Here is a 56183-nt window from a genome sequence, read left to right as displayed (position 1 = left end):
ATTTAAACAGGCCGATGGCATAGAGCGGATCGCCGGGGTAGATGGTCTCTTCGGTGTAGCGGTAGTGCTCACCCAGATGGCCTTGTCCACCCAGCGAGAGGGCGGCGCTGAACAGGCCGGCGAGGCTGGAGCCGCCGCTACGGGCTGGCATGGCGGTGGCGAAGCTGGAGCCACCGTACCAGACCTGCCGCTCGCTGGGGGTGATTTGCGCCCCGTCGGGGTCGATGATGCACTGGCCGGTGGGATCTTTGATCAGGAACAGACCATCGCTGCTGCCCTGCTGGGAGGTGCGCCAGCCTTTTTCGTGGCGGCGTTCGATGCGGTAGCGATACCAGCAGCAGGGGACGTGGGTCAGTGGGGTGAGGATCGGCTCCCCCTGCATCGTTGCGGCAGTGCCGTTCAGCTCGACATAGCCCTGATGGGCGGAGCGGATCAACGAGGTGGGGGTGTCTTCGATGATGCGTGCGCGGGAGAGGTTGCGGAAGGCGAACCAGAGAGCGGCGAGACAGAGCAGCGCTAAGCTGTTCACCCAGATCCAGAACGTCAGTTCCGGCATGGTGAGGATGTCGTGGTGCATGGTGCTAGCTAAACAGTGCGCCCATATTCACGTCCTGCTTCTCTGCCCCGCTGAACTCTAGTAGTTCGGCCGATTTGAAATGGAACATGCCGGCGATGATTACATCGGGGAACTGTTCGATGCGAACGTTGCTGTTATTTACGCTCTCGTTGTAGAACTCACGCCGATCGGCGATGGTGTTCTCCAGTCCGGTGATGCGTGACTGCAGGTGCAGGAAGGAATCGTTAGCCTTCAGATCTGGGTAGTTCTCCGCTACTGCGAAGAGATTGCCAAGGCCGATGCGCAGTTCGCTCTCAGCAGCGCCAACTGCCCCCACGTCGCCCTTTTCCCGGGCCTTGAACACCGCAGCGCGCGCCAGCATCACTTTTTCCAGGGTTTCCTGCTCAAATTTCATGTACTGTTTGCAGGTCTCGACCAGCTTTGGTAGCTCGTCGTGGCGCTGTTTCAAGAGGATGTCGATGTTTGACCAGGCCTTGCTGACGCCGTGTTTGAGCCGAACCAGGTTGTTGTAGATCATGATCCCGTAGAGTACGACAGCGATGATCATGCCGATCAAGACGAACAGTACAATCTCCATTGTGTTCCCCCAGCTGAAAGAGTTCTATGCCTAATAATATCCGCTCGTTCGAATCCCGCACCCCCCAGGTCGACGACGACGCCTGGGTGGATGAGACCGCAGTGATCATCGGTGATGTGAGTGTCGGTCCGCAATCGTCGATCTGGCCGATGAGTGTGCTCCGTGGCGATGTGCACCGTATCACTATTGGCGCCGCAAGCAACATCCAGGATGGTTCGGTGCTGCATGTCTCCCACGACAGCGCCTATCTGCCGGGCGGGCTGCCGCTGTTGATCGGCGACCGGGTGACGGTGGGGCATCAGGCGATCCTGCATGCCTGCACGATTGGCGATGGCTGCTTTATCGGCATGGGGGCAAGAATCCTTGATGGCGCGGTGCTCGAACCCGGTGCCATGGTTGGTGCAGGCTCGCTGGTGCCGCCTGGCAAGCACCTCGAAGGGGGCTATCTGTGGGTCGGTTCGCCGGCGCGTCGGGTGCGCCCATTGAGCGAGCAGGAGCGGGAGTTTCTGGACTACTCCGCGCAACACTATGTGCGGCTGGCCGGGCGGCATCGGCTGGGTAAGCCGTAGGAATGCCGCTGAGAGGCTTTCTAGCCTCTCAGCTGGGCGATCACCGATTTGGTGTGGGGCAGAATGCCGCGCCACAGGCGGAACGATTCGGCGGCCTGCTCCACCAACATGCCGAGTCCATCCAGGGCGCGGCTCGCCTTGTGGTTGTAACCCCACTGCTGGAAAGCAGTGGCCTGGTCGCTGTAGAGCATGTCGTAGCACCAGCCGCCCTTTGCCAGCACGCTATCGGGGATCTGTGGCACTGAACCCTGCAGCCCGGCGGCGGTGCCGTTGATGATCAGGTCAAACTCCATTCCCTCCAGCTCGTCCAACCCGCAGCCGGCCACCCGCCCCAGTTCGGCCACGCCTGTGGCGAGGGAGTAGGCCTTGATGGCAGTGCGGTTGGCGATGATCAGGCGCTTCGGTTTGGCTTCCAGCAGTGGCCGCAGTACCCCGCGTGCTGCACCGCCGGCACCGAGGATCAGCACTCGGCTGTCCGCCAATTCAAAGCTGTGGTTGTGACTCAGGTCGCGCACCAGGCCGACACCGTCGGTGTTGTCGCCACGCAGCTGGTTGTTCTCCAGGCGGATCAGCGTGTTGACCGCGCCGGCGGTGTGGGCGCGCTGGCTCAGTTCGTCGGCCATGCGCCAGGCCTGCTCCTTGAACGGCACGGTGACGTTGAGTCCCTTCCCGCCCTCGGTAAAAAAGCGCTTCGCATCGCCTTCGAAATCATCCAGCCTGCCGAGCAGGCGGCCATATTCGATCGCTTCGCCGGTCTGTCTGGCGAAGGCGGCGTGGATCAGCGGTGACTTGCTGTGTTCGATGGGGTTGCCGATGACGGCGTAGCGGTCGCTCATGTTGATCTGCTCAGGCGTTGAGCCACTCGGCCGCCTGTCTGGCGAAGTAGGTGAGGATGCCGTCGGCGCCGGCGCGTTTGATGCAGAGCAGCGATTCCATCACCACCGCCTGTTCGTCGAGCCAGCCGTTCTGCGCGGCGGCCTTGAGCATCGCGTATTCGCCGCTCACCTGATAGGCGAAGGTGGGCACCATGAACTCATCCTTGATACGTCGGACGATGTCGAGATAGGGCATGCCTGGCTTTACCATCACCATGTCGGCGCCCTCCTGCAGGTCGAGGGCGACCTCGTGCAGCGCTTCGTTGCTGTTGGCCGGATCCTGCTGATAACTGTATTTGTTGCCGCCGCCAAGGTTAGCGGCGGAGCCGACTGCGTCGCGGAACGGGCCGTAGAAGCTGGAGGCATATTTGGCGGAGTAGGCGAGGATGCGGGTGTGGATATGACCGTCACTCTCGAGAGCGGTGCGGATATCGCCGATGCGTCCGTCCATCATGTCGGAGGGGGCGACCACGTCGGCACCGGCGGCGGCGTGGGAGAGGGCCTGCTTTACCAGCACCTCCTTAGTCTCGTCGTTGAGTACGTAGCCGGAGGCATCGATCAGGCCGTCCTGACCGTGGGTGGTGAAGGGGTCGAGCGCCACGTCGGTGATGATGCCGAGATCGGGTACGGCATCCTTGAGTGCGCGCACGGCCCGTTGTGCCAGGCCATCCGGATTGAAGGCCTCGCGGGCATCCTCGGTCTTCACCTGCATAGGGGTGACAGGGAACAGAGCCATCGCGGGCACGCCCAGCCCATAGATAGTCTTTGCCTCTTCGATCAGCAGGTCAACGCTCATTCGCTTCACACCGGGCATGGAGGGCACCGCTTCACGCTGGCCCTGGCCTTCGAGCACGAATACCGGATAGATGAAGTCGTCGGAGCTCAAGTGGCTCTCGCGCATCATGCGGCGGGAGAAGTCGCTGCGGCGCATGCGGCGCATGCGGGTGGCGGGAAAGGGCGAACGGCTACTTGAATTCGACATGGATTCGGTCCCCTGACGGTTTGGGTAAACCCCATAAGATAACCTATGATGCGCGATTTTAACCAATTCTGAGGCATTGAAGGGCATGCAGAAGCCGCACAAATCTCCCTATATCTACGATGTCGAAGAGGCCACCTTTGAGCAGAAGGTGATCGATGCCTCCAATGAACAACCGGTGATGGTCGATTTCTGGGCCGAGTGGTGTGCCCCCTGTATCTCGCTGGCACCGGCGCTGGAGCGGGTCATCGATGAGTTCGAAGGCGTGGTGCGCCTTGGCAAGGTGGAGGTGGATGACAATATGCGCCTGGCGGGCCGCTTTCGTCTGCGGGGTTTCCCGACGGTGATTTTGTTCCATCACGGGGAAGAGTTGGGGCGCTTTCACGGCTCACGGGCGAGCCACTGGCTGCGACAGTGGATTGAGGAGCACTTGGGCGACTATCTGGCGCAGCACAGTGCCTGATTTGCTGGTCTGGATAGGGTGAGGAGAGAGAAAAAAATCTGCGGGAGTAGGGGAATTTAAATCACAAACGATTGTCTTATGAGAATCGTGGCCTCTTTCATAGGGTTGGTGATTGTTTGGTTATTTCTTTGTTAACAAGTAGTTACGAGTTCGCGGCTGGTTTTTTCGGGGGCGTAAATTTTTTTTCACACAGGCTAAAGGTTTATTGATGGGTGCCGATCAATAAGGGCAACAGGCAGACATTGAATTTGATCCTCCTCCAGCGCAATCATTGCGCTACTCTAAGGTCCAACTCCTCCCCGGTTGGGCCTTTTTTTTGTCCGTTTTTCAGCGTCCCTGAAGCAGCAGAGGAGTCTCGAGGAGTGACTTCTTGCGGCCCTCTGGATTAAATATTTGCGTGGGGTGCCAATGCAAGAAGAGGTAAGGCGGCAACCACTTCAGATGCTTGAGTCTTTTCCCTGATTTCCTCGAAAAATATCGAAAAAGTGCGGATTGTTCCTCTATTTTGGGGAGAAGCGGGTGGTATTCTGCATATCCGATAAATGATCAGTGCTAGCTGGGAAGGCAAGTTGTACTGACATAGAAGAGAGCCTCAGGCTTGACTGACTCAAGATCTCAGGATGATTCCGGTCAGTGCGTCACGGATTGATGTGGGCTGGGCGAGCCCCTGGGTGGCGCCATGTAGAATCATGTCGATCTCCCCGCCACAGCACAGACGCACCTGTAGCGCATTGCGTGCAGGTGGATGGTTACTGCGATTGGCGCTGGTCGAGACGAGTGGACGACCGCTGGCGCGGCAGAGAGCCGCCGCCAACGGATGGTTGGTTACCCGCACCGCGATGCCCGAGTGATCGCCGCGCAGCCAGAATGGCAGTGTTGGGGCCGCGGGCAACACCCAGGTGTGGGGGCCGGGCCAGCTCTGTATTACCGGCTCTAGTTGTTGCGATGGCAGTTGGTCGATGAAGGGCTGCAGTTGATTGAAGTCGGAGGCGATGAGTATCAGTCCCTTGCTGACTGGCCGCTGCTTCAGGCGCAGCAAGCGGAATACCGCCTGGGGATTGAGTGGGTCGCAGCCGAGTCCGAAAACCGATTCGGTTGGATAGGCGAGAATACCGCCACCAAGGATCACCCTGGCGGCTTGACGTAACCGCCAGGGATGGATGGATGGATTAGCGGGCAAGGTCGGCTTGGAGTTTGGCATCCTTTTCGATCACGCCTTTGGCGTTGGCTTCGCGTTCGGCACGAATGCGTGTTGCCAGCTCGGTATCGCCCAGCGCCATGATCTGAGAGGCGAGATAGGCAGCATTTTTTGCGCCGGCCTTGCCTATGGCAACGGTTGCGACGGGGATGCCGCCAGGCATCTGCACGGTGGAGAGTAGTGAATCCATGCCCTTTAGCGGACCAGCGTCGAGCGGGACGCCAATGACCGGCTTCAGGGTTGCGGCGGAAACCGCACCCGCGAGATGGGCGGCGAGGCCCGCGGCGGCGATGAACACGGCGCAGCCGCGCTGATCGGCGTCCTTCACGTAAGTGTGGGTGGTATCGGGAGTGCGGTGTGCGGAGGTGATCTTCACTTCATAGGGGATCGCCAGGGCGCGAAGCACGTCCAGGGTGGATTGCATAACGGGCAGGTCCGAATCGGATCCCATTAGTACGGCTACAAAGGGCTTGTTCATTGGATCAGGTTTTTTGTCTGTTGGAAGGCGGGAGAAGATACCCGAAAGCCTATTTTATGACCAGTGTGAACTGCTTTGTGAAGCACTGGGTTGATTGTTGGATGCGGAAAAACTGTTGTTCCACGCATAGCCTGGCCGGCTTGGGCTAAAGCGCTGCCGGAACTTTTGGAGAAGATCGATGGTACATTTTCGGCGCATGCTGGGGGGCTTCATTCTTGTCATGAGTGTCATGGCAGAGGTGATGGCGTCTGGAGTCGAGTACAGCAAGGAAGAGATGGCGTGGCTGAAAGCACACCCTCAGTTGCGGGTCGGCATCATCAATACTAACTCGCCGATCCTCTACCTTGGTGAGGCTAACCAGCCGCGGGGCGTGGCGGCAGACTATCTTCGCTTTGTCGCCGAGAAGGCGGGGGCTGGGCTGAAGGTGGTGCGCTTCAATGAGGTTTCGGCGATGGAGCGCGCACTCAAGGATGGAGAGATCGATATGGTCGGTGCCACCACCTGGTCGGTGGATAGGGCGTCGAGCATGCGCTTCACCCAACCCTATCTCTCGATTCCGGGAGCGATCTACACCAGAAAAAACGGCCCACTACTGACCCCTACTGAGATGGATGGGCGTGCGGTGGCCGTTGTACGCGGCGGTTTTTGGAGTCGTTGGGTCAACGAGCGCTACCCAAATATCCGGCGGGTTGAGGTGTCTGGTGCTCTGGCTGGCTTGCAGAGCGTCAACAATGGTTTGGTCGACGCTTATCTCGGAGATATCGCCTCGTCGCGCTATCATCTCAAGCGTCAGGGGATTGACCGGCTGCAGGAGTATGGCGCGATCGGTGGTCTGTTGAATCTGGTGATGGCGGTCGACAGCAACCAGGCCCTGGTGGCTTCGATTCTCGAGAAAAGCATTGCGCTGATCACGCCAGAAGAGCACGCCAGCATCCGTCGGCGCTGGTCCAACATCGGCGAGGCGCCAAGCCTCACAGATAACGAAACGGTGCGGGGCGCATTGATTATTGTTCTGCTACTCGGCTGGTTTGTCGGGTGGTATCTGGCGTTCCGCTGGTTGGTCAAGCGCAAGGTTTCGCGGCGCACCAAATCGATGAAGAACTCGCTGTTGCGTCGACGCAAGATCGAAAAGGAGATGAAGCATGAGCGTGAGCAGCTGAAGACCCTGATTCGGCGCGCAAAACGGAAGATTCGGTCGATCCAGGGGCGGTTGAACCTGCTCTCTGAAGCGCTGCCTTTCGGCTTCTGGGAGTGGGACCTGAAACGCAATCGCTATCGCTGGGACAAGGGTATGTGCCGGCTTGCAGGGGAGCTGCCGGGTACCTTCGGCGGCACCCCCCACGAAGTCCTCTCCAAAATTCATCCTGATGACCGAGATCGAGTAGTGGATCGGTTGACCCGGGCGATGTCGAAAAACGCGGTGAGTAGTCTTGAATATCGGCTGCTGCGTTCTGATGGTAGCGTGATCTGGGTCGTTAACCACTACCGCACAATCCGCAACTCGCGGGGGTGCGTGGTGAAGCAGGCCGGTGTGACCTATCAGCTCTCTGAGCATCTCCAGACCAAGCTGGAGCCCCAGCCCGAGCCGTCAGAACAGGTCAAGCCTGACGACCTGCAGCCAAAGATCGGGCCGCGGCCGACGCAGAAACCGCAGCTGGTCAAGGATGAGCCTGTCACCAGTCAGGAAGAGGGGCAGGCACCGGAAGGCACTACGAACGCTGGTGTGGGTTCTGCCTATCAGGGGCTTTAGGGGCTCCCAGAATGAATCTGGGCGAGCAGAATTAGGAGGCCAAATTTTCTGCTGCAAGAAGAAAATCGCGGGTAATAGCTGGCCTATTGCCAAGATTTTCCACGCAGCAGCAGGAAATTTGGGCCGCAAGGCTGCCGTCCATGATTTGTTCAGGAGCCTCTTAACTCACTCCCCAACCATCTTTCTCATATCGCCAATCATGGATAGCAGGGTTTTTCCTGCTATCTTTTGAATCGGCTTCACTTCCTTGTTGGGGGATTAAGAGGATGAGGTGGACACTCTACTCTCTGCTGTTTCTGTTAATCACGGCATCGGCGTCTGCTGAGGAAGGGATCTCACCCACCGAACGGGTAACACTCTCCATGGATGCGGTGATGCAGGTGCTGAATAACCCGAATCTCAACCGCGAGCAGCGGCGCTTGGCAGTGCGTGACGTCGTGCGCAGCCATTTCGACTATCGGGTAATGTCGAGAATTATTCTGGCGATCAACTGGCGCAAGGCCACTGACGAACAGCGGGATCGGTTTGAACGCTATTTCAGGGAGTTGATGGAAAATACCTACTTCTCAGCGATCGATAACTATAGTGGGGAAGAGGTGCGCATCGGGCGGGAAAAACGCCAGGGAAAGCGTGCGGTGGTGCAGACTATGCTGATCACAAAATCAAAGCAGATCCCCATCGATTTCAAGCTGCTTTCCAAAAGCAATGATTGGGCTGTCTATGATGTGGTCATCGAGGGGGTCAGCCTGATTAGCAACTATCGCGTCGAGTATCGGGGTCTGGTGAAACGAGAGGGCATGGAAGGGCTCCTCTACAAGCTTGAACGCAAAGCACTTCAGCTAAAAAAGGGCGCAAAGACTGACTCCGTCCGGCCCGCCTCATGATGCTAGACTGAAAGGCGTGTTGAGCTGTAAAGGTTGATTGATCTGCTGAAGCTCAAGCGATAGATTGACCTACCGGATCGATTACGTCTTTGTTCCAGCAAAGCTTTTGCTGGCCTGGATCTGTATATCAATGGAGATGCCGTATGCTGAAGAAAACCACCCTCTCTGTCGCCCTCTCTCTGCTTTGGTCTTTGTCTGCCGGCACTATCGCGGCAGAGGAGGTTGCTGAACCTGGATCTACAGTGGGCGAGATGTCGCAGGTGCAAACGAACGCCACGGCTGATGATGCGAGTGAGGCAGCTGTAACTCCGCCGGTGACCGACAATTGGGAAGCGCGTTGGGAAGCGCGGACGAAGCGTTATGAAACGTTGCGCAAACGTGCGCTGGAGTCTGGTGTGATGCTGCCGAATCGGCCGCCTTGGGAAGAGCATCGGGGCATGATGCCGGAGTGGATCTCCATGGAAGAGCGCATGCAACGCATGGAGAAGCTACGCGATATGTCTCCTGAAGAGCGGGATGCATACCGCAATGAGCGCTACCAGGAGATGCGAGAGCGTGCCGCAGCTATGGGGCGAGAGATGCCAGAGACACCACCCTGGAAGGCAAGAGAAGAGGCGCGGGCTGCCGCAGAGGCGGAGTGGAAAAAGCATCAGGAAGTCATTGACGGGATGACCCCGGAACAGCAGGCGGCCTGCCGTGCCATGAAACGCCGCCACATGCGAGGTGGCCGGGGTGGTTGGGGGCCTATGATGTATGGGCCCGGCATGGGGCGTGGCAATCCGCAGGGTTTTGGACCGGGGCCGTATGGCGCCATAAACAACTTCTGGAGCCCTGACTACTGACTTGACGGCACCCGGGTACGCCCGGGTGCCCCGCTCTATTTCTGGGCTTTTTTTGCCAGGAGTGCGGCCTCGTCTTTTTGCAGATACTTCCATGGCAGAGGCAGCAGCGAAGGCACCTTTGCACAATAGCTTCGATAAACATCACCATGAAAGGCGATGAGCTTCTGCTCCTCCAGTCTGGATCCCAGCACAAAGTAGAGTGTTATCAGGATCGCTGAGAGCAGATAGGCACCATTCATTGACTGGGACCACACAATCACCAGCCCAAGGCTGTACCAGGGATGCCGAACAAAGCGATGCAGAGGCGATATCGTGAATGCCTCCTGATCGATCTGAGAGCCGCTTCTCCTGTCCGACAGCTGTCGCAGACCGATGAACTCCTTGCTGTCGTAATAGCGCAGTGACCAGAAAAAACCCGCGATTGCCGCCAGTGATGCGCCGCCACTCAGCCAGCGACCGATGCCCTGCCACTGCCAGAGCATCTCGCCAGGCCAGCTGTAGAGTAGCGCCAGTGGTGGAATCAGCAGCAGCACTGCCAGCAGGTTGAAGAGTAGCCGATACCAGGCTGCCAAGGCGGGCCAGCTGCCGATTAGCCTCTGTTTGAAGCCAAGTGAGGCGAACAGGGAGTGCAGTGCAAAATAGGCCAACCAGGCCAGCGCAAGCATGGTGAGGTGTTCCGTTGGCTGCATTGCGCTACCGGGTGTTGCCTAGTCTGGCTAAATGAGATGCGGTAGTGCAGCTATCCAACAAACTTGCCGCTTTGCAGACGTTGTGCCTCCATCAATTCCAGTTCTCGGGAGCCGGAGATGACGATCTCGTGGTCCGGCACAAAGTCGAGTTCCGGATCGAGCCGCTGATAAGGCACAGCGTTGAGGATCACCTTCATGGCGTTGATGCGGGCTTGGTGCTTGTCGTTGGAGCGGATGATGGTCCAGGGTGCGTGAGTGGTGTTGGTGCGGCGCAGCATCTCATACTTCTGATTGGTGAAGTCATCCCAACGATCCTGCGCCTGTACGTCGATCTCGGAAAGCTTCCACTGCCGTAAAGGATCGCTCTTGCGCCGTTCAAAACGCCGCGCCTGCTCCTCCTTGGTGACCGAAAAATAGAGCTTGACCAGGATCGTACCCTGGCGCACCAGATCCTTCTCAAAACCGGGGCAGCCGATCATGAAATGTTCGTACTCTTCTTGGGTGCAGAAGCCAAAGATTGGCTCCACCACGGCGCGGTTGTACCAACTGCGATCGAACAGTACCACCTCGCCGCCGGATGGACATTCGCGCACATACTTCTGGAAGAACCATTGGGTACGCTGCTCTTCAGTGGGTTTGCCCAGCGCCACCACTCGGTAGTGTTTTTCGTTCATGTAGCGGGTGACGCGGCGGATGGTACCGCCCTTGCCGGCGGCATCGCGTCCCTCGAAGAGGATGATCATGCGGGTACCGGTCCGCTCCAGATACTGTTGCATCTGTATCAATTCAGCCTGATAGGGCTTGAGCGCCTCCTCCCGTTCGAAGCGCCGAATCGCCTTTTTCTGATTCTTCTTCTGCCTGGCAACCTCGTCCCGTAACTGCTTCTGTTCATGCAGGAGTTCTGAAAGCCTGATCGGTTGATCATTGTAGAGGACAAATTCGGGATTCTGGATTTCATCATACATGATACAGCTCCTGCTCAGGGACGATACGAGGGTGGCGCAAATAGGGCGATCCAAACGATTAAGTATAGCCTTTTTTTATTTGTACCCCAGTGTCGATAGCTGAGATTAGACTCGATACGCTGATTCAATCTGCTCCCGGGTCAGCACGCCGAGAATCCGTTGGCCACCCCCTTTTTTACGTCGCGCGACATAGAGTGCCTCGGCGCCGCTTGAGTCGAGCCGTTCCACCGCCTCCTGCAGGGTCGCCTGCAGGGAGATATCGGCGAGCTGCAGGCGGCGCGCGGGAATCTCCATCAGATCGATCTCCTCCTCCATGGCCTCTTCGGCATAACGGGCCAGATCAGCGGCGTAGATCAGATCGGAGGGGGTTCCGTCGCTCTCCACAAGAAACCACTCGGGTGCTTCTGCCAAGAGGGAGATCAGTGCCTCGCGATGATTTCGGGAGTGGCAGTGGACCAGCTTCTGGCTCATTACCGATGCGACACCGATGCGGCGCAGGGATTGCATCACTGGATCGGTGCGATAGTTGAGGCCGCTCGATTCAAGGATCGCAATGAACAGAGATTTCTTCTGAAATATTTCACCACTGGTAAGACCGGCAATGACGATGGCGAGCATGCCAGGCATCACCACCTGAGGGCTGTTGGTGAGCTCGATGATCGCGGTTAGCGCCGCCAGCGGCGCTTGCAGGCTAGCGCCCATCATCGCCCCCATGCCGATCAGGGCATAGAAACCGGGGTCTGCGGTTGGAGTATTGAACAAAAGTGCCGGCAGCTCGGCAACAATCCCACCGATCGCCGCGCCGATGAAGAGTGCAGGGCCGATGATGCCGCCAGGGATACCCATGCCAATGCTGGCGGAGGTGGCAAAAATCTTGGCCAGTACCAACAGGATTAGCAGCCCCATGCCCAGTTCGCCGAGTAGGATGCTCTGTACCGTGTCGTAGCCAATACCGAGGACCTGTGGCAGAAACAGGCCGATGCCGCCAACCAGGGCCCCGGCAGTGGTGGTTCTGGCCCAGAAGGGCCAGGGTTTGCTGATCGCCGATGTTTTCTGTACCAGCTGAATAAACAGAGCCGAGGCGCTGCCGGCAACGATGCCGAGCAACGCCACCACGCCCAGCTCGCCAATCGAACTGAGCTGGAAATGCGGCATGGAGAAGGCACTGTCGCTGCCAAGAAAATAGACCGCCACGCCATTGGCGCCCACCGCCGCAAGGATGATCGGGATAAAGCTGCTCGGCGTGTACTCCATCATCACCACCTCGAGTGCGAAGATCACACCGGCCAGAGGGGTGTTGAAAGAGGCCGCGATGCCGGCGGCGGTGCCGCAGCCCACCATGGTACGGATGCTATTGTTGGGCAGAGAGAAGTGCTGGCCGAGCAGTGAGCCGGCTGCTGCGCCAAGGAATACATGCGGTCCCTCCCGCCCTACCGAGTGGCCGGAACCGATGGCAACCGCGGCACCAAAGAACTGCAGCAGAAACTCTCGCAGCCCCAGGTGTCCCTGATGATAGGCGAGACGCTCGATCAGCCGGGCGATCCCCAACACGTGTAAGCCACGGGCAAAGTGGTGGAAGATCAAACCGATCAGCAGTCCGCCCGCCACTGGCAGCAAAAATCGCAGCAGCGCGGGAAGGCCCTCATAGTTTTCCGCCAGATTGCCTGGCAGCAGGCTGCCCTGGGTACTCTCGACAAGTATCCGAAAGACGACGATCACAGCGCCGGCAATGACCCCGGTGATCAGCCCCAGCAATGCTAGCAGGAGCAGCGCATCCGGGCGCGCCAGATGCAGGCGGGTATGGTGGAGCCAGTCGTTGAGCGGTTGTCGCATCTGCTTCTGCATCTCTGATGTATCATGCCGCAGTCAGGCAGCAGTCGGTAGTAACCTTAACGGAGGGGCGGGAAGTTGTCAGCCAAGCAGAAGATGAGACTGGATGATTCGCAGGCCTATCAGACCAGCACAGAAATAGATCTTATGGAGCGGCTGTTGCCGTTGCATGGAGTGCGCGTACTGGAGTTGGGGTGTGGTGCTGCCTGGACGCTTCGAAAACTGGCAGAATGCTATTCCGACTCCCAGTTTATCGGCACCGAAGTGGATGAGATACAGCACCAGAAAAATCTTTCGCATGCAACGGTGAACCTCGAGTTTCGCCTCGAGGGTGCGCAGGCGATCAGCGAGCCGGAGCAGAGCATCGATCTGGTCTGCATGCTGAAGTCCCTCCACCATGTGCCGATTCAGCTACAGATGCCGGCGATGCAGGAGATCCATCGGGTGCTCAAGCCGGGTGGCATGGCCTGGATCTGCGAGCCGGTCTACAGTGGCGCGTTCAATGCGATCATGAGCCTGATTCATGATGAAAAGCAGGTTCGTGAACAGGCCTTCGATACACTGCGTCAGGTGGTGCAGAACGGCCTGTTTGAGCTGCACGCCGAGCACTTCTTCAATGTGCCCGGCAGCTACAGCTGGGCGGAATTCGAGCAGCGCTTTCTCAATGTCACTCACACAAAGATAGACCTCAGTGACGGACGACTTGAGCGGGTGCGGGACGAATTTGCACGCCATTTGGAGGGCGAGCGGGCCGCCTTTCTCAAGCCTCACCGGGTCGATCTGTTGCGCAAGCCGCTGGGCTGATTGGTCAGAGATGTCTTGGCTTGCAGCTGTGATACAGATCACCAATAGCGATGGCTGATTGATCTGGGTCAATACTGGACCATTAAAATTTTAGGTATATCTAATATTATTTGCTGATGGCGGCCCTTCTCTGCTATAAATGAGAATCATTATTGTTATTGATGTTTTTTACAATGGTGCTTCTAATGGTGCTTCTGATGGTTGAGAGAGAGTGTGACAATCAATCGATTAGCCTAGCCTCGCTGCCGGTGGGGGCGCGCGCCAGGATCAAACGTGTCGAGGGAGGCCGGCAGCTGTTGCGTCGCCTGATCAGCCTGGGTCTGCCGTTGGGCGCCGAGATATCGGTATTACAGCAACGTGGGCGGGGTGTCGTGGTGGCAAACGGGGGTATCCGGGTGGCGCTGGGAAGTGGCATCGCCGATAAGCTGATGATGGCGCCTCTGGATGCCGACTGAGAAGGGCTGGAACTGAGCGATGGGCTGTAGTGAATGTGGTGACGGGCGGAGCAAACCCCGCTCTGGGGGCGAGTCTCGGTTGACTATCGCGTTGGCGGGCAATCCCAACTGCGGCAAATCAGCCCTCTTCAACGCCCTGACCGGGATCCGTCAGAAGACCGGCAATTGGCCCGGCGTGACAGTGGATCGTAAGGAGGGGCGCTTCAGTCTCGATGGCGAGGAGGTCAGCGTCATTGACCTGCCAGGCATCTATTCGCTGGACGCCACCACCCTGGATGAACAGGTCACGCGGGACTACCTGTTGTCTGGCGATGCCGACCTGATCGTCAATATCATCGACGCCTCCAACCTGGAGCGTAACCTCTACTTCACCGTGCAGATGCTCGAGATGGGCGTGCCGGTGCTGATTGCGCTCAACATGATGGATGTGGCGCGCAAGCGCGGTATCTGCATCGATACCGAAAAGTTGAGTGAGGAGACCGGCTGTCCAGTGATACCGATCGTTGCGGTCAGCGGTGAAGGTCTGGAGCAGCTCAAGCAGGGGGTGACACAGCTACGCCGGGGCGAGCTGAATGGTGGCTTTGCGCTGGCTCATGATGAGGCAGTGGAGCAGGCGCTGAGCGATCTTGATCCCCTGATGCTCGACCAACATAAGACCGCCAAGCGGCGCTGGCTGCTGCTGAAGATGTTGGAAGGAGACAGCTTCGCCCTCGATCAGGCGGATGATGCACTGACACAAAAGGTCGCCGAATGGCAGCAGGCGATTGAGCAGCGCGCCGGTGAAGAGACCGACATCCATATTGCCGACAGCCGTTACGGTCATGCCCACGCGCTGTCGCAGACGGTCTTGAAGGAGCAGGGCCGGGTTGGCAAGACTCTGAGTGATCGCATCGACCGGGTCGTATTGAGCCGCATCCTGGGCATCCCGGTTTTTCTTGCGGTGATGTACCTGATGTTCCTCTTCGCGATCAACATCGGCGGGGCCTTTATCGACTTCTTCGATGGCATTGCCGGTGCCATCTTCGTCGATGGCCTGGGCCACTGGTTGAGCCAGCTCGGGCTGCCCGAGTGGCTGGTGGTGGTGCTCGCCGATGGCGCTGGCGGCGGCATCCAAGTGGTGGCAACCTTTATTCCGATCATCGCCGCCCTCTACCTGTTCCTTTCGGTGGTGGAGGATACCGGCTACATGGCGCGCGCTGCGTTTGTCATGGATCGTTTCATGCGTTCCATCGGCCTGCCGGGTAAGGCCTTTGTGCCGCTAATCGTCGGCTTTGGCTGCAATGTGCCGGCGGTGATGGCAACCCGCACCCTGGAGAACGAGCGCGAGCGCAAGCTCACCATCCTGATGAATCCCTTCATGTCCTGTGGCGCACGGCTACCGGTCTATGTGCTGTTCGCCACCGCCTTTTTCCCGGCCAACGGCCAGAACCTGGTGTTCGGCCTCTACCTGATCGGCATAGTTGTTGCGATTCTCACCGGCCTGATCATGAAGAAGACCCTGCTCTCCGGTGAGAGCACTGGCTTCATGATGGAGTTGCCCCCCTACCATCTGCCGACCCTCAAGGGTGTGGCGCTCCGCACCTGGGATCGGGTACGTCTCTTCATCAAAGAGGCGGGGCGGGTGATTGTGCTGATGGTGCTGGCGATCAACGTGCTCAATTCCTTGGGCACCGACGGTTCATTCGGCAACGAAGATAGTGAGCACTCTGCCCTCTCGGCAGTCAGCAAGACGCTCACCCCGCTGTTTTCACCAATGGGGATCGAGCAGGAGAACTGGCCAGCCACGGTGGGTATATTCACCGGCGTGCTGGCGAAGGAGGCGGTGGTGGGCACCCTCGACTCGATCTACACTAGCCTGGCTCGGCAGGAGGCGGGGGATACTGGCGGCGGGGAGCCGTTCGACTTCTGGGCGGCGATCGCTGAGGCCGCCGCCACAGTGCCGGAGAACCTGGGCGAGGTGAAGAATCAGCTGCTTGATCCGCTCGGCCTGCAAGTGGGCGACCTGAGCGATGCCCGTGGAGCAGCGCAGAAGCAGGAGGTGGAGGTGGATGTATTCGGCGCGATGGCGGCCCGCTTCGATGGCCAGGCTGGAGCCTTCGCCTATCTGCTGTTCATTCTGCTCTACTTTCCCTGCGTGGCGACTATCGGCGCGATCGTACGTGAGGCGGGTAGTGCCTGGGCCGCCTTTGTTGCGGCCTGGACCACGGGTGTCGCCTATGTCAGTGCCAGCCTCTTCTATCAGATCGCCAGCTATTCGCTGCACCCTGCCAGTTCGATCGCCTGGATCAGCTCACTGTTGTTGCTGGTGGCGATGGTGATTGGCGGCCTGCGGATCTGGGCGCGACGGGATCTGAGGGCGCTGTTGCGGCGGGTACGGGCATGATCCTCGCCGAGATCAAGACCTATCTGAAGCAGCGTCGGCAGGCGAGCCTGGCCGACATTGCGCTGCATTTCGATATTGAGCCGGATGCGGCGCGTGGCATGCTGGAGCAGTGGATTCGCAAGGGCAAGGTGGAACGGCTTAGTGCGCAGGCGGCCTGCGGTTCGAGCTGCAGCAAGTGTGATCCGGCTACCACTGAGCTCTATCTTTGGAAGGATGCGGCGGATCGGCCGGCTGCCGAGCCGATCCGTTTCAATCCAGGCTGCCCTTCACAATGAGGTGCCTGCGTCGCCCGCGGCGCAGCGCTAACGTTTCAGCTTGATTATCAGGGTCTTGATCTGATTCTGTCGCGCCAGCGCCAGGTCGTGATTGAGCGCCTGACGGTTCGGGTAGGGGCGACTACGCACCCGGTGGTAGGTCTGATTGTTGTTGATGCTGACCCGCTGGATCTCTGCCTCGATGCCGATCAGCGCCAGTCGTGCTTTCATCCGGTCGGCGTCGGCGAACTTGCGAAATGAACCCATCTGCAGGATGTAGGCGCTTTTGTCTTTTGCCACTGGGCGCGTTTCAACATGCGCCTTCTGCACTGGGGGTGGTATGGCCGCAGGTGCGGGCTCCGGGGCGTTGATCTCCTCCTCCGGGATCAACACCTCCATCTCCGGCAGGATGGTGTAGAAATCGAAGTGGGGTTTGGGTGTCTCTGGCGGCTTCGCTGGTGCTGATCTGGGCTCGGCGACCGGTTGCTTGCTAACCCCAGGGATCTGCCCGGCCGCCATCTGCGGACCATACTGCAGCCATACCAGCCCCATCACGAAGGCGCCACTGATCAGGCCGGAGAAGAACCAGAGTCCACAGCTTCGCTCTGACCTTTTCCGCTCCTTGGGAGTGGCCCGATGCTTGAAGTCCGCCATCGTCTACATGCTCTCTGGAGCCGAGACTCCCAGCAGGTTGAGTCCGTTGCGCAGTACCTGGCGTGCCGCCAGGATCAGCTTGATACGGGCGTCACGCAGTGCCTCGTCCTCGATCAGGAACTTGTGGGCGTTGTAGTAGGTGTGGAAGTCGTTGGCCAGCTCCCGCAGATAGTGGGTCAGTAGGTGAGGCTCCTCGTTGAGAGCCGCCGTCTCCACCACCTCCGGGTAGCGGGAGAGGCTGCTGAGCAGGGCCTGCTCGTGAGCCTCGCTGAGCCGCTCCAGGTTCTCGGTGCCGGCGCTGGGCTCGACAGAGATCTCCTTGTCGGCGGCCTGCTTCAGCACACTGCAGACCCGGGCATGGGCGTACTGCACATAGTAGACCGGGTTGTCGCTAGACTGGGACTTGGCCAGATCCAGGTCGAAGTCGAGGTGCTGCTCGCACTTACGCATCACGTAGAAGAAGCGCGCAGCGTCGGTCCCCACCTCTTTGCGCAGCTCGCGCAGGGTGACGAACTCGCCGGAGCGGGTCGACATCTGGGCCTTCTCACCGCCCCGGTAGAGGATCGCGAACTGCACCAGCAGTACGTCGAGCTTGCTGGGGTCATCCCCCACTGCCTGCATCGCAGCCTTCACTCGCGGCACATAGCCGTGGTGGTCGGCGCCCCAGATATCGATTACCCGCTCGAAGCCGCGCTCCAGCTTGTCCATGTGGTAGGCGATGTCGGAGGCGAAGTAGGTGGTCTGGCCGTTGTCCCGCACCACCACCCGGTCCTTTTCGTCGCCGTAGTCGGTGGACTTGAACCAGAGTGCGCCGTTCTTTTCATAGACGTGACCGGAACCACGCAGGCGCTCGATCGCCTTATTCACTGCGCCGGACTCGGTAAGGCTGCGTTCGGAGTACCACTCGTCGTAGTTGACGCCGAACAGCGAGAGGTCGTCACGGATGTCGTCAAGGATGGTGTTGAGCCCCAGTTCGAAGACGAAACGGTAGCGGTTGTCGCCCAACAGCTGTTTGGCGCGGGCGATCAGGGCATCGATATGCGTTTCTTTGTCGCCGCCGTCGGGTTCGTCGGCGGGGATATCGGCAAACACGTCGTCGGCGCTCTGCTTGTATGTCTCGCCGTGATCCCGGTGCAGGGTGGCAGCGATGTCCCAGACGTAGTCGCCTTTGTAACCATTCGAGGGGAAGGTCAGCTGCTCATCGCAGAGTTCCAGGTAGCGCAGCCAGACCGAGGTGCCGAGGATATCCATCTGCCGGCCGGCATCGTTGACATAGTATTCGCGATGCACGTCGAAACCGACTGCAGCGAGCAGATCCGCTACCACCGAGCCGTAGGCGGCGCCGCGGCCGTGGCCGACGTGCAGTGGGCCGGTTGGGTTGGCGGAGACGAATTCCACCTGCACCCTCTTGCCCTGGCCCAAGTCGCTGCGACCGTAGTCCGGTCCCTGCTCCAGGATTGCCGGCACCAGGGCGTGATAGGCGTCGGCGCTGAGGTAAAAGTTAATAAAGCCGGGCCCGGCGATCTCGGTCTTTTCGATCATTGCCGAGGCGGGCAGGGCAGCCATCAGCTTCTCCGCCAGATCCCGGGGCTTACTGCGGGCGGGCTTGGCCAGCACCAGCGCGACGTTGGTGGCGAAGTCGCCATGGCGGGGATCGCGCGCGCGCTCGATGGTGGGGGAGGGCACTGCGTCGGCGGGGATCACGCCATGGTTGGCGAGTTGTGCCAAGGCGGTGGAGACCAACTGCTGGATCTGGTGCTTCATCTTCTTCCTGTCTGTATGAAAGGGGTCGGAGTCGACCCGGGGACGGAGCGGTGGAGGGCGGCGTTTTGTCGGTCCCTCTCGTGGAGTCGATCACGGCCCCGAACCCTTTGAGATCAAACGATCAATAATAGCAGGAATGAGGTGTGGCGGGGCGACACAAAACCGGATTCTGGTGGCCGGTAATATCGCTGGCCACCGCGTGTTTCGGTCAAAGTTTGAAATGGTTGGTCAGTTCTTTCAGCTGATTGGTCAGCTGGTGCAGTGTATTCACCTCGGCGTCGACCTGGCAGGCGTTTTTAGCCGAGGTCTGGGACAATTGGCTGATCCCGGTGAGGCTCCGGTTGACCGCGCCCACCATCTGGCCCTGCTGTTCGGAGGCGGCAGCGACCTGGGTGTTCAGGCTGGTGATGGTTTCCACCGATTCCGTGATATGGGTCAGGTGATCGGCAACTTCGCCGGCCAGGGCAAGTGTGGCGTCAGCGCTGGAACGGCTCTTGTCCATAGCCTGTACCGTGGCGCCGGTCGCCTCCTGTAGGCGGGTGGTCATCTGCTGGATCTCCTCTGTGGACTCCTGGGTGCGGCCGGCCAGGGTCCGCACCTCGTCCGCCACCACTGCAAACCCCCGGCCCTGGTCGCCGGCCCGTGCCGCTTCGATAGCAGCGTTCAGGGCCAGTAGATTGGTTTGTTCGGCAATACTGCGAATGACTGCCAGCACACTACCGATCTCTTTACTATCGGTCGTCAGTTGGTAGAGTGCTTCGGTCGCTTGCTGAATCTCTTGTGACAATTGTTGCGTTACCTGCATGTTTTTCTGCATCAGATCCTGCCCGGCTCGGGTCGCGTTAAGCGTGTCGTCCGTTGCATCGGCGGCGCTGGTAGCACTGCGGGCAATTTCCTGGGTGGCCATGGACATCTGCTCAACTGCATTGGCCACCTGGACCGTCTCCTGTTCCTGTTGTGCCAAGGTGGCGCTGCTGGTCCGGCTGACATCTGCCAACTGCTGCGCACTGCCGGTAAGCTGGTCGCCGAGAGAGGTGATGTTGCCGACGGTGTGCTGCAGCTTTTCCACAAAGAGATTGAATGCCTGCCCGATGCGAGCTGTTTCGTGTTCACCTTCGGTGTCGAGTCGTCGGCTCAGATCGCCATCACCGGCGGCGATCTCCTGCAATGCGTCGATCACGGCTTCGAGCTTGTTGCCGATGGTGGCGCGATACACCAAGTAGAGGGTACCGAGCATAACCGTGGCCAGCAGGAGCAGTGTGAGCGTCAGGTAGTTGCTAATGCGGGCACCGTTGGCGAGTTGCTCGTCGATGGGCATCTCGATCTCGAGCACGCCGCGGACATCGCCCTTGCGCCAGTCGTTTTTCGGGGTGTCCGGATGGGAGTTGTGGCAGGCAACACAGGCGTCGGCAACCATGAGATCGGCGATGCCGACCCGGACGAATGTACGGTCGCCCCGTTGTTCGGTGCGTGTGACCGGTGTGTCAGGGGTCTTGATCAAGCGCTCCCAGGCATCCCGTTGGAAACTATCCAGGGTGCGGCTCTTCCGGTTGGGAAAGGGGAAAGCCGAGTAGAGTTTGATTTGGGTGCCCTGGTCTTTCAGCAGGGCGCTGAGGTCGTGGATCATGGTGGCGGGCAGGGGAATGCTATCGGACTCGCTGTGGTGATTGATGGAGGCATTGAGTCCGCCCTTGCCCACTACCTTTCCGATTACGTTGCGGGTGTAGTAGCTGCGCAGGGTCTTGAACTGGTTGACCATGGTCTTGGCCACCGCCAGGGCTTCCATTTCGGCATTCTGTTTTACCAATATCGGGATGTACCAAGTGACCAGTGCCAGTCCAATGGCGAAGACACCTAGAATCGGAAAAAAGAGTCCCCAAAACAGGCTTTTTCTCATGGCAACGCTCCTCCCCGCCCCACAGGTTTATGCACCTCATATGGTCGGCAGCGGCAGCGTATTCTTAAACTGGTCGGGTGCGAATGGATAAAAAAGGGTGCAGTGAAGCGTCGCCAGTTTGCTGTCCAGACTTGATCAGGGGCTCCCTAAGTTACTCACACCCAGATGAGATGAAAAAAGAAAAGGTGGTCCGCACCTCGCAATGCACCGCCTATTTGCAACAGCGTAGAGTGATCGAGGTGGGCGAGATCGAGCAGATCTTCACCCAGCGCTATGATCTGCAAGAAGAGCTGCGAGGCGATGACAGGCAGATCCATAACGCCAGATGAGGCGGTGGATTCAGGTCCTGAAGTTTGTCGTCAGGGTCTCGAGCCGTTGCGCCACCCCTACCAATCCTGCGCCAGAGCGGGCGGTCTCCTGAGCAATGCGCGCGCTCTGTTCGGCCACCTGATTGATGGAGCTGATGTGTTGGTGGATCTCGTTGGTCGCAATGCTCTGCTGTTCGGCACTGGTGGCGATCTGGTTGTTCATCTCGGTTATCGAGTGGACCGAGTCGGCGATCGCTGTCAGGGATTCGCCGGTGCGGGCGGCCTGATCGACACTCTGTTCTGCTCTTTCGCGGCTCTCTTCCATGACTCGTACTGCCTCGCTGGTGCCGTTCTGCAGTTGTTCGATCATCGCCTGGATCTCGCTGGTGGACTCCTGCGTACGTCCCGCTAGGGTGCGCACCTCATCCGCCACTACCGCAAAGCCCCGTCCCTGCTCGCCTGCCCGAGCCGCTTCGATAGCGGCATTCAGGGCCAGCAGGTTGGTCTGTTCAGCGATTCCCTTGATCACGTCGAGCACAGAGCCAATATTGCCTGCATCCGTTTCCAGTCGGTGGATTACCGCAGAGGCAGATTCAACTTCGGAGGCGAGTCCACTGATGCATTGGATGGATTTCTCGACAACATTTCTGCCTTCGTCGACGGCACTGTTGGCCTGACGTGCCGCCTCGGCTGCGTTGACGGCGCTGGTCGCAACCTGCTGCACACTGACTGCCATCTGATCCATCGCCTGGGCGACCTGGGCGGTTTTCGCCTGCTGACGTTGCATGCCCTCGCCAGACTCACGGGTGGCTTGAGAGAGTTGGCTAGCAGAGTCAGAGAGTTCGCTGATGGAGCTGTGGACCTGGCTAATCAGATTTCCCATCTGCGTGCGCAACTCAGACGCGGAGGTTGCCAGATCGCCAAACTCGTCATTACGCGGCTCGATGGTGACGGGGGTGAAGTCGCCACTGGCAAAACGTTGCAGACAGATAGAGAGCTGCCGGGTTGGTCTGACGACGGTCTGCTGGATGATCAGGAGCATTGCAATCGCGACCATAGCGGTGGTGATTCCAGATAAAATCAGGCTCCAGACCATGGCCGACTCTCCATCCGCCTTGAGCGTCTGGGTCTTGTCCTGTGCATCGGCTGCGATCAGTTTGGCGGCCTCTATCAGTCGGTTGGTGGGAGGCCTGTCTATCCCCTTGACTGCCATGTCGCCCGCCTTGGGGTCGAAGCCAGTTGCCTTGAATTGTGCAAGGCCATTTCGATAGGTGGAGCGGAGGGCTTGATGGTCTTCAATAAAGGCCTGGATCAGGCGCTGGGCCTGTGGATTTTGTAACGATTTGGCGAGCTTGTGGGCGCGTTCGCTGATCTGTTTCTCCAATGCCTCAAACCGGCCCCAGTATTTACTCATGGAGTCGGACTGGTGGCCGCGCAGCAGTACGTTTTTCCACTCCTGCACCTGTTTTTTGAAATCGGACTGCAGAAGCAGTGCCTCACGTTCATTTCTGAACTGCACACTGATGGCGTGATCGTAGGCGTTGAGCACATGTGAAAGGGTAAAAAAACCGTACGTTGTCGCCACTCCGATAAGTATAGCGCCGAGGCTTAGCAACAGGATCATGCGGGTTTTCAGGCTATGGAGATTGAATGGCATCAGGAGGTCCCGTTTTCGCTGGAGATGAAGCAGAAGTTGCCAATCATTGGCGTCTGATGGGGCTTTTTCTTGAGTAGTACCCTTGAATGGTGTTTGAGATGTGCGCTTGGTGGGTGGTCAGAGCATCTCCTGCGGATCCAAATCGATCGACCAGCGTACCCGCCTGGCTTCGGGGAGATCGCGGAGCTGCTTCAGCCAGCCGCTCAGCCACCCCTGCAGCAGACGACGCTCGCCCGCCTGGATCAGCAGCTGGGCGCGAGTGCGGCCGGCGCGCCGCTCCATCGGCGCGGGTACCGGCCCCCACAGCTCGATGCCTCGGCTCTGTGCTGCCTGTCGCTCCAGTTCGGCCGCACGCTGTAGAAAAGCGAGCGGCAGCTCGGCCTGATTCGCCTCAGCGCGTAGCAGTGCCTGGTGGCTGAACGGCGGTAGCTGTGCCAGCTGGCGCTCTTGCAGCGCCTCCCGGGCAAACGCGGCATAGCCTTGCTGCACCAGCGTCTGCAGCAGTGGATGGTCCGGGTAACGGGTCTGGATCAACACCCGTCCTGGGTGGTCGCCGCGACCGGCGCGGCCCGCGACCTGGATGATCAGCTGGGCGGTGCGCTCGGGAGCACGATAGTCGGCGCTGAACAGCCCCTGGTCCACATCAATGATCCCGACTAGTGCGACGTTCGGAAAGTGGTGCCCTTTAGCCAACATCTGGGTGCCGATCAGCAACGGATAGTCGCCCCGCCGGATCGCCTTGAGATAGTGCTCCAGGCTGCCCTTGCGGCGAGTTGAGTCACGGTCGATGCGCGCCAGTGCAACCTCGGGAAAACGTCTCTGCAGGAGATCTTCGATGCGCTCTGTGCCCTGCCCCAGTGGGCGTAGCTCGCTGCTGCCGCAGTCGGGGCAGTGGGCTGGCTGGCGATGTTGATGACCGCAGTGGTGACACCAGAGCAGGTTGGATGACTTGTGTAGGGTCATGCGGGCATCACAGCGCGGACAATCGGAGATCCAGCCACAGGCATGGCAGGTGATCACCGGGGCGAAGCCACGCCGATTGAGAAACAGCATCGCCTGATTGCCCTGTTCGAGTGTCGCTGCGATCTGCTCGATCAGCTGGGGCGAGAGGCCGGCCTCGAGCCTGATGCGGCTGGTGTCGAGCAGGCGGATCTCAGGCAACTGCGCGCTGCCGGCGCGGGTCGGCAGTGACAGCTGTTGATAGCGTCCCAGCTCGACATTTTGCAGGCTCTCCAGGGAGGGGGTGGCGGAGCCCAGCAGCAGCGGACAGTTGTTCTGCTGTGCCCGTACTACGGCCAGATCCCGGGCGGAGTAGCGGAACCCCTCCTGCTGCTTGAGTGAAAGATCGTGCTCCTCGTCGACGATGATTAGGCGCAGCCGGGGCAGCGGGACGAAGATCGCCGAGCGAGTGCCGATGATCAGCTGGCTCTCGCCGAGCCGTGCGGCGTGCCAGCCCTCCTCCCGCTCGCCCTCGGAGAGAGCGGAGTGGAGGCGGGTGATGCGACATCCAAGGCGTCGCTCGAAGCGGCGTGTCAGCTGCGGCGTGAGGCCGATCTCTGGCACCAGCACCAGCACCTGGCCATCCCCGGTGAGCAGCTGTTCGATCAGTTTGAGATAGACCTCTGTCTTGCCGCTGCCGGTGACCCCATCGAGCAGAAAGGCCTGAAACCCCCCGAAGGCGCTGCTGACCCTCTCCACCGCCTGCTGTTGATAGGAGGTGAGCGTTGGGCCGCTGATTGGAGTGTCTGGCGGCTGCGTGGGATGCAGGGTGCAGGGTTCGATCCAGGCCTTCTGCTGCAGGCTGCGCAATGCTGAGAGCGCCTCACCGAACTGCCGCTTCAGCTGCTCTCTGCTAAGCCCTGCGGGATGTGCAGCAAACAGCTTTAGCAGTTGCCGCTGACGTGGTGCCCGAGTGAGTAAGTCGGGATCTTGCTGCTCTCCCAGTGCGGAGATTCGCCAACCCTCCGGTTGAGCGCGTTGGATACTGCGGCCGCTGCGCAAGCGGCTTGGCAGGGCGTGAAAGATCACATCGCCCAATGGGTGCTGGTAGTAGCTGGCGGCCCAGCGCAGCAGCTTGAGATCCGGCTCCAGCAGCAGGGGGCTCTCGTCAAGCTGTTGCAGGGCGGGCTTCAGCCGTGAGTGGTCGACCGCCGATTCGCTGCTGTTCTCAAGCAGGATGGCGCAGCGCTTTTGGCGGCCAAATGGCACCAGAAGACGCACCCCAGGTTGCGCCTGGAAGGGGGCAGGGTCTGGCGGGAGATAGTCGAAGCTCTGATCGAGCGGACCGGGCAGGACGACGCGGAGAAAGCGCTGAGGTTGCATGAGGCGGAGCCTAGCATGGCCTGTTGTTTTTTCGCCAAAAAACCTCGCCACGCTTGAGTGTCGAGAGGACGCTTATCCACACTTCCTGTGGATAAAGTTGTGGATTTTCTCTGTGAAAAACTCCTAAGGTCGCGAAAACAAAGGCTTTCGGGAAATTGCTCGATTATTGGTCAAAAGTGTTAAATCCATAAATATCAATGAGATAGATCGACCAATCGCAGTATGCGTCAATCTATTGACAAATGCGAGGCTGTTGTGGAATGGCGTGTGAATAAACACCCTCATCCGATCCTCAAGGCGTATTCGGCTGCGTTCCCTATCTTGTTGTTGTTAGACAACTTATGACCCCTGTGGGAATATGCTTCGCTGCCAGCGAGGAGCACAAAAAGTGCTCCGTGGTGGTTTTTTCATCTTTAATCCGCACTTTTGAGGTGATTGATGTCAGCCTGGCAGCAGATTGCAGAACAGATCGCCCAGGTCACAGGTGAAGCCTTCGATCCGCTGCCGCCGAATGGTATCGGCGGAGGCTGTATCAACACTACGCAACGGCTGCGCGACGGCGAGCGCAGCTTTTTTCTCAAACTCAATAGCGCCTCCCTGATCGCCATGTTCGAGGCGGAGGCTGACGGTCTGCAGGCGCTGGCAGCCAGCGATACGCTTCGGGTGCCGCGCCCGATCTGTCACGGCGTCGCCTCTGGGCAGGCTTATCTGGTATTGGAATATATCGAGATGGGCCATGCTGGCGGCAGTAGTGCCGCCCTAGCCGGGCGTCAGCTGGCGCAGATGCATCGCTGCAGCGATGCCCGCTTCGGCTGGATCAGGGACAACACCATCGGCTCCACCCCGCAGCAGAATGCCCCGCACCACGACTGGATCCATTTCTGGCGGGCGCAGCGCCTCGGCTTTCAACTTCAGCTGGCGGAGCAGAACGGCTACGGTCGGGTCCTGCAGCCGCTGGGCGAACGTCTGCTGGAGCAGTTTCCGGTGCTGATCGAGCATGCCCCGGTCCCCTCCCTGCTGCATGGCGACCTGTGGGGCGGCAACCTCGCCTACGATCAGGCAGGCAATCCGGTGATCTTCGATCCAGCGGTCTACTACGGTGATCGTGAGGCGGATCTGGCGATGACTGGGCTGTTTGGCGGGTTCAGCCGGGATTTTTACGCCGCCTATCAGGAGGCCTGGCCCCTCGATCCAGGCTATCCGGTGCGCAAGCGCCTCTACAACCTCTACCACATCCTCAACCATCTCAACATGTTTGGTGGTGGTTATCTGGGACAGGCGGCGGGGATGATGGAGGGTCTGCTGGCTGAGATCGGCTAGCTCCAAAGTTGCGTCCGGTGCTGGCAGTGTCCCTGCCATTTCAAGGTTTCGGGGCGGAAAATGGGCAAAAACTCCGGATCAAAGCGAGCAACTCCAATAGAATAGGGTCCGCCATGAATATTTATTTGATCGCTGTGGGCAACCGCATGCCCCGTTGGGTGGATGAGGGTTACCAGGAGTATGCTCGCCGCCTGCCGGGCGAGTGTGCGCTCAAACTGGTGGAGATCGCCCCAGGCCACCGCGGCAAGGGGGCGGATATTCGCCGCACCTTGAGAGATGAGGGTGAGCGCATGCTGAAGGCGATCCCCAAGGGGTGCCGGGTGGTGGCGCTGGAAGTGGGGGGGCGTAGCTGGAGCACCGAGGCGCTGTCGCAGCAGATGGAGCGTTGGATGGCCGATGGCCGGGATCTGGCGCTGCTGGTGGGCGGTCCGGAGGGGTTGGCGCCGGCATGTCAGGCGTGTGCCGAGCAACGCTGGTCGCTCTCCGCCCTGACCCTGCCCCATCCGTTGGTGCGGGTACTGCTGGCAGAGCAGCTCTACCGCGGCTGGAGCCTGTTGCGCAACCACCCCTACCACCGGGCTTGATTAGGGCCTGTTCACACTAAGAAAATCGTCGCGTTGCCACCTGAAATCAGGCCAGGCAAGGCGCAAGGAGAGAAGTTTAGTGAGACTAAATGAGCGACGAGCAATGCCTGGCCTGATTTCAGGCGCAACCCGAAGGGACGGGGCCATTTTTCCGCAATTCGGCGTTACCACTCATTTGTGCAGACTAACCACACGGCATTCGCGGTGCTTTGTCTTGCGAAAAAATGGCCACCGTTGCGGTGATTTTCTTAGTGTGAATAGGCCCTAGGGTGGCGGCAGCGCAGATTATTCTCGCCTCCCGCTCACCACGGCGCGCGGAACTGCTGCGGCAGATCGGCGTCGATTTTGAACAGATCGATGTGGAGATCGACGAGACACCGTTGGCCGACGAGGCCCCGCAAGCGTATGTGTTGCGTCTGGCGCGGCAGAAGGTGGTTGCGGCGCGCCGCGCCCAGGGCCAGCAGCTGGAGCTGCCGGTATTGGCTGCCGACACGGCAGTGATCGTCGATGGGCAGATCCTTGGCAAGCCGGTCGACCGAGCCGATGGCATCGCCATGTTGCAGCGGCTCTCGGCGCGCAGTCACCTGGTCCTCAGCGGGGTGGCGTTGGCCGATGCGCGGGGCGAACAGGCGATGCTCAGCCAGAGCCGGGTGACCTTCCGCGCGTTGGCGCTGTCAGAGATTGAGGCCTATTGGGAGACCGGCGAGCCGCTGGATAAGGCCGGGGCCTACGGGATCCAGGGCCTGGCCGCACTGTTTATCACCGAGCTGCAGGGTAGCTACTCCGGGGTGATGGGGCTACCGCTCCATGAGACCGGTGAGCTGCTGCGGCAAGCAGCGCTGCCTCTGTTGGGCAACAATAATAGTAACGGGTAGTGTCTGAATATGAGTGAAGAGATCCTGATCAATGTGACACCCCCTGAGACCCGCGTGGCGGTGATCGAAAACGGCGTGGTGCAGGAAATCATCATCGAGCGCACCGGCAATCGGGGGCTGGTCGGCAACATCTATAAAGGCAAGGTGTGCCGAGTGCTGCCGGGCATGCAGGCGGCGTTTGTTGATATCGGCCTGGAGCGCGCCGCCTTTCTGCACGCCTCCGACATTAACCATGCCAATGGTGGCAGAGGCAATGGTAACGGCGAGTCGCGTTATGAGTCGATCAGCGAGCTGCTGCGGGAGGGGCAGCCGGTCATCGTGCAGGTGCTAAAGGACCCACTTGGTACCAAGGGCGCGCGCCTCACCACCAACATCTCGATCCCATCCCGCTATCTGGTCTTCATGCCCTCACTGGGTACTGTTGGCATCTCCCAGAAGATCGAGGATGAGGCGGAGCGCGCCCGCTTGCGCGAGCAGCTCAGCGCCTTGCCGGACGAGGAACGGCAAGGCGGCTTCATTGCCCGCACCGCGGCGGAGGGGGCCTCCAGCGAGGCCTTGCAGGCCGACATGCGTTTTCTCTCGCGGCTGTGGGCCTCGATCCAGGAGCGGGTGCGCAACGTCCAGGGCGTCGAACTGGTGCATGAGGATCTGCCGCTGGCGCTGCGCTCGCTGCGTGATCTGGTCGGGCCCGATGTGGAGAAGGTGCGCATCGACTCCCGCTCGACGCACGGCAAGGCGATCGAGTTTGTGCAGCAGTTCATCCCGGAGATCAAGCGGCAGGTCGAATACTATCCTGGCGAGCGTCCGGTGTTCGAGCTCTACGGCGTGGAGGATGAGATCCAGAAGGCGCTGGAGCGTAAGGTGCAGCTCAAGTCGGGCGGGCATCTGGTGATCGACCAGACCGAGGCGATGACCACCATCGATGTCAATACCGGCGCCTTTGTCGGCCATCGCAACCTCGAGGAGACCATCTTCAAGACCAACCTGGAGGCGGCCCAGGCGATCTGCCGCCAGCTACGGCTGCGCAACTTGGGCGGCATCATCATCATCGACTTTATCGACATGACCGACCCGGAGCATCGCCGTCAGGTACTGCGGGCGTTGGAACGCTGTCTCTCCCACGATCATGCGCGCACCCACATCACCGAGGTCTCCTCCCTGGGACTGGTGGAGATGACCCGTAAGCGCACCCGTGAGTCCCTCGAGCACATCCTCTGCCAGCCCTGCCCCTGCTGTGCCGGACGTGGTTCGACCAAGACCGCGGAGACGATCTGTTACGAGATCTTTCGCGAGATTCTGCGCGAGGCGCGGCAGTTCGATGTGGAGTCGCTACTGGTGCTCGCCTCTCAGGAGGTGATCGACCGGCTGCTCGACGAGGAGGCGAGCCATCTGGCGGAGCTGGAGCAGTTCATTGGACGACCGATCAGACTACAGGCGGAAGTACTCTATGGCCAGGAACACTTCGATGTGGTCCTGATTTGACGCCTGTGCGATGCCCAAGCGCCTAAAAATCCTCGCCTCTCCCATCTCCTATCTCGGCTGCAGCGTAATCATCGCGCTGGCGATCCTGCTTAGTCTGCTGCGCCTGATTCTGCCGCAGCTCGACTTGGAGCCCTTGCGGGAGGATATCCAGGCGCTGGTGAGCGAGACGGCCGGGGTGCCGGTGCAGTTCGAGCAGGTCAACGTGAAGATCCTTGGTCCCCATCTTGCGCTGGTTCTCAGGCAGGTCGATCTGATGGATGAGCAGGGGCGCGAGACCCTGCTGCGGGTCGGTGAGGTACGGGTCGACCTCGATCTGGTCGGCAGTCTGCTGGCGGGTGAGATACGCCTCGGCCATGTGGAGCTGCGCGACACCCGCCTGCTGTTGGTGGAGCGATCGGATGGCCGGATTGAGCTGCAGGGTGGGCTCACATCCTCGGCGTCTGGGCAGGGCGACCTGAGGTTGCCGTTTCTGCGCCACAGCAGCCTGCGCCTGCTAGAGTCAGAATTCTACTGGGTCAAGGAGAGCGGTTCAGTCCCGCCGCTGCGCATCTACGATATCGATATGGAGCTGCGTAACCGGGGCAGGGAGCACCAGTTCATCCTCAGGGCCGGGCTCGACAGCAAGAGCCGGGGTGAGATCCGCCTGATCGCCGACCTGCATGAGCGGGGCGGAAAGCAGCTCCTCCTGGATGGCCAGATCTACCTGCTAGCAGAGGGGTTGAACTTGGCGCATCTACCGGCTGCGCTGCAGCCGGCTGGTTACCAGGTGGGGGATGGGGCGCTGCGACTGCAGTTGTGGGGCGATGTGGAGCAGAGCCGGCTGCAGCAGGTGACGGGTGACTGGGAGCTGCGGGATCTGCTGATCTCCGGAGGAGAGCCAATTCAGCATCTGGGGCTGGAAAACCTCTCGGCCAAAATCGACTGGCGGAAGTTGCCGCAGGGCTGGCGCCTCGACCTGAATCATTTGACCCTGGTGCGTAACAGTCGGCTCTGGCCGCCGGGTCGGTACAGTCTTGAGTGGGTACGCGACCGGCAGGCGGTGCGATTACGCGCCGGGGCCGACTATCTCTCTGTAAAAGATGTGTCGGAGTTTGCTGCGCTGTTTCTGGCGCCCGATGCCGAGGCATTCAAGGTGCTGCTTGGGCTCTCTCCACAGGGTGATATGAGCCGCTTCCGCTTTGCGCTGGATCTGCCCGATCAGGGCCCACCACGTTGGCAGACCCGAGGCCGCCTGACTAGCTACAGACATACTGCCTGGCAGCAGATACCGGGGCTGGAGGGGCTGCGGCTGGAGTTCGCCGGTGGTGACCAAGGTGGCAGGGTGTGGCTGGAGTCGGACCAGTTCAGCGCCGATTTCGGTGACCTGTTCCGCACCCCGCTGCAGGCGAGCCGACTCAAGGGCGAACTGGAATGGCACCTCCGCCCCGGTGAGATGCTGCGCCTCAGCAGCTCCCATCTCTACATGAAAACCCCTCATGTTGAGACACTCTCTCGACTCGATATTCAGGTGCCCTTGGCGGGCGGTGTGCCGCTGCTCGATATGCAGGCCGACTTCTGGAATGGTGATGGGGCGGAGAAGAGTCGCTACCTGCCGACCCGGATCATGCCGCCGGAACTGACCGATTGGCTCGACCGAGCCATCGTCGGCGGTCAGGTGACTGCTGGCTCGTTTCTGCTCTATGGGCCGCTCGATCGCTTCCCTTTTACCGGCCAGGAGGGGCGCTTCGAGGTGCTGTTCGGTGTTGAACAGGCGGTGCTGGACTATATGCCGGAGTGGCCGCGCATCGAAGAGGCCACTGCCGAGGTACACTTCCTCAACAATAGCCTGAAGATTCGACTCTACGAGGGGCGCCTGCTCGACAGCCAGCTCACCACCGGCCGGGTGGTGATTGATGAGCTGGATCGGGCCGACGAGGTGCAGATTCGCGTGAGCCTGGAGGGGCCCTTCAATGATGCCGCCCGGGTGTTGGGCGAAACTCCCTTGAAGGCTCATTTCGAGCGATTTCTCAAGCAGCTGAAGCTGGGTGGAGAGTGTCGTTTGAGCCTCAATTTCAACGTGCCGTTGCTGGAGAGCAAACCGTTTCGTTTCAACGGCGTGGTCGATCTGGAAAACGCCAGGCTGGGTGTGGAACAGTGGGATCTGGCGCTGGAGTCGGTCGAGGGGCGCCTGATCATCGATCAGCACAAGCTACAGGGGCAGGATATCCAGGCGCGGCTGTTTGGCGAGTCGGTACAGGTCAACGTGTTGCCACAGACGGATGCAGATGGGCCGCGCAGCCGCGTCGAGATCGCCCTGCCGCTGCGGGTGGAACAATTGCAACGACAGTTTCCGCAGCTGGCGGACTACCCACTCACAGGTAGCAGCGAGGCTCGTCTGGTGCTCGATATCGCCCACGCCGAGGCTGCCGAAACGCCACTGCGCCTGTCGCTTGAGTCGGAACTGCGAGGCCTGGCTGTCGATCAGCCGCAGCCGCTGGGCAAGCAGGCCGGAGAGCGTCGCCCGCTCAAGTTGTTGTTTGAGTTTCAGGCCGATGAACGGTTTGAACTGCAGGCGGAGTATGGCCCCAGACTGAAGGCGCATCTGGCGGGGGGGGCGGAGGGGTGGATCGAGCGCGGCGAGATCGTCGTGGGTGGTGCAGCGCCACGCCTGCCAGCACAGCCGGGGCTGCAGGTGCGAGGCCGGCTCAACGAGCTTGATCTCGATCAGTGGATGCGGCAACTGTCGTCCCACTGGCAGAGTCCCGGACATCAGGAAGGCTTGCTCGAATCCCTCGACCTGCAGATCGAGCAGCTCAAGCTGGCGGGAGTTGAACAGCACGATGCCCATCTGCAGATCACACAGATGGATGATGCCTGGTGGTTGCAGTTGCAGTCGGACAAGATGGATGGCGGCCTGCGCATCCCCACGGTGTTGGAGAGCGAGCCATTGTATGGGCGATTCAAGCTGTGGAGCCTCGAGACCTCGCACTGGTTTGCTGATGAGCCGGAGGCAGAGCAGGTGTCGGCAGCGCCCTCTGCAGTGGTCGACCCGCGACAATTGCCGGGGCTCAATCTGGAGGTGGAGCAGCTGCAGATCAACGGACGAGCGTTTGGTCGGGTAGAGATGAAGTGGAGCAAGACCCCGGATGGGCTGCAGCTTGATCGCTTTGCGCTGAACGGTGAGCGCCTGGAACTGCTCGCCACCGGCCACTGGTCGAGGCGCGGCAGCAGAGACAGCAGCGCCTATCAGGTGACCGGGAATGCCGCCAATCTGGGGCAGCTGCTGTCGGATCTGGGGATCAGTGCCACCATCGAGAAGGCCTCGCTGGCACTGCAGGCCAATCTGCGGGCAGAACGGTCACCGCTGGACCTTTCGTTGGCGGATCTGGAGGGTGAGTTTTCCCTGAATGTGGGGCCAGGCTCGGTGCTGGATGTGGACCCTGGCATGGGAGGGGTGATTGCGCTATTCAGTCTGCGCGGCCTGATCAACCGTCTGACCCTCGATTTCAGTGACATCACACCTGGGGGCTTTATCTTTGAGGGCATCAGCGGTCAGTTCGACCTGAAACAGGGCAATGCCTATACTGAAAACCTGCGGCTCGAGAGCCCGGTGGCGCGTATCGACATCAGCGGTCGTACCGGACTGAAGACACAGGACTATGAGCAGCTGGTGAGGGTCACACCGCGGGTCAGTTCGACCCTGCCGCTGTTCGGGGCGCTGGCACTCAATCCGTCGGTGGGGATCGCCCTGATGATTGCGCAGCCGCTGATCGGCGAGGGGGTCGACAGGATTGCCCGGGTGGAGTACCGGGTCAGCGGCAGCTGGGACAAGCCTCGTTTCGAGAAGATCGAACGTACTCCGGTAGCGGAATTTGATGAGACAGAGTTGCCATAGGGGGCCGGTAGCCTCTAATCTGCCATCGGCCTGGGCCTGTGCTGGTTCGCCTCAAGCCAATGATGCTATCCTGCGGGCTTTTCGGGGAGACCCGCAACATGACCAGAGATAATCTGGTCTGCCGGCCCGGCCACTGGACAACCGCCTGTCTGCCGGGGCACGGCAGGAGAGAGCGTTTCACAGGTAGTTTATGAGTCAGAACAGAAGCAAGATCGCCGCCATCCAGATGGCAACCAGTCCAAATGTCAGCGCCAACCTGCTGGAGGCTGAGCGCCTGATCGCAGAGGCGGCAGAGAGTGGTGCCGGTCTGGTTGTGTTGCCGGAGAACTTTGCCTTCATGGGCGAGCACGATCGGGATATGTGCACCCTTGCTGAGGCGCAGGGTGACGGTCCACTGCAGGAATTTCTCAGCCAGATGGCGAGCCGCTATGGGGTCTGGATTGTCGGCGGCACCATCCCGATGCGCGCTAAGGTGGCCTCCAAGGTGCGCGCCGCCTGTATCGTCTTCAACAGCGCGGGCCAACAGGTGGCGCACTACGACAAGATTCACCTGTTTGATGTGGACCTGCTGGAGGCAGACGAGCATTATCAGGAGTCGGCCACCATTGAGGCCGGTGAGCGGGCGGTGGTGGTAGATAGCCCATTTGGCCGGCTCGGCGTGGCGGTCTGTTACGATCTGCGCTTTCCCGAACTGTTCCGCCGTCTGCTTGAACTGGGGGCGGAGGTATTTGTCATCCCTTCCGCCTTCACCGCGATCACCGGCAAGGCTCACTGGCAGACCCTGGTGCGCGCCCGCGCCATCGAAAACCTCGCATTTGTCGTGGCCGCGGCCCAGGGCGGATACCATGTGAATGGCCGCGAGACCCACGGCCACAGCATGATCGTCGATCCCTGGGGCACGATCCTGGCCCAGGTGCCGCGCGGCACCGGCTCGGTGAGCTGCGTGCTCGACCGGGACTATCAGGATACAATCCGCCGCAGCTTTCCGACCATCAAACACCGTCGCGACGAGATTGTTTGAGCTGCCGCCCCACCTCTCTCTTTCACTACAGCTTGAGTGCCTCGGCGATGCGTCGCAGGCCGTCGGAGAAGCATGTCTGAACTGATTCAAATCGCCAACCAGTCGATCCTCGAACCTGCCGGCCTGGCCGAGCGGGATCTCGAACGGATGCTGGCAGAGCTGAGCGGCAGCGGCGTGGATGCCGCTGACATCTACTTTCAGTCGAGCCGACTGGAGTCCTGGGTGCTGGAGGATGGGCTGATCAAGGAGGGCGCCCACAACATCTCCCAGGGTGCAGGCATCCGCGCCATCAGCGGAGAGAAGACCGGCTTTGCCTACTCCGATGAGCTGCAGTTTCCGGCTCTGATTAATGCCGCCAAGGCGGCCCGGGCGATCGTGCGCAGCGGCACCGAGGGCTCGGTGAAGGTCAGTAGTGTGCCGGTGTCGCGGCAGCTCTATGCGCCGATCAATCCGCTGCCGAGCCTCAGCGAGGCAGAGAAGATCGATCTGCTGCGGCGGGTCGATGCCGAGGCGAGGAAGCAAGATCCGCGGGTCAAGCAGGTGATCGTCAGCCTGGTGGGGGCCCACGACGTGGTGATGGTGGCCGATCTCGAGGGTCGCCTGAACGCAGACGTGCGGCCGTTGGTCAGGCTCAATGTGCACGTCATCGTCGAGCAGGGCGAGCGTCGCGAGCAGGGCTCCAGCGGTGGCGGCGCCCGCGCTAGTTTCCAGTTCCTGCTGGATGAGGAGCGCGCGCTTGGTTACGCCCGTGAGGCGGTGCGCCAGGCGCTGGTTAACCTGGAGGCGGTGGCCGCGCCGGCCGGCGTCCTGCCGGTGGTGCTCGGTCCTGGCTGGCCCGGGGTGTTGCTGCACGAGGCAGTGGGCCACGGTCTGGAGGGGGATTTCAATCGCAAGGGCACCTCCGCCTTCAGCGGTCGGCTTGGCGAACAGGTCGCCTCCAGCTGTTGCACGGTCGTGGACGATGGCACCCTGCCGGGGCGGCGCGGCTCGCTCTCCATCGATGACGAGGGGGTGGAGAGCCAGAACACGGTGCTGATCGAAAACGGTATCCTCAAGGGCTATATGCAAGATCGCCACAACGCCCGCCTGATGGGGGTGGAATCGACCGGCAACGGCCGACGCGAATCCTACGCCCATCTGCCGATGCCGCGCATGACCAACACCTATATGCTGCCCGGTGAGCACGATCCGCAGGAGATCATCGCCTCGGTGGAGCGGGGGCTGTATGCGGTCAACTTCGGTGGCGGCCAGGTGGACATCACCTCAGGGCGCTTTGTGTTCTCCGCCAGCGAGGCCTACCTGATCGAAAACGGCAAGGTGACCGTGCCAGTGAAGGGCGCCACCCTGATCGGCAACGGCCCGGAGGCGATGACCCGGATCAGCATGGTCGGCAACGACCTGGAGCTCGATCCAGGCATCGGAGTCTGCGGCAAAGAGGGGCAGAGTGTGCCGGTGGGCGTTGGCCAGCCGACCCTCAAGCTGGATGAGCTGACCGTGGGCGGGACCGGTACCTGAATGCAGTGCCAGCACTTGCCGATCCTATCGAAACAGACAGAATCAGATCTAAGCAGATGAATGATATTGAACAACGTCAGCAGCGCCTGGAAGCCACCGTCCAGGAGGTATTGGCCGAGGCCAAACGCCAGGGGGCCAGCGCCGCCGAGGCGGGTGTCAGCAGCGACGCGGGGCTCTCCCTGACGGTGCGCCTGGGTGAGCCGGAGACCATCGAGCACACCCGCGACAACGGCATGGGGGTGACCGTCTATTTCGGCCAGCGTAAGGGCTCCGCCAGTACCTCGGACATGAGTCCGGCGGCTCTGCGCGAGACAGTCAGTGCCGCCTGCAACTTTGCCCGCTACACCTCGAAGGATGAGTGCACCGGTCTGGCCGATGCCGAGCTGATGGCCAGCGAGCTGCCCGAGCTGGATCTCTGCCACCCTTGGGAGCTGCCGGTGGAGCAGGCGATCGAGATCGCCTTGGCCTGCGAGAATGCCGCCCGCCAGCGCGACCCGCGCATCAGCAACTCCGAGGGGGCGAGCCTCGATAGCCAGCTGGGGGTGCAGGTCTACGGCAACAGCCATGGCTTTATCGGCGGCTACGCCGGCACCCGCCACAGCCTCAGCTGCGCGGTGGTGGGGGAGCAGGATGGCGAGATGCAGCGCAACTATTGGTACACCCTGGCCCGCGATGCCACCCAGCTCGATTCCCCCCAGCAGGTCGGCGAGACAGCCGCCGATCGCACCCTGGCGCGACTTGGGGCGCGGCGTATCCCGACCCAGCAGGCTGCGGTGCTGTTTCAGGCCGACGTGGCGGTGGGGCTGCTGCGCAGCTTCATCGGCGCGATCCGCGGCTCGGCGCTCTATCGTAAGGCGAGTTTCCTGCTCGATCATCTCGATCGCCAGGTCTTTCCAGAGAATATCCGTATCCATGAACTGCCCCGCTTGCGTGGCGGTCTCGCTAGCAGCGCCTTCGACAACGAGGGCGTCGCTACCCGCGAGCGGGACTTCGTCAGCGATGGCATCCTGCGCAGCTACGTGCTCGACAGCTACGCGGCGCGCAAGCTGGGGATGCAGACTACCGGCAATGCCGGCGGCGTGCGCAACCTGCGCATTAGCAGCGGTAGCCTGGATCGGCAGGGACTGCTGCAGAAGATGGATACGGGCCTGCTGGTCACCGAGCTGATGGGGCAGGGTGTCAACACCGTTACCGGCGACTACTCGCGCGGTGCTGCCGGCTTCTGGGTCGAGGGCGGAGTGATCCAATACCCGGTAGAGGAGATCACCATCGCCGGCAACCTGCGGGAGATGTTCATGGGGTTGCTGGAGGTGGGTACCGATGTAGAGACCCGCACCTCGGTACAGAGTGGCTCCTGGCTGATTGAGCGGATGATGATCGCCGGCGAATAGCAAAAACGATAATCAAATAGCCCGGTTTGGGATACTGGAGTGCCGGGTTGCTTGGGATGGGTTGAGCTGCTGCCTGCCCGATAACGGATCAGGAAAGATCACAGGAGGACAGGGATGTTTGAATCAGTCCTCGAGATCGCGATTTATCGATCAGGGCTGTGGGTCAGCTATTACATCTTTCGCAGTCTACTGCCGAGGCCGGGCGATGGCGTGTTGTCACGGGGTTTGATTGCCTTTTAATGATGCTGGCACTGGTCCTCTTCAAGGGCCGCTATCTGTAGGGCGGTTTGTCAGAGATCACACTCCGCTGTTCCCGGCTCGGCTGGCTGTCGCCCGCTCAGAGCAGATAGATTGTCGCCAACCCGAGAAACGCCAGGAATCCCACTACATCGGTGACGGTGGTGAGTAGTACGCCGCCGGCTAGCGCTGGGTCGATGCCGAGTTTCTCCAGAGCAATCGGCAGTATCGCCCCGGCCAGGGCGGCGAAGATCAGGTTGATGGTCATCGCCGCGGCAATCAGCAGCGCGATGCTGCTGTCATTAAACCAGAGGCCGGCGGCCACCCCCACCACCACCGCCCAGATGGCGCTGTTGATGGTGCCCACCGCCAGTTCCTTGGCCAGCAGCCAGCGGGCATTTTTGTGGGAGAGCTGCCCTAGCGCCAGGCCACGGATCGCCAGGGTCAGGGTCTGGGTGCCGGCAATGCCGCCCATGCTGGCGACGATCGGCATTAGCACCGCCAACGCCACGATCTGGTCGAGGGTCGCCTCGAACTGACGGATCACCCAAGAAGCGAGGAAGGCGGTAAGCAGGTTGACGCCGAGCCACAGCGCGCGGCGCTTGGCGCTGACCATCACCGGTGCAAACATATCCTCGTCTTCAGAGAGGCCGGCCTGGCCCATGAACTGGTGCTCCCCCTCCTCACGGATCACGTCGACCACGTCGTCGATAGTGATACGGCCGAGCAGTCGGCCGTTCTCGTCCACTACCGGCGCCGAGATCAGGTCGTGCTGTTCAAAGCGGTTGGCCACCTCGCGTTTGCTCCAGTGAGCCGGGATCGGCTGCATGTCGAGGGACATCACCTCGGCCACGCTGTCGTCCAGATCGTGGGTGAGGATAGTGGAGAGGTGCAAAACGCCGAGGTAACGATGGTCGCGATTGACCACGAATACTTTGTCGGTGTCCCGTGGTACATGCTCGCCGATGTGGCGCAGGTAGCGCTGCACCACGTCGAGGGTGACCTCGGCGCGTACCGTCACGGTATCGACGTTCATCAGGCCGCCAGCGCTCTCTTCGGGGTAGGCGAGTACCGTCTCGAGACGTTCCCGGTGTTGCTGATCGAGGGAGTCGAGCACCTCCCAGGTGATGTGGCGCGGCAGTTCCTTGACCAGGTCAGCCAGATCGTCGGTGTCGAGGCCAGCGGTGGCGGCCACCAGCTCAGCGGAGTCCATGCGGCTGATCAGATCGTCGCGAACCTCATCGGTGACCTGTAGCAGGATCTCGCCATCGGTGGTGTCATCGAGCAGCTCCCAGACGATCTCGCGTTGTGGCAGCGGCAGCGACTCCAGCAGGTGTGCCACCTCGGCGGGACGCAACGCATTCAGCATGCGCGCCGCCTGCTGTAGCGCGCCACTATCGAGCACGTCCTGCAGGAACAGCAGGCGGTTGTTGTCTGAATTGTTCTGCAGGCTTGGTGGCATGAGGACGTCAGCTCGGGCTGGAGGCTAGATCAATCCGGATGACCCGGAAGGCCGGGGCGCAGTTTAACAAGGGCCGTCGCGGGGTGAAACCTTACAAATAGAAGGTGTATCTGAGCTAGTGAAACAGTTCTGCGAAGAGGGTGGCGGCTGGTTTGCTGTGCATCTGCTGCAGAAATGCCTGGGCCTGGCGGGTGAGGCGCGGCAGATCGCTGGCGCGGACGACCTGGCGGGTCTCTAGCAGGGCGCCGGGTTGCATGCTCAGCTCGCGCAGTCCCATGCCGAGCAGTAGCTGGGTGAACAGCGGGTCGCCAGCCATCTCGCCGCACATACTGATCGGGATGCCAGCGTTATTGGCGGCGTGGATGGTCATCTGGATCAGTTGCAGCACCGATGGGTGGAGCGGGTCGAACAGGTAGTTGACCGACTCATCCATGCGGTCCACCGCTAGGGTGTACTGGATCAGGTCGTTGGTGCCGATGGAGAGGAAGTCGAGCTGGCGAGCGAAGCTGGCGGCGGCAATGGCAGCGGCGGGAATTTCGATCATGCCGCCGACAGGCATTGTCGCGTTGAACCGCAAGCCCTCGCGGCTCAGCTCCTGCTTGGTCTGTTCGAGCAGCGCCAGGGTCTCCTGCAGCTCGGCGATGCAGGAGAGCATCGGGATCATCAGCCGCACCTGCCCCTCGGCGGAGGCGCGCAGGATTGCCCGCAGCTGCGGTAGAAACAGATCGGGCTCCTTCAGGCAGAGGCGAATGGCGCGCAGGCCGAGGGCAGGATTGTTGGAGGGTGGACAGTTGGGGTCGCTGCACTCGATGGTCTTGTCGGCGCCCAGGTCGAGGGTGCGGATGGTGAGGGGAGCGCCGTTGAGGCCATGCACCGCGCTCAGATAGGTTTCGAGCTGCTCCTCCTCGCTGGGCGGGGTGGTGCGGTTCATGTAGAGGAATTCAGTGCGGAACAGGCCGACGCCATCAGCGCGGTTGGCGAGGGTGGCGGTGATATCTTCCGGCAGCTCGATATTGGCCAGCAGCAGGATGCGCTGGCCGTCGCGGGTGATCGCGGGCAGATCGAGGTTGCGCCGCAGCTCAGCCTCGCGGGCCGCCTGGGCGATGATGCGCTGCTGGTAGTGCTGCAGGATCTCCCGGGTGGGGTCAGCAAGTACCACGCCGGCCTCGCCGTCGACGATCAGGGTTTCGCCGGAGCGCAGCAGTTGACTGGCGTGGTGCACGCCGAGCACTGCGGCGATGCCGAGGCTGCGGGCGAGGATCGCAGTGTGTGACAGTGGTCCGCCATACTCGGTGACAAAGGCGATCACGCCGCGGTTTTTCAGCATGATGATGTCGGCTGGGGTCAGATCCCGCGCCACCACGATGTGGTTGGTCAGGTCGCTCGGCGCCTCATCCCGTCCGGTACCCTGCTGCAAGGCGATCTGGATCTGTCCCACCACATGCTCGACATCGTCCCTGCGGGTGCGCAGGTAGGGGTCGTCCATCTCGTCGAAGACCCGCACCAGCTCGTTGCGGCGGCGCTGCAGCGCCCACTCGGCGGCGTACTGGTGAGTGCGGATCAGCTCGATCGGGGCCTGGCTGATGGCGCTGTCGTCGAGCATCAGCAGATGGGTGTCGATAAATGAGGAGATGTCCTCCGCGGTGCCGGTGGGGAGGTGCTGGCGCACGGCGCGCAGTCGGTCACGGGCGGTATTGAGCGCCTTGCGGAAGCGTTCTACCTCGGCTTCGACCATCTCCTCGGGGATCAGTCGCGGTGCGATATCGAGTGGCCCGCGCTGCAGCAGGAAGGCGGCGCCTATGGCCACCTGGCGGGTGGTGCTGATGCCGATGCCGTGACTGGAGAAGGTCACTCACTCTCCCCGAACCGCTCATTGATCAATAACTCCAGAGCGGCTATCGCCTCTGTCTCGTCCTCGCCGTTGACCTCGACCTCCAGCGCGGTGCCCTGGCTGGCGGCGAGCATCATCACCCCCATGATGCTCTTGCCGTTGACCCGCTGGCCGTTGCGCAGCAGCTGGATGCTACTGCCGTAGCGGCTGGCGCAGTTGACCAGCTTGGCGGCGGCACGGGCGTGCAGACCAAGGCGGTTGATGATGGTGATCTCCTTGTGGATCATTGATTGGGGTTCTCCGGCTTGCGCTCGGGGCAGCAAACGATGCCGTCGATGCCGCCGCTGACTGCCTTTCTGGTCAGCTCTTTGAGGTTCATGGTAGCGTAGTTGAAGACGCGCACCAGCATCGGTAGATTGATCCCGGCGATCACCTGCACCTGGTCTTCACGGCGCAGTTTGTAGGCGATGTTGCTGGGGGTGGAGCCGTACATGTCGGTGAGGATCAGCACCCCGTCGCCCTGGTTGAGCTGCTGTATCAGCTGCTGTGCGCGCTGCCGCATAGCGTCGGGATCGCTCTCGGTGCCGACCTCGAGGGTGGCGGTGGCGAGCGGGCAGACCTCCATCATGTTGGTGGTGGTCTTGAGCAGCGCACGGCCGATCTCGTTGTGGGTGATGATCAGCAGGCCGATGCTCATGACAGTTCCCGATGGCGGCTCAGCACGTTGCGCCCCTGTTGTTTGAAGTGGCGGTAGAGCTGATCGGTGATGTAGACCGAGCGGTGTTGACCGCCGGTGCAGCCGATGGCGATGGTCAGGTAGCTGCGGCCATCGGCCTCGAAGCGGGGGATCCAAGATTCGAGGAAGCGGGTCAGATCCGCCTGCATCTGGCTGCTCTCCTCGCTGCTTTCGAGAAAATTGGCGACCGGGCCGTCGAGGCCGGTGAGTGGCCGCAACTCGGTCTGCCAGTGGGGGTTAGGCAGGCAGCGCACGTCGAAGACAAAATCCACGTCCCGCGGCACACCGTGTTTGAAGCCAAACGATTCAAACAGCAGGGAGACCTGGCGGCTGCCTCCGGTGACTCGGCCGCGGATCAGGTCGCGCAGTTCATGCAAGTTGGTGTGGGTGGTGTCGATGCGCAGGTCGGCGGTGCTGGCGAGGGGTTCGAGCACCTCCTGCTCTTGGCGGATCGCCTCGTCGAGTGAGTGGTCGTCGTCGGAGAGCGGGTGTTTGCGGCGAGTCTCGCTGAAGCGCTTGATCAGGGTCTCCTGTTGCGCCTCAAGGAAGATCATCTCGCAGTCGATGCCCTGCTCGCGCATCTTGGCGACCATCTCAGGCAGTTTGGCAATGTGAGATGGCTGGCTGCGGGCGTCGATGCCGACTGCAGTATGGCGGAAAATCGGCTCTGGGTCTTCCACCAGGTGGTTAGAGAAAGCCTCCAGCAGGCAGATCGGCAGGTTGTCGATACAGTAGTAGCCGAGATCCTCAAGGGTGTGCAGGGCGATGGTTTTACCCGACCCCGAGAGGCCGGTGATGATGAGCAGTCTAATACCGGTAGCCATGTTTCTTAACATCTGGAAATTTTGAATGGCAGGCGGCTAGGTTAGCGCAATCCGGGGCAATTTTGAAAAGGAGTTAGCCCTTTTCAGGTGGGTTAGCGGAACTCTGCTGGTTAGCTTCGATATAGCCGCGTTGGCGCTCGCTGAACTCTGCTGCCGCATCGTAGCCGGTGACCCGTAGCAGGTGTTGGCGCACCGCTGTCTCCGCCAGGATTGCAAGATTGCGACCAGCGGCCACTGGTAGGGTAGTCTGTGGAATTTCGACGCCGAGTAGGCGCTGGGTTGAATGGCTGCCTTCGAGTCGGTCCAGGTGTGAGAGTTCCTGTTCATTCATCTGCTGCAGATCGATGATCAAGTGGAGGTTTTTGACCGGCTTCACCGCGCTGTTGCCAAACATGGCGCGAACGTTGAGCAGTCCCAGTCCGCGTACCTCGAGAAAATCCTGCAGCACCGGTGGGCAGCGTCCCTGCAGGGTGTGGGCGTTGATGCGAGTGAACTCGGTGATATCGTCGGCGATCAAGCGATGTCCGCGAGAGATCAGCGCCAGCGCCAGTTCGCTCTTGCCGATTGAGGCATCGCCGCTGAGCAGCACCCCTTTACCCAGCACCTCGATGAACACGCCATGGATGTTTTTGGGCTCGGCATGGGAGGGCTGGGCCTGCTGGAAAGACGGCTGGAGATGCGCCAGTAGGCGCTGGATAACCTGGGCGTCGGGTTCGCTTGTATAGATGATTGGGGTGTTGCTGTCGGCGGCGAGGGTGCGGCAGGCGTCGGTGGGGACTAAGCCGTCGGTAAAGATCAGGGCAGCCGGGCGGCTGGCAAACAGCAGTTCAAGGTAGTGGCGGTAGCCCTTGCTGCCGAGGGACTCGAGCAGATGACGCTCAGGCGGGCCGATCACCTGGATCGGCTGTGGGCGGGCCAGGTTGAGCGGCCCCACCAGGGGGGCGTCGCCCTCTGCCTGGATGGCCCGTTCCTCACCATCGCTGTACCAGGTGAGATTGAGTTCCGCACTCAGCTGGGCGAACAGTTCGCGGATGGTGGTGGCGGGTGTCATTGCTGGCTGGGTTCGGGGCTTGGCTGCTGGATCAGCTCGATCACCTCGTCTGGGCTGCGGCACTGGCGCAGACGATCGCAGAATGTCTTATCTCCGAACAGGCTGGCGAGCTTCGACAGTAGCTGTAGATGCTCCTCGGTGGCTTCCTCGGGTACCAGCATGGCGAAGGCGAGGTCGACCGGCTGGTTGTCGATGGCGTCGAAGTCGACCCCCTGGGTGGTCTGGATGAAGGCACCGACCGCTCGCTTGATCTGTGCCATGCGGGCGTGGGGGAGGGCGATGCCCCGCCCCAGCCCCGTGCTGCCAAGGCGCTCCCGTTGTAGCAGGGCATCGAACACCATGTCCTGGCTAAGCCCGGAATCGGTGGCGGCGAATAGCCCGCCAAGCATCTCCAGGCTGCGTTTTTTACTGCTGATTTCGACGCCGCACAGGATACGCTGTGGGTCGATGAACCCTTCGGGAAACATCTTGGCCTTGTCCCTGTTCAGGGCTGCTCTGCGTCAGCGTACTTGTTGATGTTATTGCCACGATGGCTTTGCAGCTTCTCTTTATGCTTGATGACCTGTCGGTCGAGCTTGTCGATCAGTGCGTCGATGGCCGCGTACATGTCCTCTTGGACCGAGTCGGCAAACACGTTGCCGCCGTTGAGGTGGAGGGTGGCTTCCGCTTTCTGCCTGAGTTTCTCTACGCTGAGGATCACATGCACATTGGTGACGTTGTCGAAATGGCGCTCCAAGCGCTCAAACTTGCTGTCAACATAGTTACGCATCGAATCGGTGATATCGATATGGTGACCGGTCAGGTTGATTTGCATAATTAACTCCTGTTTCGGGAGGGATGCGCCGGAGATGCGGAGCATCCTCTTATTTGTCTGGTTGTCACACCAGACGCTTTCGCTCATTCGATGGGGGTATGCCCATCGATTCGCGGTATTTGGCCACAGTGCGGCGGGCGACATTGATACCCTGCTCGCTGAGTATCGTGGCAATCTTGTTGTCGCTGAGCGGCTTGTTGGGTGTTTCGGCGGCAACCAGTTTCTTAATGATGGCACGTATTGCGGTAGCCGAGCACTCGCCGCCGACACTGGTACTGACATGGCTGGAGAAGAAATATTTGAACTCCAGGGTGCCGCGGGGCGTGTGCATATATTTCTGGGTGGTAACCCGGGAGATGGTCGATTCGTGCATCTCCAGGGCTTCGGCGATGTCGCGCAGCACCAGCGGTTTCATCGCCTCCTCGCCATGTTCAAAAAAGGCCTGCTGGTATTCGACGATCTTGCTGGCGACCCGCAGGATGGTTTCGTTGCGGCTCAGCAGGCTCTTCAGGAACCAGCGCGCCTCCTGCAGGTGGTTCTTCAGGAAGGTATTGTCGTCGCTCTGATCGGCGCGGCGGATCAGTTTGGCGTATTCGGCGTTGACCCGCAGGCGTGGCATGGTCTCCGGGTTGAGCTCCACATGCCAGCTGTTGTTGCGCTTGGTGACAAACACCTCTGGGATGACATACTCCGGCTCGGTATCGGCAATCAGGGTGCCGGGGCGCGGGTGGAGTGAGCGGATCAGCTGGTTGATCGCCGACAATTCATGGTCATCGATCTTCATCTTGCGCTTGATCTGCGCCTGGTCCTGGGCCGCCAGCAGCTTAAAATGTGTGCTACACAGCTGGATCGCCTGCTCCAGATAGGCAGTCTCCGGGGGCAGCTGATCGAGCTGGATCAGCAAGCACTCCTGCGGGCCGCGGGCGGCGATACCGGGGGGGTCGAAGGCCTGAACGCGGTGCAGCACTGCCTCCACATCCTCTAGGGTCACCTCCTCCAGATCGACCGTGGAGTGGATCTCCTCGATGCTGGCCTGCAGATAGCCGTCGGGGCTGATGCTGTCGATGATGGTCAGCGCGATCGCCTGGTCCGAGGGGCAGAGGCGGGTCAGGTTGAGTTGCCACAGCAGGTGGTCCTGCAGTGAATCAGATTTGCTGCGCTGGCTGAGGAAGTCGGTATCGCTGCCCTCGCCGCCGGCGGGAGCTGGTGGCGAGTAGCTGTCGTAGACATCGCTCCACTCGGTGTCGACCGGGAGATCCTCGGGCATCTCGGGGCTGTCGGTCTTGACCTCCCGTTCGTTGTTGATGTCGTTGCCATCCGCCGGAGTTTGCTGCGCGCTTTCGCTGCTGGGATTCTCCTTGCGCTCTGTGGCGGTTTGCTCAAACTCCTCTTCGGCTTCCAGCATCGGGTTGGTGTCGAGGGCCTCCTGTATCTCCTGATTGAGATCGAGCGCGGAGAGCTGTAGCAGACGGATCGCCTGCTGCAGCTGAGGCGTCATGGTGAGGTGTTGGCCGAGTCGAAGCTGAAGTGTCTGCTTCATCTATCCATGGTCAAGTTGGTTCTCGTACGCAATTTATGTGCCTTTTCGGTTTCATTTTAGTCAAAAGCAATCGTAGGTGGAACCTCGGCTTGATCGAGAGTTGCCGTGGGTCATGTATTTGTAAACCGGCCCGGCAAAGGAGGTGCGGTCGGCCCTGCGCCATGCTACATGGTGAAGTTTTCGCCGAGATAGACGGCGCGCACCTCGGGGTGCTCAAGGATCGCCTCCGGGGTGCCCTCTTCGAGCACCTTGCCGTTGTTGATGATGTAGGCGCGGTTGCAGATGTCGAGGGTTTCGCGCACATTGTGGTCGGTGATGAGCACCCCGATATCACGCTCCTTGAGGTGGTTGATCACCGCTTTTATGTCGATGACGGCGAGCGGGTCGATGCCGGCGAAGGGCTCGTCGAGCAGCACGAAGCGGGGTTTGATGGAGAGCGCGCGGGCGATCTCCAGGCGGCGACGCTCGCCGCCGGAGAGGCTCATCGCCTGGCTGTTGCGCAGGTGGGTGATGCCGAACTCCTGCAGCAGTTGGTCGCAGCGCTTGTTGCGTGCGCTACGCGACAGTTCCTTGCGGCTCTCGAGGATGGCAAGGATGTTCTCCTCTACCGAGAGACGGCGGAACACTGAGGGCTCCTGGGCGAGGTAACTGATGCCGAGGCGGGCGCGGGTGTGCATCGGCAGGTCGGTGAGATCCTTTCCGTTAATGCGAACACTCCCACCGTCGGCGGGCACCAGGCCGACGATCATGTAGAAGCTGGTGGTCTTGCCAGCACCGTTTGGCCCAAGCAGTCCAACCACCTCGCCACTGGCGACCTCCAGGGAGATATCATCGACCACGCGCCGGCCACGGTACTGTTTGGCCAGGTTTTCGGCGTAGAGGCGTGTCATTGGTCGTGCTTTTGTGATTCGATCACCACCCGGACCCGCTGTTTGCCCTGTGCGCTGGTGCCGGCCTTGACCAGGCTGCGGCTGCGCAGGTAGGTGATGCGGTCGCTGCTGAACTCATCCTTGCCCTGCTGCAGTACTGCTTCGTCAAACAGGTAGATCTCATCTTTCTTGATGAAGTAGGTGATCTTTAGGGCGTGGCCGCGGGCCTCTTCGTGGCTCTTGTCCATCTGCTGGCGGAAGCGCACCGGCTTGCCGACGGCGACGATTTTTTCGGTTTCACCCTGGCGGCGGTGGATCCACATCTTGTCGGCCTCCAGACGCATGCTGCCCTGGCTGACCACCACGTTGCCGATGTAGACGCTGACGCCGCTGGCCTCGTCGATTTCCACGCTGTCGGCCTCAAGATAGATCGGTTGCTCCCGGTCACCGCTCAGTGCCCTGGCCTGCAACGGTAGCAGGAGTAGCAGAAGCAGAAGTGACACGCTGTTAATCGATTTCATGATAGCCACGTACCTCGGAGAGTAGCTTGATCTTAACCGGTTCCAGAAGTTGCCCTTGTAGCCCGACACCACGCAGCCAGTCGCCCTGGCTGGTAATCTGTACCCGCTGTTTGGTGCTGACATAGCCGCTGTCGGGATGGGCCCACAGGTCGCTGGTAGTGATCTGGTAGGGGCGTTTGCCGTTGCCCGCAGCGCGATCGATCTGTACCTCGCCGGGCATGAAGATCTTGTTGTTATCGCCGTAGAGGGTGGCGCTGGTTGCGGTGACTCTCCACGGCGCTGCGCCGGCTGCGTATTGCCAGAATATGGGGTGCTCGAGTTCGGTAGTGTCATCATCGGCGAAGTGGCGCATCGCTGCGCTTTTCAGACGATGCTGTGGCAGGCCATCCTGGTCGTATCTGACAGAGACCAGATCGCTGGCGTAGTAGTCGGGGTAGTGGAGTTCGGCCTGTTCCGGGCGGCTCTCCTGTTCGCCGATGTTGCTTAGCCACCAGCCAAAACCGGCGAGTGCGACGATCAGTAGCAGGCTGGTGAGCAGTGGATATTTCACAAGACGTCAGAGATAGCTCTGCAGGACACGCTGTAGATGCCCCTGGGCATCCATCAGCAGTTCGCAGACATCCCGTGCCGCGCCGCGACCGCCGGCATGCGGGGTCAGCCAGTGGGCGTGTTGAGTGACAAACGGGTGGGCGTCGTTGACCGCGATTGCCAGCCCTACCAGGCGCATGATCGGCAGATCCACCACATCATCTCCGACATAGGCGATCTCGGCATCGCTGAGGCCGAGTTTATCACGCAGCTCCTGGTAGGCGGGGCGCTTGTCGAGCTGGCCCTGGTAGACATGTTTGATGCCCAGGCTTTGCATTCGCAGGCGCACCACCTCGGAGCTGCGTCCGGTGATGATGCCTATCTCGATGCCGCTCTGCTGCAGCATCTTGATGCCGTGGCCGTCGCGGGAGTTGAAGGCTTTATACTCCTGGCCGTCGTCACCGAGGAACAGGCTGCCATCGGTGAGCACTCCGTCTACATCGAAGATGACCAGTCTGATCCTGCGCGCCTTTTCCTGAATGTCTTGCACCTGTTTTCTCCTTCAGGGAGCCGCTGACTGAATCATGGGCGGCAGCCTTGTGGTCCAAGTTCCCCGCTGCTGCGTTGTACCCCAAGGGCGTTCCTTGCGGGGCAGAATCTTGGCAATAGACCAGCTATTATCTGCAATTTCTGCCTTGCAGCGGAAAATTTAGCCTCACAATCCTGCTCGCTCAGATTCATCCGGAGGCACCCTAAACGACGCCGGCTCGTAGCAGGTCGTGCATGTTGAATGCGCCGATCAGTCGCGCGGCAGCGTCGACCACAAAAAAACCGTTGATTTTCTTCTCATCCATGATCTGCAGTGCCTCTGCTGCCAGCATCTCGGCCGGCACGGTGGCACCGTGCGGGGTCATCACCTCCGACACCAGTGTATCGCGGATGTTCAGCGGTCTGTTCAGGGTGCGTCGCAGATCGCCGTCGGTGAAGATGCCAATCAGCCGTTGCTCGGCATCCACTACGGCGGTCATGCCAAGCCCCTTCTCTGACATCTCGATCAGCGCCTGCTGCAGGCTGGCGTTGGCGGCCACCTTCGGGATCGCCTGGTCGCGGTGCATGATATCGCCAACGTGCAACAGCAGGCGTCGCCCCAGGCTGCCGCCGGGGTGCGACAGGGCGAAATCCTCGGCGGTGAAGCCGCGTGTCTCAAGCAGCGCGACTGCGAGGGCGTCACCCATTACCAGCGCCACGGTGGTGCTGGCGGTAGGCGCCAGGCCGAGCGGGCAGGCCTCTTTGTCGACGCCGACATCGAGGTGTACGTTCGCCTCCCGTGCCAGGGTCGAGCTGGGGTTGCCGGTCATCGCGATTAGCGGTGCGCCGAGGCGTTTGATCAGTGGCAGGATGGTGAGCAGTTCGCCGGTCTCGCCGGAGTTAGAGAGGGCCAGCACTACGTCCTGTGGGGTGATCATGCCGAGGTCGCCGTGGCTCGCCTCGCCGGGGTGGACGAAGAAGGCGGGGCTGCCGGTGCTAGCAAGGGTGGCGGCGATCTTGCTGCCGATGTGCCCCGATTTGCCCATGCCAGTCACCACTACCCGGCCACGGCAGTCGAGGATGAAGGTGCAGGCGCGCTCGAAGGCGGTGTCGATGCGCCCGGCCAGTGCGGTCACTGCGTCGGCCTCGGTCTCGATCACTGCCAAGGCCAGCTGGCGCAGCTTTTCTGCATCCTCGCGGGGGAGCGGTCGATTGTCTCGCATACCTGATCCTGTTGGAAATCGTTCTGCTGTCTGCCGGTCGGGAAGGGTTTATCGCAGGCCATTAAATATGAAGAGTTGATAGCCGACAAATGCCGCCACCAACAGCAAGCCTTCGAAGCGGGTGAGTCGGCCGTTCTTGCCAAAGCTGTAGCCCAGGGCGAACAGCGCCACGGTCAGGCCGAGCATCATCGGCTGATCGCGGGTCAGGGCGGCCGGGTCAAACGGGCCGGGGGCGAGTAGGCCGGGCAGGCAGAGTACCGCCAGCAGGTTGTAGAGGTTGGAGCCGACCACGTTGCCGATGGCCAGGTCGTCTTCGCCCTTGAGGGCACTGGTGATGCTGGCTGCCAGTTCCGGCAGGCTGGTGCCCAGGGCGACGATGGTGAGGCCGATCACCAGGTCGCTGATACCGAAGGCGGTGGCGATGTTGACCGCCCCCCACACCAGCATGCGTGAACTGATTAGGAGTGCCATCAGCCCCAGCGCGAGCCACAGCAGCGCCATCTTAGTGGGCATGTCGTGAGGGATTTCGGCGTCGAACTCGCCCACCATCGGATCACTGGCGGAGCCGGTCCTGGCGGTGTGGATCATCCAGGCAAGCAGCAACACCAGTCCGCCCAGCAGGATCATGCCATCAAACTGGCTCAGCTCGCCGTCGAGCATCAGTAGGAACGACAGTAGGCTGACCGCCAGCAGCACCGGGTATTCGCGCCTGAGTACGCCGGAGTGGACGGTGAGCGGCACAATCAGTGCGGTGACGCCGAGGATCAGTCCGATGTTGGCGATATTGGAGCCGAGTGCGTTGCCGATGGCGAGGCCCGGGTTGCCATCCAGGGTGGAGACGGCGGAGACGATGATCTCCGGGGCGGAGGTGCCGAAGCCGACGATGGTCAGGCCGATCAGCATGGGGGCGACGCCCAGGTTGCTGGCGAGGGCAGCTGCGCCTGAGACGAACCGGTCGGCGCCCCAGACGAGGATGGCAAGGCCGATGAAGATGGCGGTAAGGTCGAGCAGCATCTGTTTCTATAGTATTGAGGGTCGGGAGTGGAAATCAGTGGGGATTTTTCCAGACCCCGCAGGGAAAGTCCAAGCTGGCGGCTGCAGCTATCGGCAGGGGTGATAATTGTTGTCGTATTTGGGGTTGACGGGGCGGGCATTATAATTAGATAATTAGAAAATGCTGATTTTGTGTATACGGAATCAGACTCCTCCATCCTCCTTTTGGTGGTTATTATTAAGGCGCAACGTCACTCGTTGCGCTTTTTTTTTGCGAAGGCAGAAGGATGGGGTTGTGTGGCGCGATATGTTGCTGTAAGATTCGCGCTCTTTTTCAGATGACAATTGTTTCTCCACTGGAGCAACTTGGAATGACAACCGTTAGTGCAAAGCCGGATGAGGTACGTCGTAACTGGTACCTGATCGATGCGACCGATAAGACCCTTGGTCGCTTGTCCAGCGAGATTGCGCGCCGCCTGCGCGGCAAGCATAAGCCGGAATACACGCCCCATGTGGATACTGGCGACTACATCGTTGTAGTCAACGCCGAGAAGATCCGTGTGACCGGCAACAAGCTGAAGGATAAGATGTATCACCATCACACGGGATACATTGGTAACCTGAAGTCCATCAGCCTTGAGAAACTGCTGCAGAAGGCGCCTGAAAGGGCGATTGAGCACGCAGTCAAAGGCATGATGCCCAAGAATACGCTGGGTCGCGCCATGTTCAAGAAGCTGCGTGTTTTCGCAGGCCCAGAACACCCACATCAGGCTCAGCAGCCACAGCCGCTGGAAGTCTGATAGCTAGAAGCCCAGGTATATATAGAATGTCAGAGACTCAAAACAGCACCGGGCGCCGCAAAAGCTCCGCCGCCCGCGTATTTCTCTCCGCTGGCAGCGGTAAGATCGTGGTCAACAATCGTCCGCTTGACGAATATTTTGGCCGTGAGACAGCGCGTATGGTGGTGCGTCAGCCGCTTGAGATGGCGGAGATGGCGGACAAGGTTGATGTGAAAGTAACTGTCCGCGGCGGTGGTACCACCGGCCAGGCAGGCGCTATCCGTCATGGTATCGCACGTGCCCTGAACTCTTATGATGAGTCTCTGCATGTCGCATTGCGCAAGGCGGGCTTTCTGACCCGTGATGCTCGTGCCGTCGAGCGTAAGAAGGTTGGTCTGCACAAGGCGCGTAAACGTCCGCAGTTCTCCAAGCGCTGATTTTTCAGCCCCCTTCTTCTGGGGGCTGCATTCCGTCTACTGGGGATTCGTCTAACGGCAGGACAGCGGACTCTGACTCCGTATGTGGAGGTTCGAATCCTCCATCCCCAGCCAACACCAAAAGCCCGCTTCGGCGGGTTTTTCTTGTCTGGCGTTATTAACCCGCCAATTTAGATATGACGCATGTATAGATCGGGCTGTGCCCGACATTATCTGTGATTTTAATTGCTTGCATGTGGTGGCCACGGGTTGTCTCTATATCCATGTTGCCTACATGGTTAATGGCTCAAGGCTATTATCCGCCTCGGAATCCCGTAAATATAGAGATGTAGGATGTGCTGAGCGTAGTGAGGCGCATCGGCTGTGATCGATGCGGATCGCTTGGTTTGCTGCATCCTGAGTTGCTGCGGGTCGCTTGCCAGGTGTGTGTGCTAGGGTTGGTGTTGGAGGGACTTGTGGGTTTTTGCGCCGGTTTTTTTGTTGGAATGCTTTCTTATGTCGATGAATATCTTTAGATATTTTATGCGGAATATTTGCTATCTAATTGATGTCCTTTGTTAAATAGCTCTTGGCATCTGGTTGTGTCTTTTTTGCAACAGCTGGATAAAAGTGTAGTAAAAAAGCAAAAAAAGCCTTGCATTCGGTTTTTTGTCGGCATAGTATTTCCCCACGCAAACAGTTTTTAACAACAACTCGCGGGAGTTATACAAATGAAGAAAGTCCTCTCTCTGGCTATCGCCGCTGCTCTGGTCGCTCCTATGGCTGCCATGGCTGACGCCACCGTTTACGGCAAGGTTCGTGTTGCCTCCACCAAGATCGATGCCGATGTTGCCGATTCTTGGGGCATGTACGACGAATCTTCCCGTCTGGGCATCAAGGGCTCTGAGGATCTGGGCGACGGCCTGAAAGCCATCTATAAGATGGAGTTCGGTGTTGCTACCGGTTCAGCTTTCGGCGGCCTGAGCGGTCGTAATGCCTATGTCGGTCTGGCTGGTGGTTTTGGTACCGCTCTGGCTGGCCGTCACGACACTCCTATGAAGATGTCCACCGGCAAGCTGGACCTGTTCGCCGACACCATTGGTGACAACGACATGGGCGGCACCCACATGGGCATCATTATGGATCGTCGTGTTGACGGCGCCATCGCCTATGTCTCTCCTTCCATGAGCGGCTTCACCGTTGCCGGTGCTGTAGTTCAGACCACTGCTACCGATGACTTCCAGGATGCCATCTCTGTGGCTGCCATGTACAGCAATGGTCCTTGGTACGGTTCCTTGGCCTACGAGGCGCTGGACGGCGATCTGACCGGCGGTAACGACGAGAAGCAGACCCGTATCGGTCTGGGCATGCTGGGCATGAGCGGTTTCTCCGCTACTCTGGTCTATGAGACGCGTAGTGATATCGGTGGTACTGCTGATTCCGATACCACTGCCTACACCCTCAACGGTGCCTACAAGATGGGTGCTCACACCATCAAGGCTGCTTACAACAGCATCGACGGTGATGGCGCTTCCAGTGGTGCTGACGCTGACGGTTACGCGCTGGGCTACCAGTTCAACTTCTCCAAGCGTACCGATGCCCAGGTGCTCTACACCAACAAGGACTTCGACGCGGCTACTGCCAACGACATGTCCAAGTTCAGCCTGCAGCTGAACACCAAGTTCTAAGTCTGACTTAGTCTTGTGTTGAAGACGGGGCCTTCGGGCCCCGTTTTTTATTGCCGCAAGATTGATTGGCGGACAAAAAAACCGGCGGGATGCGCCGGTTGCTCGGATTAGGCGTGGGCAGTCAGGCGGTAATTGTCTTTGTGCCCTCTTCGGTACCAAGGATCAGTACATCGGCCGGGCGTAGGGCGAAGATGCCAGCGGTGACCACCCCAGCGATGTTATTGATGCGCTGTTCCATCTCGATCGGCTTCATGATCTCCAGGTTGTGCACATCGAGGATGACATTGCCGTTATCGGTGATGAAGTCTTCGCGCCAAACCGGGGTGCCGCCGAGCTTGACCAGCTGACGTGCCACATGGCTGCGCGCCATCGGAATCACCTCAACCGGCAGCGGGAATCTGCCAAGAATGTCGACCAGCTTGCTGCCGTCGGCTATGCAGACGAACTTCTTGCTGGCACCGGCGACGATCTTTTCTCGGGTCAGCGCACCACCGCCGCCCTTGATTAGGGCGAGGTTGTGGTCGGATTCATCCGCGCCATCAACGTAGAGCTCGAGTTCGCCGGCGGCGTTCAGGTCCATCACCGGTATGCCGTGCGATTTCATGCGTTCGGTGGAGACTTCAGAGCTGGAAACGGCACCATCGATCTTGCTCTTGATGGTGGCCAGATAGTCAATGAAATGATTGACTGTTGATCCGGTGCCGACGCCGATGATACCTCCATCCACGTACTCCAGTGCGGCCTTGGCCGCGAGTTTTTTCATATCATCTGCATTCATTTAGGGGTCTCCTGTCGAGAGGCTAAAAGGTTGGGAGGCGGCAAAAACTGAGGTCTCCCTATAGGAGAGGGCGACTCAGCATTGGTCTGCCTGTATACGGTTCGACCATCTTGCCTGTAATCTGCTAGCACGAGGTTTGGCGCTTGTGTCATCTTGATCAGCGCTGTTGCTTGTGCAACTTTGGAAAAATATGATACCGGCGCAATCCTGCCATGTCAGGTGTGTTGTAGATTTGGAAGTAAATTATGCCTCAGAAATACATTGAGAGAATCCTGCGGGCGCGTGTCTATGATGTCGCCCAAGAGACCCCGCTGGAGAGAGCGAAGCTGCTGTCGTCCCGTTTGAACAACAGCGTGTTTCTTAAGCGGGAGGATCTGCAGCCGGTTTTTTCTTTCAAGCTGCGCGGGGCGTATAACAAGATTTTCAATCTGACTCCGAAGGAGCGGGAGCGCGGGGTGATTGCTGCTTCGGCGGGCAATCATGCACAGGGCGTGGCGCTCGCTGCACAAAAGTTGAATATTCAGGCATTGATCGTGATGCCACTAACGACCCCGCCGATAAAGGTGCAGGCGGTTAAAAACCTCGGTGCAAAGACGGTATTGATCGGTGATTCCTACGATGATGCCTATGCACACTCCCAGGAGCTTGTAAAAGAGAAGGGGTTAGTCTTTATCCATCCGTTTGATGATCCAGACGTGATTGCAGGGCAGGGGACGATTGCGATGGAAGTGCTTCGACAACATCCGCAACCGCCGGAGGCGATCTTTGTGCCGGTCGGTGGTGGTGGCCTGATCGCGGGAATTGGCGCCTATGTGAAGTATGTGCGTCCCGAGGTGAAGGTGATCGGTGTAGAGCCCAATGATGCACCGACGCTTTATAAAGCGCTAGAGGCTAATCGTCGGGTCACTCTCAAGCAGGTGGGGATTTTCGCTGATGGTGTGGCAGTCAGACAGATTGGCAAAGAGACCTTTCGCATCGCCAAGCAGGTAGTGGATGAGGTTGTGCTGGTCAGTTCAGATGAGATCTGTGCGGCCATCAAAGATATTTTTGATGATACGCGCGCGATTGCCGAGCCTGCTGGTGCGCTATCGGTTGCCGGCATGAAGGCCTATGTGAAGCAGCATGGGATAGAAGGTAAGTCGCTGGTAGCCATCGAGAGTGGCGCAAATATCAACTTTGATCGCTTGCGGCATGTGGCGGAGAGGGCTGAAGTGGGTGAGCGGCGCGAGGCGCTGTTTGCCGTCCAGATTCCTGAGCGTGCTGGGAGTTTTCTGCGTTTCTGCAAGATGCTTGGCAAGCGTAGCATCACCGAGTTCAACTACCGTTATTCCGATGCCACAACGGCACAGATCTTCGTTGGCATAGAATTATCAGGCGGCGACCAGGAGCGGGAGGATCTCCTGGAGCGGTTTCGTGGTAGTGGTTATGCTATCGTCGATATGACTGACAATGAGACGGCCAAGTTACATATTCGCTATATGGTGGGTGGGCATGCCCACGGTATAGTGGATGAGCAGTTAGTGCGATTCGAGTTTCCCGAGCGTCCTGGCGCGTTGCTGTTTTTTCTAAGCAGCCTTGGGCGCCGGTGGAATATCAGCCTGTTCCATTACCGCAATCATGGTTCTGCATTTGGGCGAGTGCTGATGGGCATACAAGTACCCACTCGTGAAAGGGCGGAGTTTAAGCGTCTGCTTAATGGCCTGGGTTATCCTTTTTGGAAGGAGACCGAGAATCCGGCCTATAGATTGTTCGCGGGGGTGGATTGAGCTTTCTGGCTTGCTCATCAGCCCCCCGTTTTAATGGGGGGCTATAGGCTGCCTGTGTGGATGTTGAGCCGCCACAGACTATCGGTTCTTTGCTGAAGCCTTTTTGCGAGGTTTTACTTTCCTCGGTTTGGAAAATCGTTGATCCGTTCCCTTCTTTGTCGCCTTCTTCTTAGCGCTTTTCTTTGCTACCTTCTTTTTAGCAGCAACCTTCTTCTTAGCGGTTTTCTTCGTCACCTTCTTTTTAGCAGCGATCTTTTTCTTGGCGGTTTTCTTCGCCACCTTTTTTTTGACTGGAGACTTTTTGCTGACTACAGATTTCGAGGCAGTGGCCTTGTGCTTAATGGCAGCTTTCTTCTTGGCTGC

At 60.0% G+C, this 56183-nt stretch carries 53 protein-coding genes and 1 tRNA gene (2 of these 54 running past the window's edge); 23 read left to right on the top strand and 31 right to left on the bottom strand.

The features are described 5' to 3' along the window. Both L0Y14_RS15720 and L0Y14_RS15715 read right to left on the bottom strand, forming a co-directional pair. Nucleotides 1-577, bottom strand: the 5' portion of a protein-coding gene (locus tag L0Y14_RS15720; protein ID WP_251859229.1) for an E3 ubiquitin ligase family protein. The gene continues 374 nt to the left of window position 1, outside the view; 577 of the gene's 951 nt are visible here — the first part of the coding sequence; the start codon lies at nucleotides 575-577; its stop codon lies beyond the left edge, outside the window. Nucleotides 578-581: 4 nt separating this feature from the next. Beyond that, nucleotides 582-1154: a LemA family protein gene (locus tag L0Y14_RS15715; RefSeq protein ID WP_005966223.1), complete on the bottom strand. Its 573-nt coding sequence runs from the start codon at nucleotides 1152-1154 to the stop codon at nucleotides 582-584. Nucleotides 1155-1180: 26 nt separating this feature from the next. On the opposite strand from L0Y14_RS15715, the gene L0Y14_RS15710 reads away from it, so the two are divergent. Continuing rightward, nucleotides 1181-1723, top strand: a complete 543-nt coding sequence (locus L0Y14_RS15710) for a gamma carbonic anhydrase family protein (RefSeq protein ID WP_005966224.1) — start codon at nucleotides 1181-1183, stop codon at nucleotides 1721-1723. A gap of 20 nt (nucleotides 1724-1743) precedes the next feature. On the opposite strand, the gene aroE is transcribed toward L0Y14_RS15710, so the two are convergent. Then, a complete protein-coding gene (gene aroE, locus L0Y14_RS15705; protein WP_005966225.1) occupies nucleotides 1744-2559 on the bottom strand; it encodes a shikimate dehydrogenase in 816 nt (271 codons plus the stop codon). Between the two features lie 10 nt (nucleotides 2560-2569). Further along, nucleotides 2570-3580, bottom strand: a complete 1011-nt coding sequence (hemB, locus tag L0Y14_RS15700) for a porphobilinogen synthase (protein ID WP_005966226.1) — start codon at nucleotides 3578-3580, stop codon at nucleotides 2570-2572. An 85-nt stretch (nucleotides 3581-3665) separates the two neighbouring features. Here hemB and L0Y14_RS15695 point away from each other — a divergent pair, with 85 nt between their 5' ends. Further along, the gene (locus L0Y14_RS15695; protein ID WP_006474631.1) at nucleotides 3666-4040 is read left to right on the top strand and encodes a thioredoxin family protein; all 375 of its coding nucleotides are present in this window, start codon (nucleotides 3666-3668) and stop codon (nucleotides 4038-4040) included. 607 nt (nucleotides 4041-4647) lie between these two features. Here the strand turns inward: L0Y14_RS15695 and tsaC are convergent. After that, nucleotides 4648-5241 (bottom strand): L-threonylcarbamoyladenylate synthase type 1 TsaC, encoded by a 594-nt coding sequence (gene tsaC / locus L0Y14_RS15690; RefSeq protein ID WP_005966228.1) that lies wholly within the window; start codon nucleotides 5239-5241, stop codon nucleotides 4648-4650. Next, entirely contained in the window at nucleotides 5210-5716 is a 507-nt protein-coding gene (purE, locus tag L0Y14_RS15685; RefSeq protein WP_005966229.1) for a 5-(carboxyamino)imidazole ribonucleotide mutase, read from the bottom strand. The genes tsaC and purE overlap by 32 nt, the downstream gene beginning before the upstream one ends. A 178-nt stretch (nucleotides 5717-5894) precedes the next feature. Between purE and L0Y14_RS15680 the strand changes: the two genes are divergently transcribed. From L0Y14_RS15680 to L0Y14_RS15670, 3 genes are all read left to right on the top strand, one after another. Beyond that, nucleotides 5895-7466 (top strand): transporter substrate-binding domain-containing protein, encoded by a 1572-nt coding sequence (locus tag L0Y14_RS15680; protein ID WP_005966230.1) that lies wholly within the window; start codon nucleotides 5895-5897, stop codon nucleotides 7464-7466. A 266-nt stretch (nucleotides 7467-7732) separates the two neighbouring features. Next, nucleotides 7733-8350: an MlaC/ttg2D family ABC transporter substrate-binding protein gene (locus L0Y14_RS15675; protein ID WP_005966231.1), complete on the top strand. Its 618-nt coding sequence runs from the start codon at nucleotides 7733-7735 to the stop codon at nucleotides 8348-8350. 143 nt (nucleotides 8351-8493) lie between these two features. Then, nucleotides 8494-9192 (top strand): hypothetical protein, encoded by a 699-nt coding sequence (locus L0Y14_RS15670; RefSeq protein WP_240991637.1) that lies wholly within the window; start codon nucleotides 8494-8496, stop codon nucleotides 9190-9192. Between the two features lie 35 nt (nucleotides 9193-9227). Here L0Y14_RS15670 and L0Y14_RS15665 read toward each other — a convergent pair whose 3' ends face one another. From L0Y14_RS15665 to L0Y14_RS15655, 3 genes are all read right to left on the bottom strand, one after another. Beyond that, nucleotides 9228-9881, bottom strand: coding sequence for a methyltransferase family protein (locus tag L0Y14_RS15665; RefSeq protein ID WP_005966694.1), 654 nt, complete (start codon nucleotides 9879-9881; stop codon nucleotides 9228-9230). A 50-nt stretch (nucleotides 9882-9931) separates the two neighbouring features. Beyond that, entirely contained in the window at nucleotides 9932-10846 is a 915-nt protein-coding gene (ppk2, locus tag L0Y14_RS15660; RefSeq protein WP_006474637.1) for a polyphosphate kinase 2, read from the bottom strand. A 105-nt stretch (nucleotides 10847-10951) separates the two neighbouring features. Then, nucleotides 10952-12691 (bottom strand): chloride channel protein, encoded by a 1740-nt coding sequence (locus L0Y14_RS15655; RefSeq protein WP_005966690.1) that lies wholly within the window; start codon nucleotides 12689-12691, stop codon nucleotides 10952-10954. An 81-nt stretch (nucleotides 12692-12772) separates the two neighbouring features. Between L0Y14_RS15655 and L0Y14_RS15650 the strand changes: the two genes are divergently transcribed. From L0Y14_RS15650 to L0Y14_RS15635, 4 genes are all read left to right on the top strand, one after another. Continuing rightward, nucleotides 12773-13480, top strand: coding sequence for a class I SAM-dependent methyltransferase (locus L0Y14_RS15650; protein ID WP_040819468.1), 708 nt, complete (start codon nucleotides 12773-12775; stop codon nucleotides 13478-13480). Nucleotides 13481-13677: 197 nt separating this feature from the next. Beyond that, nucleotides 13678-13935 carry a FeoA family protein gene (locus L0Y14_RS15645; protein ID WP_005959832.1) on the top strand — a complete coding sequence of 86 codons (258 nt, stop codon included), beginning with the start codon at nucleotides 13678-13680 and terminating at the stop codon, nucleotides 13933-13935. 19 nt (nucleotides 13936-13954) lie between these two features. After that, on the top strand, nucleotides 13955-16318 hold the full coding sequence (feoB, locus tag L0Y14_RS15640) for a Fe(2+) transporter permease subunit FeoB (protein ID WP_006474641.1): 2364 nt from the start codon (nucleotides 13955-13957) through the stop codon (nucleotides 16316-16318). Continuing rightward, nucleotides 16315-16593, top strand: a complete 279-nt coding sequence (locus L0Y14_RS15635) for a FeoC-like transcriptional regulator (protein ID WP_005959835.1) — start codon at nucleotides 16315-16317, stop codon at nucleotides 16591-16593. Before feoB ends, L0Y14_RS15635 begins: the two co-directional genes overlap by 4 nt. Nucleotides 16594-16620: 27 nt before the next feature. On the opposite strand, the gene L0Y14_RS15630 is transcribed toward L0Y14_RS15635, so the two are convergent. The 3 genes from L0Y14_RS15630 to L0Y14_RS15620 form a co-directional block, all read right to left on the bottom strand. Then, a complete protein-coding gene (locus tag L0Y14_RS15630; protein WP_005959836.1) occupies nucleotides 16621-17226 on the bottom strand; it encodes an SPOR domain-containing protein in 606 nt (201 codons plus the stop codon). Nucleotides 17227-17229: 3 nt separating this feature from the next. Beyond that, on the bottom strand, nucleotides 17230-18990 hold the full coding sequence (gene argS, locus L0Y14_RS15625; protein ID WP_005959837.1) for an arginine--tRNA ligase: 1761 nt from the start codon (nucleotides 18988-18990) through the stop codon (nucleotides 17230-17232). 208 nt (nucleotides 18991-19198) lie between these two features. Further along, entirely contained in the window at nucleotides 19199-20887 is a 1689-nt protein-coding gene (locus tag L0Y14_RS15620; protein WP_005959838.1) for a methyl-accepting chemotaxis protein, read from the bottom strand. A gap of 170 nt (nucleotides 20888-21057) precedes the next feature. Here L0Y14_RS15620 and L0Y14_RS15615 point away from each other — a divergent pair, with 170 nt between their 5' ends. Continuing rightward, the gene (locus L0Y14_RS15615) at nucleotides 21058-21216 is read left to right on the top strand and encodes a hypothetical protein (protein ID WP_006474643.1); all 159 of its coding nucleotides are present in this window, start codon (nucleotides 21058-21060) and stop codon (nucleotides 21214-21216) included. A 10-nt stretch (nucleotides 21217-21226) separates the two neighbouring features. Here the strand turns inward: L0Y14_RS15615 and L0Y14_RS15610 are convergent, their stop codons facing one another. Together L0Y14_RS15610 and L0Y14_RS15605 are read right to left on the bottom strand one after the other, a co-directional pair. Continuing rightward, nucleotides 21227-22852 carry a methyl-accepting chemotaxis protein gene (locus tag L0Y14_RS15610; RefSeq protein ID WP_005959840.1) on the bottom strand — a complete coding sequence of 542 codons (1626 nt, stop codon included), beginning with the start codon at nucleotides 22850-22852 and terminating at the stop codon, nucleotides 21227-21229. 117 nt (nucleotides 22853-22969) lie between these two features. Continuing rightward, nucleotides 22970-25174 carry a primosomal protein N' gene (locus L0Y14_RS15605; RefSeq protein WP_006474645.1) on the bottom strand — a complete coding sequence of 735 codons (2205 nt, stop codon included), beginning with the start codon at nucleotides 25172-25174 and terminating at the stop codon, nucleotides 22970-22972. Nucleotides 25175-25612: 438 nt separating this feature from the next. On the opposite strand from L0Y14_RS15605, the gene L0Y14_RS15600 reads away from it, so the two are divergent. The 8 genes from L0Y14_RS15600 (at nucleotide 25613) to pmbA (ending at nucleotide 37236) form a co-directional block, all read left to right on the top strand. Continuing rightward, nucleotides 25613-26494 (top strand): fructosamine kinase family protein, encoded by an 882-nt coding sequence (locus L0Y14_RS15600; RefSeq protein WP_006474646.1) that lies wholly within the window; start codon nucleotides 25613-25615, stop codon nucleotides 26492-26494. Nucleotides 26495-26607: 113 nt separating this feature from the next. Beyond that, nucleotides 26608-27078 (top strand): 23S rRNA (pseudouridine(1915)-N(3))-methyltransferase RlmH, encoded by a 471-nt coding sequence (gene rlmH / locus L0Y14_RS15595; protein WP_006474648.1) that lies wholly within the window; start codon nucleotides 26608-26610, stop codon nucleotides 27076-27078. Between the two features lie 269 nt (nucleotides 27079-27347). Beyond that, complete coding sequence (locus L0Y14_RS15590) at nucleotides 27348-27953, top strand: Maf family protein (RefSeq protein WP_005959844.1); 606 nt, start codon at nucleotides 27348-27350, stop codon at nucleotides 27951-27953. A gap of 9 nt (nucleotides 27954-27962) precedes the next feature. After that, nucleotides 27963-29435, top strand: coding sequence for a ribonuclease G (rng, locus tag L0Y14_RS15585; RefSeq protein ID WP_005959845.1), 1473 nt, complete (start codon nucleotides 27963-27965; stop codon nucleotides 29433-29435). A 10-nt stretch (nucleotides 29436-29445) separates the two neighbouring features. After that, a complete protein-coding gene (locus tag L0Y14_RS15580) occupies nucleotides 29446-33309 on the top strand; it encodes a YhdP family protein (RefSeq protein WP_006474651.1) in 3864 nt (1287 codons plus the stop codon). Nucleotides 33310-33499: 190 nt separating this feature from the next. Next, nucleotides 33500-34330, top strand: a complete 831-nt coding sequence (locus tag L0Y14_RS15575; RefSeq protein ID WP_005959848.1) for a carbon-nitrogen hydrolase family protein — start codon at nucleotides 33500-33502, stop codon at nucleotides 34328-34330. Nucleotides 34331-34402: 72 nt separating this feature from the next. After that, entirely contained in the window at nucleotides 34403-35845 is a 1443-nt protein-coding gene (gene tldD, locus L0Y14_RS15570; RefSeq protein WP_006474653.1) for a metalloprotease TldD, read from the top strand. Between the two features lie 56 nt (nucleotides 35846-35901). Next, nucleotides 35902-37236, top strand: a complete 1335-nt coding sequence (pmbA, locus tag L0Y14_RS15565) for a metalloprotease PmbA (protein WP_006474655.1) — start codon at nucleotides 35902-35904, stop codon at nucleotides 37234-37236. Nucleotides 37237-37573: 337 nt separating this feature from the next. Here the strand turns inward: pmbA and mgtE are convergent, their stop codons facing one another. The 15 genes from mgtE to L0Y14_RS15490 all read right to left on the bottom strand — a co-directional run bounded on the left by mgtE (nucleotide 37574) and on the right by L0Y14_RS15490 (nucleotide 50414). Continuing rightward, nucleotides 37574-38935, bottom strand: coding sequence for a magnesium transporter (gene mgtE, locus L0Y14_RS15560; protein ID WP_006474657.1), 1362 nt, complete (start codon nucleotides 38933-38935; stop codon nucleotides 37574-37576). A 115-nt stretch (nucleotides 38936-39050) separates the two neighbouring features. After that, entirely contained in the window at nucleotides 39051-40787 is a 1737-nt protein-coding gene (gene ptsP, locus L0Y14_RS15555; RefSeq protein WP_006474659.1) for a phosphoenolpyruvate--protein phosphotransferase, read from the bottom strand. Further along, complete coding sequence (locus L0Y14_RS15550) at nucleotides 40784-41053, bottom strand: HPr family phosphocarrier protein (protein WP_005959855.1); 270 nt, start codon at nucleotides 41051-41053, stop codon at nucleotides 40784-40786. Before L0Y14_RS15550 ends, ptsP begins: the two co-directional genes overlap by 4 nt. Continuing rightward, a complete protein-coding gene (locus L0Y14_RS15545; RefSeq protein WP_005959856.1) occupies nucleotides 41050-41463 on the bottom strand; it encodes a PTS sugar transporter subunit IIA in 414 nt (137 codons plus the stop codon). Before L0Y14_RS15545 ends, L0Y14_RS15550 begins: the two co-directional genes overlap by 4 nt. After that, a complete protein-coding gene (rapZ, locus tag L0Y14_RS15540; protein ID WP_006474660.1) occupies nucleotides 41460-42326 on the bottom strand; it encodes an RNase adapter RapZ in 867 nt (288 codons plus the stop codon). The genes L0Y14_RS15545 and rapZ overlap by 4 nt, the downstream gene beginning before the upstream one ends. A gap of 73 nt (nucleotides 42327-42399) precedes the next feature. Further along, nucleotides 42400-43377: an HPr(Ser) kinase/phosphatase gene (hprK, locus tag L0Y14_RS15535; RefSeq protein ID WP_006474661.1), complete on the bottom strand. Its 978-nt coding sequence runs from the start codon at nucleotides 43375-43377 to the stop codon at nucleotides 42400-42402. After that, nucleotides 43374-43844 carry a PTS IIA-like nitrogen regulatory protein PtsN gene (gene ptsN, locus L0Y14_RS15530; protein ID WP_005959859.1) on the bottom strand — a complete coding sequence of 157 codons (471 nt, stop codon included), beginning with the start codon at nucleotides 43842-43844 and terminating at the stop codon, nucleotides 43374-43376. The genes hprK and ptsN overlap by 4 nt, the downstream gene beginning before the upstream one ends. 17 nt (nucleotides 43845-43861) lie before the next feature. Continuing rightward, nucleotides 43862-44191 carry a ribosome hibernation promoting factor gene (gene hpf, locus L0Y14_RS15525; RefSeq protein ID WP_006474662.1) on the bottom strand — a complete coding sequence of 110 codons (330 nt, stop codon included), beginning with the start codon at nucleotides 44189-44191 and terminating at the stop codon, nucleotides 43862-43864. A 64-nt stretch (nucleotides 44192-44255) separates the two neighbouring features. Further along, nucleotides 44256-45731 carry an RNA polymerase factor sigma-54 gene (locus L0Y14_RS15520; protein WP_005959861.1) on the bottom strand — a complete coding sequence of 492 codons (1476 nt, stop codon included), beginning with the start codon at nucleotides 45729-45731 and terminating at the stop codon, nucleotides 44256-44258. Between the two features lie 164 nt (nucleotides 45732-45895). After that, a complete protein-coding gene (gene lptB / locus L0Y14_RS15515) occupies nucleotides 45896-46621 on the bottom strand; it encodes an LPS export ABC transporter ATP-binding protein (RefSeq protein WP_005959862.1) in 726 nt (241 codons plus the stop codon). Beyond that, a complete protein-coding gene (gene lptA, locus L0Y14_RS15510; protein WP_006474663.1) occupies nucleotides 46618-47103 on the bottom strand; it encodes a lipopolysaccharide transport periplasmic protein LptA in 486 nt (161 codons plus the stop codon). The genes lptB and lptA overlap by 4 nt, the downstream gene beginning before the upstream one ends. A 4-nt stretch (nucleotides 47104-47107) precedes the next feature. Beyond that, the gene (lptC, locus tag L0Y14_RS15505; protein WP_005959864.1) at nucleotides 47108-47671 is read right to left on the bottom strand and encodes an LPS export ABC transporter periplasmic protein LptC; all 564 of its coding nucleotides are present in this window, start codon (nucleotides 47669-47671) and stop codon (nucleotides 47108-47110) included. 6 nt (nucleotides 47672-47677) lie between these two features. After that, nucleotides 47678-48199, bottom strand: coding sequence for a 3-deoxy-manno-octulosonate-8-phosphatase KdsC (gene kdsC, locus L0Y14_RS15500; RefSeq protein WP_005959865.1), 522 nt, complete (start codon nucleotides 48197-48199; stop codon nucleotides 47678-47680). 202 nt (nucleotides 48200-48401) lie between these two features. Further along, a complete protein-coding gene (locus tag L0Y14_RS15495; RefSeq protein ID WP_005959866.1) occupies nucleotides 48402-49400 on the bottom strand; it encodes a KpsF/GutQ family sugar-phosphate isomerase in 999 nt (332 codons plus the stop codon). Between the two features lie 48 nt (nucleotides 49401-49448). Beyond that, a complete protein-coding gene (locus L0Y14_RS15490) occupies nucleotides 49449-50414 on the bottom strand; it encodes a calcium/sodium antiporter (RefSeq protein WP_006474664.1) in 966 nt (321 codons plus the stop codon). 350 nt (nucleotides 50415-50764) lie between these two features. On the opposite strand from L0Y14_RS15490, the gene rplM reads away from it, so the two are divergent. The 4 genes from rplM to L0Y14_RS15470 all read left to right on the top strand — a co-directional run bounded on the left by rplM (nucleotide 50765) and on the right by L0Y14_RS15470 (nucleotide 53276). Beyond that, nucleotides 50765-51193 (top strand): 50S ribosomal protein L13, encoded by a 429-nt coding sequence (gene rplM, locus L0Y14_RS15485; RefSeq protein WP_039959702.1) that lies wholly within the window; start codon nucleotides 50765-50767, stop codon nucleotides 51191-51193. Nucleotides 51194-51219: 26 nt separating this feature from the next. Beyond that, nucleotides 51220-51609 carry a 30S ribosomal protein S9 gene (rpsI, locus tag L0Y14_RS15480; protein WP_005959869.1) on the top strand — a complete coding sequence of 130 codons (390 nt, stop codon included), beginning with the start codon at nucleotides 51220-51222 and terminating at the stop codon, nucleotides 51607-51609. Between the two features lie 40 nt (nucleotides 51610-51649). After that, a tRNA-Gln gene (locus L0Y14_RS15475) sits at nucleotides 51650-51723 on the top strand. A gap of 596 nt (nucleotides 51724-52319) precedes the next feature. Further along, a complete protein-coding gene (locus L0Y14_RS15470) occupies nucleotides 52320-53276 on the top strand; it encodes a porin (protein ID WP_005959870.1) in 957 nt (318 codons plus the stop codon). Nucleotides 53277-53397: 121 nt separating this feature from the next. Here L0Y14_RS15470 and rpiA read toward each other — a convergent pair whose 3' ends face one another. Beyond that, a complete protein-coding gene (gene rpiA / locus L0Y14_RS15465) occupies nucleotides 53398-54054 on the bottom strand; it encodes a ribose-5-phosphate isomerase RpiA (protein ID WP_005959871.1) in 657 nt (218 codons plus the stop codon). Between the two features lie 245 nt (nucleotides 54055-54299). On the opposite strand from rpiA, the gene ilvA reads away from it, so the two are divergent. Further along, nucleotides 54300-55820 (top strand): threonine ammonia-lyase, biosynthetic, encoded by a 1521-nt coding sequence (gene ilvA, locus L0Y14_RS15460; protein ID WP_005959872.1) that lies wholly within the window; start codon nucleotides 54300-54302, stop codon nucleotides 55818-55820. A gap of 78 nt (nucleotides 55821-55898) precedes the next feature. On the opposite strand, the gene L0Y14_RS15455 is transcribed toward ilvA, so the two are convergent. Next, nucleotides 55899-56183, bottom strand: partial view of a hypothetical protein gene (locus L0Y14_RS15455; RefSeq protein ID WP_251859228.1) — the 3' portion only. 15 nt of this gene lie beyond the right edge of the window; the window shows 285 of its 300 coding nt (coding positions 16-300); its start codon lies beyond the right edge, outside the window; its stop codon occupies nucleotides 55899-55901.

Origin of the sequence: Candidatus Endoriftia persephonae (genome assembly GCF_023733635.1) — a bacterium.
Lineage (GTDB): Bacteria > Pseudomonadota > Gammaproteobacteria > Chromatiales > Chromatiaceae > Endoriftia > Endoriftia persephonae.
This window is presented reverse-complemented; position numbering and strand designations above follow the sequence as displayed.

What these genes read in the sequence shown, in the direction of transcription:
- L0Y14_RS15490 (WP_006474664.1), bottom strand. Translation starts at nt 50,414, where the DNA reads ATGCTGCTCGACCTTACCGCCATCTTCATCGGCCTTGCCATCCTCGTC.
- L0Y14_RS15605 (WP_006474645.1), bottom strand. Translation starts at nt 25,174, where the DNA reads ATGCAACCTCAGCGCTTTCTCCGCGTCGTCCTGCCCGGTCCGCTCGAT.
- L0Y14_RS15695 (WP_006474631.1), top strand. Translation starts at nt 3,666, where the DNA reads ATGCAGAAGCCGCACAAATCTCCCTATATCTACGATGTCGAAGAGGCC.
- L0Y14_RS15520 (WP_005959861.1), bottom strand. Translation starts at nt 45,731, where the DNA reads ATGAAGCAGACACTTCAGCTTCGACTCGGCCAACACCTCACCATGACG.
- rplM (WP_039959702.1), top strand. Translation starts at nt 50,765, where the DNA reads ATGACAACCGTTAGTGCAAAGCCGGATGAGGTACGTCGTAACTGGTAC.
- L0Y14_RS15495 (WP_005959866.1), bottom strand. Translation starts at nt 49,400, where the DNA reads ATGCGAGACAATCGACCGCTCCCCCGCGAGGATGCAGAAAAGCTGCGC.
- L0Y14_RS15675 (WP_005966231.1), top strand. Translation starts at nt 7,733, where the DNA reads ATGAGGTGGACACTCTACTCTCTGCTGTTTCTGTTAATCACGGCATCG.
- feoB (WP_006474641.1), top strand. Translation starts at nt 13,955, where the DNA reads ATGGGCTGTAGTGAATGTGGTGACGGGCGGAGCAAACCCCGCTCTGGG.
- hpf (WP_006474662.1), bottom strand. Translation starts at nt 44,191, where the DNA reads ATGCAAATCAACCTGACCGGTCACCATATCGATATCACCGATTCGATG.
- aroE (WP_005966225.1), bottom strand. Translation starts at nt 2,559, where the DNA reads ATGAGCGACCGCTACGCCGTCATCGGCAACCCCATCGAACACAGCAAG.
- L0Y14_RS15665 (WP_005966694.1), bottom strand. Translation starts at nt 9,881, where the DNA reads ATGCAGCCAACGGAACACCTCACCATGCTTGCGCTGGCCTGGTTGGCC.
- rpsI (WP_005959869.1), top strand. Translation starts at nt 51,220, where the DNA reads ATGTCAGAGACTCAAAACAGCACCGGGCGCCGCAAAAGCTCCGCCGCC.
- L0Y14_RS15715 (WP_005966223.1), bottom strand. Translation starts at nt 1,154, where the DNA reads ATGGAGATTGTACTGTTCGTCTTGATCGGCATGATCATCGCTGTCGTA.
- L0Y14_RS15580 (WP_006474651.1), top strand. Translation starts at nt 29,446, where the DNA reads ATGCCCAAGCGCCTAAAAATCCTCGCCTCTCCCATCTCCTATCTCGGC.
- L0Y14_RS15620 (WP_005959838.1), bottom strand. Translation starts at nt 20,887, where the DNA reads ATGAGAAAAAGCCTGTTTTGGGGACTCTTTTTTCCGATTCTAGGTGTC.
- L0Y14_RS15655 (WP_005966690.1), bottom strand. Translation starts at nt 12,691, where the DNA reads ATGCAGAAGCAGATGCGACAACCGCTCAACGACTGGCTCCACCATACC.
- hprK (WP_006474661.1), bottom strand. Translation starts at nt 43,377, where the DNA reads ATGACACCCGCCACCACCATCCGCGAACTGTTCGCCCAGCTGAGTGCG.
- L0Y14_RS15545 (WP_005959856.1), bottom strand. Translation starts at nt 41,463, where the DNA reads ATGAGCATCGGCCTGCTGATCATCACCCACAACGAGATCGGCCGTGCG.
- L0Y14_RS15615 (WP_006474643.1), top strand. Translation starts at nt 21,058, where the DNA reads ATGAAAAAAGAAAAGGTGGTCCGCACCTCGCAATGCACCGCCTATTTG.
- tsaC (WP_005966228.1), bottom strand. Translation starts at nt 5,241, where the DNA reads ATGCCAAACTCCAAGCCGACCTTGCCCGCTAATCCATCCATCCATCCC.
- hemB (WP_005966226.1), bottom strand. Translation starts at nt 3,580, where the DNA reads ATGTCGAATTCAAGTAGCCGTTCGCCCTTTCCCGCCACCCGCATGCGC.
- L0Y14_RS15710 (WP_005966224.1), top strand. Translation starts at nt 1,181, where the DNA reads ATGCCTAATAATATCCGCTCGTTCGAATCCCGCACCCCCCAGGTCGAC.
- rlmH (WP_006474648.1), top strand. Translation starts at nt 26,608, where the DNA reads ATGAATATTTATTTGATCGCTGTGGGCAACCGCATGCCCCGTTGGGTG.
- tldD (WP_006474653.1), top strand. Translation starts at nt 34,403, where the DNA reads ATGTCTGAACTGATTCAAATCGCCAACCAGTCGATCCTCGAACCTGCC.
- L0Y14_RS15550 (WP_005959855.1), bottom strand. Translation starts at nt 41,053, where the DNA reads ATGATCCACAAGGAGATCACCATCATCAACCGCCTTGGTCTGCACGCC.
- L0Y14_RS15610 (WP_005959840.1), bottom strand. Translation starts at nt 22,852, where the DNA reads ATGCCATTCAATCTCCATAGCCTGAAAACCCGCATGATCCTGTTGCTA.
- lptB (WP_005959862.1), bottom strand. Translation starts at nt 46,621, where the DNA reads ATGACACGCCTCTACGCCGAAAACCTGGCCAAACAGTACCGTGGCCGG.
- ppk2 (WP_006474637.1), bottom strand. Translation starts at nt 10,846, where the DNA reads ATGTATGATGAAATCCAGAATCCCGAATTTGTCCTCTACAATGATCAA.
- mgtE (WP_006474657.1), bottom strand. Translation starts at nt 38,935, where the DNA reads ATGCCACCAAGCCTGCAGAACAATTCAGACAACAACCGCCTGCTGTTC.
- pmbA (WP_006474655.1), top strand. Translation starts at nt 35,902, where the DNA reads ATGAATGATATTGAACAACGTCAGCAGCGCCTGGAAGCCACCGTCCAG.
- L0Y14_RS15650 (WP_040819468.1), top strand. Translation starts at nt 12,773, where the DNA reads ATGAGACTGGATGATTCGCAGGCCTATCAGACCAGCACAGAAATAGAT.
- ilvA (WP_005959872.1), top strand. Translation starts at nt 54,300, where the DNA reads ATGCCTCAGAAATACATTGAGAGAATCCTGCGGGCGCGTGTCTATGAT.
- L0Y14_RS15670 (WP_240991637.1), top strand. Translation starts at nt 8,494, where the DNA reads ATGCTGAAGAAAACCACCCTCTCTGTCGCCCTCTCTCTGCTTTGGTCT.
- purE (WP_005966229.1), bottom strand. Translation starts at nt 5,716, where the DNA reads ATGAACAAGCCCTTTGTAGCCGTACTAATGGGATCCGATTCGGACCTG.
- argS (WP_005959837.1), bottom strand. Translation starts at nt 18,990, where the DNA reads ATGAAGCACCAGATCCAGCAGTTGGTCTCCACCGCCTTGGCACAACTC.
- L0Y14_RS15635 (WP_005959835.1), top strand. Translation starts at nt 16,315, where the DNA reads ATGATCCTCGCCGAGATCAAGACCTATCTGAAGCAGCGTCGGCAGGCG.
- L0Y14_RS15470 (WP_005959870.1), top strand. Translation starts at nt 52,320, where the DNA reads ATGAAGAAAGTCCTCTCTCTGGCTATCGCCGCTGCTCTGGTCGCTCCT.
- rapZ (WP_006474660.1), bottom strand. Translation starts at nt 42,326, where the DNA reads ATGGCTACCGGTATTAGACTGCTCATCATCACCGGCCTCTCGGGGTCG.
- L0Y14_RS15645 (WP_005959832.1), top strand. Translation starts at nt 13,678, where the DNA reads ATGGTTGAGAGAGAGTGTGACAATCAATCGATTAGCCTAGCCTCGCTG.
- L0Y14_RS15630 (WP_005959836.1), bottom strand. Translation starts at nt 17,226, where the DNA reads ATGGCGGACTTCAAGCATCGGGCCACTCCCAAGGAGCGGAAAAGGTCA.
- rpiA (WP_005959871.1), bottom strand. Translation starts at nt 54,054, where the DNA reads ATGAATGCAGATGATATGAAAAAACTCGCGGCCAAGGCCGCACTGGAG.
- rng (WP_005959845.1), top strand. Translation starts at nt 27,963, where the DNA reads ATGAGTGAAGAGATCCTGATCAATGTGACACCCCCTGAGACCCGCGTG.
- L0Y14_RS15600 (WP_006474646.1), top strand. Translation starts at nt 25,613, where the DNA reads ATGTCAGCCTGGCAGCAGATTGCAGAACAGATCGCCCAGGTCACAGGT.
- ptsN (WP_005959859.1), bottom strand. Translation starts at nt 43,844, where the DNA reads ATGTTTCCCGAAGGGTTCATCGACCCACAGCGTATCCTGTGCGGCGTC.
- L0Y14_RS15575 (WP_005959848.1), top strand. Translation starts at nt 33,500, where the DNA reads ATGAGTCAGAACAGAAGCAAGATCGCCGCCATCCAGATGGCAACCAGT.
- L0Y14_RS15680 (WP_005966230.1), top strand. Translation starts at nt 5,895, where the DNA reads ATGGTACATTTTCGGCGCATGCTGGGGGGCTTCATTCTTGTCATGAGT.